Below are 46,734 nucleotides of genomic sequence, written 5' to 3' on the forward strand. Positions count from 1 at the left end.
GGTGTTCGCGGGTGGCCGGGGGGCGGCCGGGGGGTTGGGGGGCGCCCCCGGTTTCGTGGGTGCGGGGCCGTGCTCCGGCGGCGCTGTGCTCCGTCGGCGTCGCCCGGTCGGCGGGGCGGCCCGGTTGACGACGTCGCCCGGTCGGCGGTGCGGTGCGGCCCGGTCGGCGGTGCCGCCCGGCTAGCGGGGCCGCTCGGCGACCAGGTAGCGGAAGACGTTCTCCATCCGGACCGAGTCGTCCGGGCGCAGGTACGGCTGCAGAGCCTCCTCCAGCTCCTTGGCCACCAGCGGGGCGCCGGAGAACTCCTCGGCCGCCTCGAACAGCCCGGTGGAGAGCAGGCCGCGCACCGCGCTGTCCAGGTCCGGATAGGCGAACGGGCAGCTCACCCGTCCGCTGCCGGCCGGGCGCAGGCCGACCGGCGCGAGCAGGTCCTCCAGTGCCCCCGGCGCGCTCAGTTCGAAGGGATCGCGCGCGGTGGTCCGGCCCGCCCTCCGGCGTGCCACGTCCAGCACCGGCGCGCTCGCGCAGCGCTCCGGCGGCCCCCAGGCCGCCAGCACCACGTGCCCGCCGGGGAGGGTCGACCGGGCGGCCTCGGCGACCACCCGACCGGGGTCGGCGGCGCCGGGCAGCTGGTCGAAAACCGTCACCAGCGAATGGGCCGAGCGGGGGACGGCGGCGGCCGGCCGGGCGCCCGCGCACACCCGCAGCCGACGGTCCCGGGCCAGCTCGCGCAACTCGTCCCGCGGCTCCTGGCCGGAGACCTGGGCGCCCCGCCCGGCGGCCAGCAGCAGGGCGAGCCCGGAGCGGCAGCCCAGCCCCAGCACGCTGCTCGCCGGGCCGACCTCCAGGCGGTCGTAGACCGCTTCGTAGAGCGGCACCAGCATGCGTTCCTGGATCTCCGCCCAGTCGCGCGCCCGCGCGGGCCCGGCGGCCCCCGGTTGCGGGTGGTGCGGTCGTGCGCCCGCTGGTCGTGCGCCCGCTGGTCGTGCGGTCGTGCCGGTCGTCCGAGCTGAAGCCATCGCGGCCTCCCATCCGGTCCTTCGGTGTGCTGCTACGGCTCCCCCAAAGTCCCGCCCCACTCCAGCGAACAGCGGGTCGGGCCCGGAGTCCAGAGGGGTGCAGGGTGGTGCGCGCGGGTCGCGGTCGTGCGCCCCCTGCGGACGGCGTGCCACGGCTGCGGGTGTGCCGTTTCCGCCGCTGCGGGTGTTTCCTCCCCTCCCGCGAGTGTGATACCGATTCGAAGTGGAGGGGTGGATCCCCGTACCATTCCGCCCATGGCTAAGGCACCCGTACTCACCCCTCAGGCGGAAGACTTCCCGCGCTGGTACCAGGACCTCATCAACAAGGCCGAGCTGGCCGACAACGGTCCGGTGCGCGGCACCATGGTCATCCGACCGTATGGCTACGGCCTGTGGGAGCGGATGCAGCAGGAGATGGACGCGCGCATCAAGAAGGCGGGTGCGCAGAACGCCTACTTCCCGATGTTCATCCCGCAGTCCTACCTGACCAAGGAAGCCGAGCACGTCGAGGGCTTCGCGCCCGAGCTCGCGGTGGTCACCCACGGCGGCGGCAAGCAGCTGGAGGAGCCGGTCGTCGTCCGGCCCACCTCCGAGACGATCATCAACGAGTACTTCTCCAAGTGGGTGCAGAGCCACCGCGACCTGCCCCTGCTGATCAACCAGTGGGCCAACGTGGTCCGTTGGGAGCTCCGCCCGCGCGTCTTCCTGCGCACCACCGAGTTCCTCTGGCAGGAGGGCCACACCGCCCACGCCACCTACGAGGACGCCCGTGACTACGCGTCGATGATCCACACCCAGGTCTACGGCGACTTCATGACCAACGTGCTCGGCATCGACGTCGTGCTCGGCCGCAAGACCGCCAAGGAGCGCTTCGCCGGCGCCATCAACACCCTCACGCTCGAAGGCATGATGGGCGACGGCAAGGCGCTGCAGATGGGCACCAGCCACGAGCTGGGCCAGAACTTCGCCAAGGCGTTCAACACCACCTACCAGCTGCAGGGCGCCGAGCGCGAGCACGTCTGGCAGACCTCCTGGGGCGTCTCCACCCGCATGGTCGGCGGCCTGATCATGTCCCACGGCGACGACAACGGCCTGCGGGTCCCCCCGCGCCTGGCCGCGGTCCAGGCCGTGGTGCTGGCCATCAAGGGCGACGACGCGGTCATCGCCAAGGTCCGTGAGATCGGCGCCCAGCTGGAGGCCGCCGGCATCCGGGTCGTGGTCGACGACCGCACCGACACCCCGTTCGGCCGCCGCGCCGTCGACTGGGAGCTCAAGGGCGTTCCGCTGCGCATCGAGGTCGGCCCGCGCGACCTGGAGAACGGCACGGCGATGCTGGCCCGCCGCATTCCGGGCGGCAAGGAGCCGGTCTCCATCGACGCCCTGGCGGCCCTGCTGCCGGGCATCCTGGAGGAGGACCAGGCGCTGCTGCTGCGCCAGTCCCGCGAGCGCCGCGAGGCCCGTACCGTCGACGTGAAGACCCTGGACGAGGCCATCGAGGCCGCCGCGACCGGCTGGGGCCGGATCTCCTGGGCCGACCTCGGCGCGGAGGGCGAGGCCAAGCTGGCCGAGCAGGGCGTCACGGTGCGCTGCATCATCGCGGCCGACGGCTCGGTGCCGGCGACGGACGACCAGGACGGCAATATCGCGATCGTCGCGCGCGCGTACTGATGTCAGCCGTCGGCGGGTAATGACCGTTGCCGGCGACATTTGCCCGGAATGCGGGTGGGTAAGAATCCGGTAACTCTGCCGGGGGCGTCCAGGTCGTGGACATCCCTACCGGCCGGTCAACTGCCGGTATTAACGGAATAGCGGTACGGTGTACGGCCCGTGGCCCTGTCAACTTCGAGGGGTCCACGGGCCGTACGTCCAGGGGGCGACAGCCCGCCCCCGGACGGAATTCACGAGGTCCGCCGGTGTTGCGACGGACCGAAACCGGCAGGGGGTTGGTCTTGCGTCAGATCCGGAACGCGCAATTCGCGCGCAGTCGTGCATTCCTGGGAGTTCCCTGGGAATTCCCGGAGAACGGGAACATGCGGAACATCGGCTCGCCCTGCATCGTTGGTCTAGCGTGAGCACGACACAGCCCCTCGTCCTCGCGGCCGAACTGGCCGCCGCCTGGAGTGACATCCAGGCCTACCATCAGGACCTCCCCGACCTGGCCTCGCCCGAGGCACTGATCGGCGAGTCCTCCTCGGCCTGTGGCACGCGGCTCGGTTTCGAGCGGCTCCTCCACGAGGCTGCCCACGGTCTGGCCGCGGCCCGGGACATCCGGGACACCTCGCGGGCCGGCCGCTACCACAACCGGCGCTTCCTGATGCTCGCCTCCGAGCTGGGCCTGGCGCACCCGGTCGAGCCGCACGCCAGCAGCGGCTTCTCCCAGGTGACCATGCTCAAGGAGACGCAGGAGCGCTACGCCGAGACCATCGAGCGACTGGACCGCGCCCTCGGCGCGCACCAGGAAGCGGTGGCCGGCGACGGCACGAACCGCGCCTTCCGCGGTCCGGCCGCCCGGCACGGCTCCTCCGGGGGCGGCGTCCGGGTCAAGGCGGTCTGCGGCTGCGGGCGCAACGTCCGGGTCGTACCGTCGGTGCTCGCCCAGGCGTCCATCGTCTGCGGCGCGTGCCAGCAGCCGTTCAAGATCGCGTAGACCGTCGTACGAGCCGGGACCGGGACCGGTCGGCGACTGTGCGGGCAGTCGGCGCGGCCGGGGTGATCGGTGCCGGTGGCACAGGTGACATCGGTGAGTCCGTGGGCTGACCGGGAGCGGGGGCTCCCGGTCGAGCCTGAGTCCTTCGTCCATGAGCGGGTCCGCTGGAGAGCGGGCCCGTTTTTCTGTCCTCGGGGGCCCGGGCCTGCGGGTCTGCGGCGCTCCGGAGCGCCCGTCCACGGGGCTCCGGTGGGGCTCCGGTGGGGCTCCGGTGGGGCGTCGACGGGATGTCGGTCGTGGCTGCGGCGGGGCGTCGGCCGTGGCGGCCGGGTGAAGACCGTCCGCGCCGGTATGGCAGAATGGACAGCTGAGTACTCGGCAGCCGAGCAGGACCCCTCTCTCCTACGGCTGGCGTGTCCCTTGAACGGCCCGCCCCGCAACCCCACGCGGACCGCGAAGCTGCTCACCCACGTCAACACCAGGAGAACCCACTCCCGTGGCAGTCAAGATCAAGCTCAAGCGTCTCGGCAAGATTCGCTCCCCGCACTACCGCATCGTCGTCGCCGACGCCCGCACCAAGCGTGACGGTCGCGCGATCGAGGAGATCGGCATCTACCAGCCGACCTACAACCCCTCGAAGATCGAGGTCGACGGCGACCGCGCCCAGTACTGGCTGTCCGTCGGCGCCCAGCCGACCGAGCCCGTGCTCGCCATCCTCAAGCTGACCGGCGACTGGCAGAAGTTCAAGGGCCTGCCGGCTCCGGAGCCGCTGAAGGTCGCCGAGCCCAAGGTCGAGGACTTCTCGCACCTGTTCGCGAAGGCCGTCGCCGGCTTCGAGGACGCCACCACCGGTGTCGCCATCACCCCGAAGGCCAAGAAGTCGGACAAGGCCGAGGCCGAGGCCGACGCCGCCGTCGAGGCCTGATCGTGATCGAGGACGCCCTCGACCATTTGGTGAAGGGCATCGTCGAGCACCCCGACGAGGTGCAGGTGCGCTCGCGCAACCTGCGTCGGGGTAACACCATCGAGGTGCGGGTGCACCCCGATGACCTCGGCAAGGTGATCGGCCGGGGCGGCCGCACGGCGCGCGCACTGCGCACCGTGGTCGGCGCCCTCGGCGGTCGCAACGTCCGGGTCGACCTGGTCGACGTGGACAACATTCGCTGACGCAGCTGCTCGTTCAGCCGTCGGGCTTGAGGCCGACCGGGACGCATGTCGTCCCGGTCGGCCTTCTTCGTTTCCGCACCACCCTTCTCTGCCCTCTCGCTCGCCCAGCAACTCCAGGAGAACGATCACCGTGCAGCTCGTCGTCGGCAGGATCGGCCGCGCCCACGGCATCAGGGGGGACGTCAGTGTCGAGGTCCGCACCGACGAGCCGGAGCTCCGGCTCGGCCCCGGTGCCGTCCTGCTCACCGACCCGGCCTCGGCCGGGCCCCTGACCGTCGAATCGGGCCGGGTGCACAGCGGTCGGCTGCTGTTGCGTTTCGCCGGCGTCAAGGACCGCAACGCGGCCGAGGCGCTGCGGGGCACCGTGCTCATCTCCGAGGTCGACCCGGAGGAGCGCCCGGACGACCCGGAGGAGTACTACGACCACCAGCTGGTCGGCCTCGACGTGGTGCTGCTCGACGGCACCCCGGTCGGCGAGCTGACCGCGGTCGTCCACCTGCCGTACCAGGACCTGCTCACGGTGGAGAAGGCCGACGGGACGGAGGTGCTGGTGCCCTTCGTCAGCCAGATCGTGCCGACCATCGATCTGGAGAACCAGCGGGCCGTGATCACCCCGCCGCCCGGGCTGATCGACCCCGAGGTGGCCGAGGTCGCCGGGGGCGCGACGGAGGAGCCGGAGGAGTCGGAGTGAGCGTCGAACAGGCTCCCCGGGACCTCGCTGTTCAGGCCCCTGCCGCCCAGGAGCTCGCGGGGGAGCGCGCGCCGGAGCTCGCGGGGGACGCCGCACCCGAGCTCGCGGGGGACCACGCACCCGAGCTCGCGGAGGCCGCCGCCGGGGGCGTCCGGACCGGGATGCGGATCGACGTCGTGTCGATCTTCCCCGAGTACCTGGAACCGCTGAACATCTCGCTGGTCGGCAAGGCCCGGGCCCGCGGCCAGCTGGACGTGCACCTCCACGACCTGCGGGAATGGACCCACGACGTGCACCGCACGGTGGACGACAGCCCGTACGGCGGCGGCCCCGGCATGGTGATGAAGCCCGAGCCCTGGGGCGAGGCGCTGGACGCGGTGCTGGCCGGCGGCCCCGAGGGCGAAGTCCCCACCCTGGTCGTGCCCACCCCGAGCGGACGCCCGTTCACCCAGGAGCTCGCCCAGGAACTGGCCGGCCGTCCCTGGCTGGCGTTCACGCCCGCGCGCTACGAGGGCATCGACCGCCGGGTGATCGAGGAGGCGGCCACCCGGATGCCGGTGGTCGAGGCCTCGATCGGCGACTACGTGCTGGCCGGCGGCGAGGTCGCGGTGCTGGTGATGGTCGAGGCGATCGCCCGGCTGCTGCCCGGCGTGCTCGGCAACGCCGAGTCCCACCGGGACGACTCCTTCGCGCCCGGTGCGATGGCCGACCTGCTGGAGGGCCCGGTCTACACCAAGCCCGCCGAGTGGCGCGGTCGGACCGTGCCGGACGTGCTGCTCAGCGGCAACCACGGCAAGATCGCCCGTTGGCGGCGGGAGCAGGCCTTCGCCCGCACCCTGGGCAACCGGCCCGACCTGGTCGAGCGCTGGCAGTACGGCTCCTTCGACAAGAAGGACCGGGCGGCGCTCAGCGTCTTGGGCCTGGCCTGGGACGAGGAGCTGGGCCGATTTCGGTCCGCCGCCGGTGATGTGGAAGAATAGGCAGCTGCTGTCTGTCGCTGGTCCCCTTCCATAGGGGGCACGTGGACCGGCGCCCTCGCCACGGGGGGATCGCCGCCAGCCGATGCGGCCCGCAGTACACCCCATTGTGACGAACTTCCGTGGGCGGCCCGTGGCGCCTGCGATGGAGAGCAACATGAGCAACAAGCTCGCTGCTGTCGACGCGGCTTCGCTGCGCACCGACATTCCGGCCTTCCGTGCCGGTGACACCCTGAAGGTTCACGTCCGGGTCATCGAGGGCAACCGCTCCCGTGTCCAGGTCTTCCAGGGCGTCGTCATCCGTCGCCACGGCGCCGGCGTCGGTGAGACCTTCACCGTCCGCAAGGTCAGCTTCAACGTCGGCGTGGAGCGCACCTTCCCGGTGCACACCCCGGTCGTCGAGAAGATCGAGGTCGTGACCCGCGGTGCGGTTCGCCGCGCCAAGCTGTACTACCTGCGTGACCTCCGCGGCAAGGCCGCGAAGATCAAGGAGAAGCGCGACCGCTGATCCACCGCCCCCCCGGCCACGCCGGGGGATCGGAGCGCTCCGAGGGGCCGGGCCACCGCAAGGTAAGCTCAGCGCCCGATGAGCACGCACGAACCACCCGCGGACCGCGACGGCAGTCCCGCACCCACCGGTGCGGACTCGCTGTCGCGGTCCGCGGTCGTTTCCGGGCCGGTCCGGGAGGCGGAACCGGCGCCGGGTACGGAATCGGGCCGGGACCGGGATCCGGATCGGGCCGAGGAGCAGGACGGCGGCCGGGGTCAGGAGCGAGACCAGGCCCGTGATCAAGCCCGTGATCAGGACCGTGATCAGGACCGGGACGGTGACCACGACCGGTCCGAGGCGGCGGAGGAGGACGAGGAGCCCGGGCGGTCGCGGTCGCGGGACCTGCTGCTGTTGGCCGGGATCTGCCTGGCTGCCCTGCTGCTGGTGAACGCCTTCGTCGCCCGTCCGTTCACGGTGCCCTCCGGCTCGATGGAGGACACCCTGCGGCCCGGCGACCGGTTGATCGCCAACCAGCTCGCCTACGCCTTCGGCGGCCACCCCCAGCGGGGCGACGTCGTGGTCTTCGACGGCACCGGCTCCTTCCTCCCCGACTCGGCCGATCCGCCGGGCTTCTGGGACGGCCTGCGCTCGGCCGGGCGGGACCTCGGACTGGTCCCGGCCGGGAACACCGTCTACGTCAAGCGCGTGATCGGTGTCGCCGGGGACCGGGTCCGCAGCACCGGACCGGGCGCGCCGCTCACCGTCAACGGCGTGCCGGTGGACGAGAGCGCCTACCTGGCCCCGGGCGACCAGCCCTCCGACGTGGCCTTCGACGTCCTGGTGCCGCGCGGCAAACTCTTCGTCCTGGGCGACCACCGGAGCGCCTCCCGGGACTCGCGCGACCACCTCGGGGAGCCCGGCGGCGGCTTCGTGCCGGAGGACGAGGTGATCGGTCGGGCGGACTGGGTGGTCTACCCGTTCTCGCGCCTGACCAGCCTGGACCGGCCCGCGGCCTTCGCCGCGATTGCGGGGACGGGCGGTCATGGGGAGCAGGGGTAGGGGGCGGGTCGCCGACCGCCCGGCCCCGGAGCCGGGTGAGGGCGAGGCCGGCTCCGTCGACGCCGCGGATCCGGTCGTGCCGGTCCGTGGCCGCGCCGACCGCCGCCGCAGTGCCCGACGCGCGGCCCGACGGCGCAAGCGCTCGCTGCTGCGTGAGTTCCCGCTGATCATCATGGTGGCGCTGTTGGTGGCGTTGGTGATGAAGACCTTCCTGATCCAGGTGTTCGTGATCCCCTCGGGCTCGATGGAGCAGACCATCAAGGTCGGGGACCGGGTGCTGGTGGACAAGTTGACCCCCTGGTTCGGCAGTGAGCCGCAGCGCGGCGACGTGGTGGTGTTCAAGGACCCGGGCGGCTGGCTGGAGGGCGATCACAAGCCGTCCGACGACGGTCCGGTCCTGGGCCCGGCCAAGCAGGTGTTGACCTTCGTCGGGCTGGTGCCGTCCGACAACGAGCAGGATCTGATCAAGCGCGTGATCGGCGTCGGCGGGGACACCGTCGAGTGCTGCGACGCGCAGGGGCGGCTCAGCGTCAACGGCCGTGCGGTGGAGGAGCCGTACCTCGCGGCGGGCAACCCGCCGTCCCGGCAGCCCTTCAAGGTGCAGGTGCCGAAGGACCGTCTGTGGGTGATGGGGGATCACCGTGACGTCTCCGCCGACTCCCGCTTCCACATGGGCAATCCGGGCCAGGGCACCGTCCCGTTGAGCGATGTGGTCGGTCGCGCTTTCGTGATCGCCTGGCCGCTGGACCGCTTCCATCAACTCGATGAACCGGCTTCACTCTCCTCCCTCGCCGCGACTCCGCAGCTCGACGGAACTGCGCCGCAATCGATGGCTGTTGGGCCGCTTCCTGTGGAACCTCCGCTCGTTATGGGTGTGTTGGGCATTCTTCCGTTCGTCGTTCGCCGTTCCGGGCGGCCTCCGAAGTGAGCCGCTCCGGCCGTCGGACGGCCGGACCGCGCGTGTGGAACCGCGAGCCGGATGCCTTGGAGTGATAGAGAAGTGCAGGTGCGGCCAGGAGTGGTCCCGGTCGCGCGCTGTGGCCGGGTTGGTGTCAGGGGAGTCCGCCGTGGGCAATCCTGATGCGTTCATGGTCGTGGCGAGCGTGGTGCCCGCTGTGCGGCACTCTGAGCGCGGGCGCGCGGGCGTCCGCACAGCAGGGAGGAGACGTTGTGGGGGATTTGGTGATCGGCGCCCGCTCAGGCGCCGGGGAGCCCGAGGGCCCGGGTGGCCGGGTGACCCGGTCCGCCGAGTCCTCGGCGCCTTCCGCCGCGGCCGAGGACACGGCCGCGGCCGCCCAGACCGCCGATGAGCGCGGTCCGGACGAGCACGACCCCGGGGCGAGCGGCCCCGGAGAGCCGCCGCAGTCGGAGAACGGGCCGGTGGACGGCGCGGGCGATCCGGCCAAGCCGCGCAAGCAGCGCTCCTTCCTGAAGGAGTTGCCGATCCTGGTCGGCATCGCGCTGGTCCTCGCGCTCGTGATCAAGACCTTCTTCGTCCAGGCGTTCTCCATTCCGTCGGAGTCGATGCAGAACACGCTGCAGGTCGGCGACCGCGTGCTGGTGGACAAGCTGACCCCCTGGTTCGGGGCCGAACCCGAGCGCGGAGAGGTCGTGGTGTTCCACGACCCGGGCGGCTGGCTGAACGACGAGCCGACCCAGCAGAGCAGCAACTCCTTCGTCCGCGGGGTGCAGGACGTGCTCAGCTTCGTGGGGCTGATGCCCTCCGCCAACGAGAAGGACCTGATCAAGCGGGTCATCGCGGTCGGCGGCGACACCGTCGAGTGCAAGGACGACGGGCCGGTCAAGGTCAACGGCGTGGCGCTCAACGAGCCGTACATCTACCCGGGCAACACTCCCTGCGGTACGCAGCCCTTCGGCCCGGTGAAGGTGCCGAACGGCAGGATCTGGGTGATGGGCGACCACCGCGCCGACTCGCTGGACTCCCGCTTCCACATGGACCAGCCGGGCGGCGGGACCGTGCCGGTGGGCAATGTGATCGGGCGCGCCTTCGTGGTGGCCTGGCCGATCGGCAACTGGTCGACGCTCCCGGTGCCGGACACCTTCGACCAGAAGGGTCTGGCGGCGGGGGCCTTGCCGGCCGCGCCTCCGGTGGCCGGGGCGGTGGGGGCGGTTGCCCTGCTTCCGCTGGTGCGTCGGGCGCGGGCCCGGACGGAGAGCCGGAAGGACGGCTGAGCTCCACCGGCTCCTCCCAGACCCTTGCGCGGGCCGTGGTACCGACGAGTAATCTGCTCGGACGTGCCACGGCCCGCCGGCGTTCCCGCCCGAGCCACCGGCGTGCCAGTGGTTTTCTCCGGTCGGCCAGAGGTGGACGGTGTCGATGAGCAGTGCCGTGGAACAGTCGGCCGACCTTTCGGACGCGCCCGCCCGGCCCGGCCGTCGGCCCGCCGCGGTGCTGCAGGGCGTCGCGCTCGCGCTCGGTCTGCTGCTGATGATCGGCGGCTTCGCCCTCATCGCGGTCGACTACCGGCCGTACAAGATCCCCACCGCCTCGATGCACCCGACGCTCCAGATCGGCGACACCGTGCTCGCCCGCAAGGCCGGTGGCGCCGTCGGCCGGGGCGACGTGGTGGTCTTCCGCGACCAGGCCTGGGGCGGGGAGCTGATGGTCAAGCGGGTCGTCGCGGTCGGCGGCGACACCGTCGCCACCACCGCCGCCGACCACCGGCTGACGGTCGACGGGCAGCCGGTGGACGAGCCGTACCTCGCGACCCAGGGCCGCCAGGGCGAGGACTTCAGCGTGACGGTGCCGCAGGGGCGGCTGTTCCTGCTGGGCGACAACCGGGTGGGCTCGCTCGACTCCCGCACCCACCTGGAGGTCGACGGCGGGACCGTCCCGACCACGGCCGTCGAGGCCAGGGTCGAGGCCACCCTGCTGCCCTTCGGCCGGACCGGCCTGCTGGACCGGACCACCGCCTTCGACGGCTTCGCCGGACCGCGGGCCGCCGACCCGGGGCCGCTGGAGCCGGCCGCTTACGCCAGCGTCGCGGGCGCGGCGCTGATCGTCGTGACCTCGGCGGTGGGCGGGGTGGCCGGCCTGGTGCGCCGCGCCCGCCGGGGGCGCAGCTCCTGAACGCGGCCGTCGCAGGTCGGGCCGCTCTGCCGAACATCGCCCCGGACGGACGCGCCGGGTGGCAGGATCGGTAGCGCCACCGATGCGGACGGAAGGAGCGTGGAGCGCCGCCATGACTGCACAGCGTCGCAGGGCCGCGCGGATCCTGCTGCTGGACGGGCTGGATCGCATCCTCCTCTTCCTGGGCGCGGATCCCGCGGTGCCCGACGAGACGTGGTGGTTCACGCCCGGGGGCGGCTTGGAGCCGGGGGAGGACGTGCGCGGGGCCGCCGAGCGGGAGCTCGCGGAGGAGACCGGCTTGCGGGGTGTGGACCTGGGGCCCTTGGTGGCGTACGGCACGGTGTCGTTCTCCTTTCAGGGACAGCGTTACGAGCAGGATCAGTGGTTCCACCTGGCCCGGACCACGGAGACGGGACTGGACCACTCGGGCATGGGTGAGGACGAGCACGCCCAACTGCTCGCGGCGCGCTGGTGGACGGTCGAGGAACTGAGGGGGACCGCCGAGACGGTCTATCCGGCCGGACTGGCGGACTTCCTGGAGCGGCTGCTGGCAGAGGGCCCGCCGGTCGATCCGGTGCGGCTCTGAGCGTGGGTGCGGTGGTCCACAATGGGTGGACGTGACAAGTTGAGGGGACGCCTGGATGAGTGCCGAAGATCTCGAGAAGTACGAGACCGAGATGGAGCTCAAGCTCTACCGGGAGTACCGGGACGTCGTCGGCCTGTTCAAGTACGTGATCGAGACCGAGCGACGTTTCTACCTCACCAACGACTACGAGCTGCAGGTGCACTCGGTCCAGGGCGAGGTGTTCTTCGAGGTGTCGATGGCGGATGCGTGGGTCTGGGACATGTACCGGCCGGCCCGGTTCGTCCGCAAGGTCCGGGTGCTGACCTTCAAGGACGTGAACATCGAGGAACTCGCGAAGAGCGATCTGGAGCTGCCCTCGGACGAGTCCGGCTTCGGGAACTGACGTTGGACGACTCCGTCCCGCGTTGTCCAGCCGAATTTCGCGTGACGGGGGCTTCTCACTCCTGCGGGTGACAAGAGTTGTCCACAGGCCCGAGTTATCCACAGGGAAACGGAATTTCCCGGCCCAGTCGAGCACGGTGCTGCAGCCTCCTCGCAGGAGGTGGTCACCGTGCAGAACACCATCGTGCAGGACCAGGCCGTACCGAACGCGGCCGCAACCGGGTCGCCCGACGCGACCGAACCGGACCGCAGCACCAGGAACGGGCTCGGCCGCTACGGCGAGCGGGTCGCCGCCCGGCACCTGACGGAGGCCGGGCTCCGCATCCTGGACCGCAACTGGCGGTGCGTCGAGGGCGAGCTGGACATCGTCGCCCTCGACGGTGACACCGTCGCCGTCTGCGAGGTGAAGACCCGCTCCGAGCGGGGCTTCCAACAGCCCAGCGAGGCCATCGACCGGGCCAAGGCCGCCCGGCTGCACCGGCTCGCCGAGCGCTGGCTGGCCGAGCGCTGGCCCGGGCACTTCGCCCGGCTCGCCGGGCCCGGGTACGACCCCGGGCCGTCCGATCCGCAGTGGCCGCCCGCCCCGCCGGGAGGGGTGCGGATCGACCTGGTGGCCGTGGTCAACCGGGCGCGGGGTGCGGCCCTGGTCGACCACCTGCGGGGGGTGGTCTGAGATGGCCTTCGCCCGTACCTGTTCCGTCGCGCTGGTCGGGGTCGACGGAGTGATCGTCGAGGTCCAGGCCGATCTGGAGCCCGGGGTGGCCGCGTTCACCCTGGTCGGCCTGCCCGACAAGGCACTCACCGAAGCCCGCGACCGGGTCCGCGCCGCAGTCTGCAACAGCGGGGAGGCCTGGCCGCAGCGCAAGCTCACCGTCGGGCTCAGCCCCGCCTCGGTGCCCAAGAGCGGCAGCGGTTTCGACCTCGCGGTGGCCTGCGCCGTGCTGGCCGCCGCCGAACGGCTCGACCCGTCCGCCATCGCCGACCTGCTGCTCATCGGCGAGCTGGGGCTGGACGGCCGGGTGCGGCCGGTCCGCGGGGTGCTGCCGGCGGTGCTGGCCGCCGCCGACGCCGGGTACGAACGGGTCGTGGTCGCCGAGCAGACGGCGTCCGAGGCCTCGCTCGTCCCCGGGGTGACGGTGATCGGGGTCCGCAGCCTGCGCCAGCTCGTCGCCGTCCTGACCGGGGCGACGGCGCCGGAGGAGCCGCCCGACCCGATCGGCGGGCGACCGGATCCGCTGATGGCCGGTCTCATGCTGCCCAGCGCCGGCGTCCGGGGCCTGCCCGACGACCGGGCGCTGCGCCTCGACATGGCCGACGTGGCCGGCCAGTACGAGGCCCGGCGAGCCCTGGAGATCGCCGCCGCCGGAGGACACCACCTCTACCTCAAGGGGCCACCGGGCGCGGGCAAGACGATGCTCGCGGAGCGGCTGCCCGCACTGCTCCCACCACTGACCCAGAAGGAGTCGCTGGAGGTCACCGCCGTCCACTCGGTGGCGGGCCTGCTCCCGGCCGGGCGCCCGCTGATCGACACCGCGCCCTACTGCGCCCCGCACCACTCCACCACGATGCCCGCGATCGTCGGCGGCGGCAGCGGGCTGCCGAGACCGGGGGCGGTCTCCCTGGCCCACCGGGGCGTGCTGTTCCTGGACGAGGCCCCGGAGTTCCCGGTGCGGGTGCTCGACGCGCTGCGCCAACCGCTGGAGTCGGGCGAGGTGGTGATCGCCCGCTCGGCCGGATCGCTCCGGCTCCCGGCCCGCTTCCTCCTCTGCCTGGCCGCCAACCCCTGTCCGTGCGGCCGGTACTCACGCCGGGGCGAGGGCTGCGAGTGCACCCCGAGCATGGTCAGCCGCTACCAGGGGCGGCTCTCCGGGCCGCTGTTGGACCGGGTCGACCTCCAGGTGCAGGTCTCCCCGGTGACCAGGATCGAGCTCATGGAGCGGGACACCACCGCGGAGACCACCGAGACCGTCGCGGCCCGGGTGCTGGCCGCCCGGGAACGGGCGGCGGCCCGGCTGGAGCACACCCCGTGGCGGACCAACGCCGAGGTGCCGGGGCACGAGCTGCGCACCCGCTGGCAGCTCGCGGCCGGCGCGCTCAACGACGTCGCGCGCCAACTGGAGCGCGGACTGCTGACCGCCCGCGGCCTGGACCGGGTGCTCCGGGTCGCCTGGACGGTCGCGGACCTGGCCGGACGGGACCGGCCGGACCAGCGGGACGTGCGCACCGCCCTGGTCCTGCGCACCGGCGTCGAACAGGGGCCCCCGCTGCCCGAGCGCGGCCGCAGCCGCTACCCGGGCATCCCCGCCCAGCGCAGGAGCGGCCCGGACGACGAATGGCCGGACGCACCGCCGGAGACTCCGGCCGATGGCAAGGAGGCGGCATGAACCAGCTGTTGCGGCACCCCGGGGCACCGCACGCGACCGTGGCCGGTCCACCGGTCGCGCCCGAACCGGAGCGCCTCGCCCGCGTCCTGCTCACCCGGCTCAGCGAACCGGGCGATGCGGTGGTCGGCCGCTGGCTCGGCCAACTCCCCGCCGTGGAGGTGGTCCGGGCGATCCGGGAGGGCGTCGTCCCCGACCACCCCGGGCTGGACGCCGCCCGGTTGGCCGCCTACCAGGCGCGACTCCCGGGCCTCGACCCGGCGGACGACCTGAAACGGGTACGGGACGTCGGTGGACGCTTCATCATTCCGGGGGACACGGAATGGCCCAGTCAACTGGACGACCTGGGCGACGGACGCCCGATCGGGCTGTGGACCACCGGCACCGGTTCACTGCGGCTGCTCGCCCTGCGCTCGGTGGCAGTGGTGGGTTCGCGGGCCTGTACGGCCTACGGCGCCCACGTCGCGGGGGAGCTCTCGGCCCAACTGGCCGAGCGCGGCTGGGTCGTGGTGTCCGGTGCCGCGTACGGGATCGACGCGGCGGCCCACCGGGGCGCGTTGGCCGTCGGCGGGATGACCATCGCGGTGCTCGCCTGCGGGGTCGACGTGGCCTACCCGAAGGGGAACGCCGAACTGATCCGGCGGATCGGCGTCCAAGGCCTGCTGGTCAGCGAACTCCCGCCCGGTGAACACCCGAACCGCTTCCGCTTCGTGCTCCGCAACCGGGTCATCGCGGCGCTGACCCGGGGCACCGTGGTGGTCGAGGCGGCATTGCGAAGCGGAGCCCTGAGCACGGCCAGACGGGCACGGGAGCTCAACCGCCACACCATGGGCGTCGCCGGGCCCGTCACCTCGGAGCTCTCCGCGGGGGTGCACGCCCTGATCCGCAGCGGCGGCGCCACGCTGGTCACCGAGGCGGCCGAGATCACCGAGCTGGTCGGCGCGATCGGGGACGACCTGGCCCCGCAGCGCACCGGCCCGGTCTTGCCGCGGGACTTGCTGGAGCCCGCGCTGGCCCGGGTGCTGGAGGCGGTGCCGGCCACGGCGGACGGTGCCCCGGTCGAGCGGTTGGCCCGTCAGTCGGGTCTCCCGCCGGACGAAGTCCTGCAGCGGCTCTACGAGTTGGTCTCGCTCGGCTTCGTGGAGCGACACGGCGCGCACTGGCGCCTGGTGCGGAGGAGGTGTGGATGAGGAGGTGACGCGCGGGAGGGCGAACGGGGGTGCGCACGGGAGAGGCGAGCCGGGACGGTCCGGCTGACCTGCTGATCCGTTCCTTCCGCTCGTATGCCCGGATCCGGTGGGTGAACGCCACCGGATCGAGGGACGACCGAGTGGCGGTAGCGCTTTGCAGTGAGTCGGTCACGCTACGCTCCACATGCCTTCCCTATCAGCACACGACTCGGCAGAACGGCGCAGAGCAACGTATGCCCACACACATTCCCGGACACAGAGTGACCGGTGGCGCTCGGTCCTCGGGAGGGCCGCGGACCGAGCGGCGCCCCGTGACCGAGTTCCCGCCCAAGTCGGCGGGGACGATGGGAGGCCTGTCGCGTCAGGGCGGCCGGCCGACGGTGGTGCCGGGCCAGCCCGCGGACACGGCCAGGGACGCGGAAGCGGTCAGGGACACCGACCCGATGACGCACGCCGACCCGACCAAGGGCGCCGACGCGGCCGGGGACACCGACGCGGCCAGGGACGCCGATGTCGTCCGCGGCCCCGAACCGGCCCGCACCACCGGGGCGCTCGGAGACCCGGACGCGCCCGGCGGTGCGGCTGTCGACCGCGACCCCCGGCGGCCGTCGAGCACCCCCACTCCGGACGCCAGCTCGCCACCCGTGTCCCGGCCCCGCCGGGAACAGACGGGTGCGAGCGTGAGCGCCGGCGGGGGCGCGGACGCCCGGGAAGCCGGCGCCCAGGGGCGCACGGCGCTCGAAGAGCTCTGGCGCTCGTACAAGGAGACCGGCGAGAAGCGGCTGCGCGAGCAGCTGATCCTGCACTACTCACCACTCGTCAAGTACGTGGCGGGCCGGGTCGGGGTCGGCCTGCCCTCCAACGTCGAACAGGCCGACTTCGTCTCCTCCGGGGTCTTCGGGCTGATCGACGCGATCGAGAAGTTCGACATCGACCGCGCGATCAAGTTCGAGACCTATGCGATCAGCCGCATCCGCGGCGCGATCATCGACGAACTGCGCGCCCTGGACTGGATCCCCCGTTCGGTGCGGCAGAAGGCGAAGGCCGTCGAACGGACGTACGCGACGCTGGAGGCCCGGCTGCGCCGGACGCCGCACGAGCCCGAGGTCGCGGCCGAGATGGGGATCGCGATCGAGGATCTCCACGCGATCTTCAGTCAGCTGTCGCTCGCCAACGTGGTGGCCCTGGACGAGCTGCTGCACCCGGTGGGCGAGGGCGGCGACCGGCTGAGCCTGATGGACACCCTGGAGGACCACGGTGCGGACGACCCGGTCGAGGTGGCCGAGGACCGCGAGCTGCGCAGACTGCTCGCCCAGGCGGTCAACACCCTCCCCGAGCGGGAGAAGACCGTGGTGACGCTGTACTACTACGAGGGCCTCACCCTCGCCGAGATCGGACAGGTGCTGGGGGTGACGGAGAGTCGGGTGAGCCAGATCCACACCAAGTCCGTCCTCCAGCTGCGCGCCAAGCTCTCGGACATCCGGTAGCGGGATCCGGGGCCGCCCGCGGACCCGCTCCCCGGCCGAATGCGCGGCGCCGTATCGGTCACAGGTAGGGCTCCGTACAGTGGGAGCGTGCCGAAGATCCGAGCGGCCACGGTGGCCGAGCATCGTCAGCTGCAGCGGGCAGCCCTCCTGGATGCTGCCCGCACCCTGCTCACCGAGGGCGGAATGGAGGCCCTGACCTTCCCTTCGCTCGCGGCCCGCACCGGGCTGGCGCGCTCCTCGGTCTACGAGTACTTCCGCTCCCGCGCCGCCGTGGTCGAGGCGCTCTGCGAGGTGGACTTCCCGCTCTGGGCGGCCGAGATCGAAGCCGGGATGGCGAGCCGCGACACCGCCGCCGAGCGGATCGAGGCGTACGTCCGCGGTCAGCTGGCGCTGGCCGACGACCCGAGGCACCGCGCGGTCATGGCCATTTCGGCGCTGGAGCTCGACGAGGCCGCCCGTGAGCGCATCCGGGCGACGCACGGCCGACTGATCGGCCTGGTGGTCCGGGCCCTGGAGGACCTCGGCCATGAACAGCCCCGGCTCGCCGCGGCACTGCTGCAGGGGATCGTGGAGGCGGCCGTCCGTCAGGCCGAACAGCGCGCGGGCGGGGCACGGACGGGCTGCCCGGTGGAGTCCCCCGAGGCGATCGCCGACGCCGCCGTCGCCATGGCGCTGCACGGCCTCGACCGCTCCTGACCCGTTGCCCCCGCACCGCTGGCCGGGCCGGTACCCCCGGCCGAAGCCGCCGCTCGGTCCGTCCGGCCTGTTCGGTCCGTTCCATCCGTTCCAGCCGCTCGGTCCGTGCCATCCGTTCGGCCCGTGCCGTTCGCGTCGGCCGGGTGCCCTGCCCTGCCCAGGGGCAGCAGGCGGGCCCGGCCCGCGCCGAAGAGGGCCAGCGGATCGAGGTAGCGGTCGCCACGCAGTAGTCCCCAGTGCAGGCAGCCGTGCGCGCCGCAGTGCCGTCCGTCCGGGGCGAGCCGGCCGATCACCTGGCCGGCGGCCACCGCGGTGCCGACCGGGAGGGCGCCGGTGACGGGCAGATAGGTGGTCCGCAGCGGGGGAGCCCCGGAGTCCGGGTGGGTGACGGTCACCACCGGGCGGCCCGCCACCAGCCCGGAGAAGGCGATCACCCCGGCCGCCGCCGCCCGCACCTCGGACCCCGGCGCGGCGGCGAGGTCCACTCCCCGGTGTCCGGCCGCCCACGGCTCAGCGGGCGGTTCGAACCGCCCCAGCACCCCGCCGGGGCCGCCCACCGGCCAGGCCCGTGCCGGACCCGGAGCAGCGGCACCGCCCACTGTGGTTCCACCCGGCCCGCGCTCGGCCGCGGCCCCCGTCACGCCCACGAACCCCACCAGGGCGAGCACCAGCACCGGCACCACCCCGTCGAGCACCCGGCCGACCATCGGGCCGAACGCCCCGCGAACCCCACTGCGCCCAGTCATGCCCCGAGGCTGGCCGTCTCCCCGCCCCGGCACCACCGCCTTCCGGATACCTGTGGACAAACCGCCCCCGCGTCCGATCGCCATCCCCCGGACGGGTGTACGGACGCCGCCATCCGGTGTACAAACGGCATAAGAGGATCGGGAGCCGGGCAGAGGGCCGACCAGCCGACCGCCGTCCTCCGGCCGCCGCGGCCTCGTCCGCCGCAGCAGTTTCCCGGGCTTCTCCCCGGCCGATCGCAGGTCACCGGAGTCCGGACTCCGCCCGCGCGCAGCCCGTGCGCTGCCTGTCCGCAGGCCCTTCCGTGCCCGCGAAGTCGCCCGCCGCTCGGCGCTTCCCGTACACTTCACACGCGACCCGGTCTGCCGGGTCGACTTCGCACGCCCCGCCACCGGTGGTCGGATGTGGTTCTTCCGCAGCCCCCGCCAGGTGCGAGTGCCGCTCGGTCCGCCGAGCCCGACCGGTCCCCGGACCGACCGGGCTGAAGCGGCTCGGCACGATCGGGGCGTCAGGCGTGGCTGTCACCTGGCCGCCACGGACAACCGAGACTGACCCGGCCGTAGGCACTTCGCCCGAGGGGAATCCCCGAGGGCCGCCACAGTCGGGCCGTAACACCTGAGGAGCACGGCAATGGCCGTCGTCACGATGCGGGAGCTGCTGGAGAGCGGCGTCCACTTCGGTCACCAGACCCGCCGCTGGAACCCGAAGATGAAGCGCTTCATCATCACCGAGCGCAACGGCATCTACATCATCGACCTGCTGCAGTCGCTGAACTACATCGACCGCGCCTTCGAGTTCATCAAGGAGACCGTTGCCCACGGCGGCAGCGTCCTCTTCGTCGGCACGAAGAAGCAGGCCCAGGAGGCCATCGCCGAGCAGGCCACCCGCGTGGGCATGCCCTACGTGAACCAGCGCTGGCTCGGCGGCATGCTGACCAACTTCTCGACCGTCTACAAGCGCCTGCAGCGCCTGAAGGAGCTCGGCGAGCTGGACTTCTCGGACGTGGCCGGTTCCGGCCTCACCAAGAAGGAGCTCCTGGTCCTCCAGCGCGAGCACGACAAGCTGGAGAAGACCCTCGGCGGTATCCGCGACATGCAGCGCGTTCCCAGCGCTGTCTGGATCGTGGACACCAAGAAGGAGCACATCGCGGTCGGCGAGGCCCGGAAGCTCAACATCCCGGTCGTCGCCATCCTCGACACCAACTGTGACCCGGACGAGGTCGACTACAAGATCCCGGGCAACGACGACGCGATCCGCTCCGTCACCCTGCTGACCCGCGTGATCGCCGACGCCGTCGCCGAGGGCCTGAAGTCCCGCGCCGGTGTCGCCAAGGGCGACACCAAGGCCGAGCCGGGCGCCGACCAGCCGCTGGCCGACTGGGAGAAGGACCTCATCGAGGGCGAGAAGAAGGCCGAGGAGGCCCCCGCCGCCGCCGAGGCTCCGGCCGCCGAGGCCCCCGCCGCCGCTGAGGCCCCCGCTGCCGAGGCTCCGGCCGAGCAGGCCTGACGTACCAAGGGTGAGGGGCACCCGCCGGTACGACACCGGCAGGTGCCCCTCTCTCCCGCGCCGGGACCGAACCATCGGTCCCGGCGCTACTCCACGCAGACACGCGAGACGCGAGAAGAGATTCACACCATGGCGAACTTCACCGCCGCGGACGTCAAGAAGCTCCGTGAGCTCACCGGCGCCGGCATGATGGACTGCAAGAAGGCCCTGGACGAGGCCGAGGGCAACGTCGAGAAGGCCGTCGAGCTCCTGCGCATCAAGGGCCAGAAGGGCGTTGCCAAGCGCGAGGGCCGTGACGCCTCCAACGGCGCCGTCGCCGCGCTGATCGCCGAGGACAAGAAGTCCGGCGTTCTGGTCGAGCTGAACTGCGAGACCGACTTCGTCGCCAAGGGTGACAAGTTCGTCGAGGTCGCCGACGCGATCGCCGCCCACGTCGCGAAGACCGCCCCGGCCGACCTGGAGGCCGCCCTGGCTTCCGAGATCGAGGCCGGCAAGACCGTCCAGCAGTTCGTGGACGAGGCCAACGCGACCCTGGGCGAGAAGATCGTCTTCCGTCGCTTCGCCCGCTTCGACGGTGACGGCTTCGTCGCGGTCTACCTCCACAAGACCAGCCCCGACCTGCCGCCGGCCGTCGGCGTCCTGGTCGAGCTGGACAAGGAGAACGCCGAGGTCGCCAAGGACGTCGCGCAGCACATCGCCGCCTTCGCGCCGAAGTACCTGTCCCGCGAGGAGATCCCGGCCGAGGCGCTCGAGAACGAGCGTCGCGTCGCCGAGGCCACCGCTCGCGAGGAGGGCAAGCCGGAGGCCGCCCTGCCGAAGATCGTCGAGGGTCGCGTCACCGGCTTCGTGAAGGAGAACTCCGTCCTGGAGCAGGCCTTCGCGAAGGACAACAAGAAGACGGTCCAGAAGGTCCTCGACGAGGCCGGCGTCACCCTCAAGGGCTTCGCTCGCTTCCGCGTCGGCGCCTGAGCCACGTTCCACCTGGTCCCCGGCCCCCTCTAGGCTGGGAACCGCCCCCGCCCGCTGATGTGGGCGGGCGGAACGCCGAACGGGCTCACCCAGCGCCAACCGTCCATGGGCGGGCCGTGTCGGCACCATGAACGACGAGGAGGCCATTGCCGTGCAGGACACCGAACCGGTTCCCGCGGCAGTGGCCTCCTCGCGTGTACGCGCAGGCCGGGCATCCGCACGCCCAGGCCTGTGAGCCAGCAGGTGCAATAAAGGAGAAGTCCATGCAGGAGACGCAGGAGACCGCGCAGGACCCCAAGGCGGGCTCGCGCCGCCGGGTGCTGCTCAAGCTGTCCGGTGAAGCCTTCGCCGGTGGTGGCGGGCTCGGCGTCGACCCGGACGTCGTGCACGCGATCGCCCGCGAGATCGCCACGGTCGTCCGCGCCGGTACCGAGGTCGCGGTGGTCATCGGCGGCGGCAACTTCTTCCGGGGCGCCGAGCTGCAGGTCCGCGGCATGGACCGGGCCCGGTCGGACTACATGGGCATGCTCGGCACCGTCATGAACTGCCTGGCGCTGCAGGACTTCCTGGTCAAGGAGGGCATCGAGACCCGGGTCCAGACCGCCATCACCATGGGTCAGGTCGCCGAGCCGTACCTGCCGCTGCGGGCCGTCCGGCACCTGGAGAAGGGCCGTGTGGTGATCTTCGGCGCCGGTATGGGCATGCCGTACTTCTCCACCGACACCACGGCCGTCCAGCGCGCCCTGGAGATCCACGCCGACGTCCTGCTGATGGGCAAGAACGGCGTGGACGGCGTCTACGACTCCGACCCCCGGACCAACCCGGACGCGGTGAAGTTCGACGCGCTGGAGTACTCGGAGGTCATCGCCCGCGACCTCAAGGTCGCCGACCTCACCGCGATCACGCTGTGCAAGGACAACAACCTCCCGATGCTGGTCTTCGAACTGCTGGCGGAGGGCAATATCGCGCGTGCGGTGAAGAGTGAGAAGATCGGCACACTCATCAGCCAGGATTCTGTCCGGGCCTGAGCAGCAACCCGCCGTACGGGACGGCGTCCGCCGTGACCGGCCCCGATACCGACGCCGGTCGGCACACCAGCAGATGAACCGGACAGGGAGACCACAGTGAGCGAAGCGATCGAAGAGATCCTCCTCGAGGCCGAGGAGAAGATGGAGAAGGCCGTCGTCGTCGCCAAGGACGACCTCGCGGCCATCCGCACCGGCCGGGCGCACCCGGCGATGTTCGCCAAGATCGTCGCCGAGTACTACGGCGCCATCACGCCGATCAACCAGCTGGCCTCGTTCTCGGTGCCGGAGCCCCGGATGGCGGTCGTCTCGCCGTTCGACAAGAGCGCCCTGAAGGCGATCGAGCAGGCCATCCGCGACTCCGACCTGGGCGTCAACCCCTCGAACGACGGTTCCATCATCCGGGTGGTGCTGCCGGAGCTGACCGAGGAGCGCCGCCGCGAGTTCATCAAGATCGCCCGGACCAAGGGCGAGGACGCCAAGGTCTCGATCCGCGCGGTCCGCCGCAAGGCCAAGGACGGCATCGACAAGCTGGTGAAGGACGGCGAGGTCGGCGAGGACGACGGCCGCCGCGCGGAGAAGGAGCTCGACGACACCACGGCCAAGTACGTGGCCCAGGTCGACGAGCTGCTGAAGCACAAGGAATCCGAGCTGCTCGAGGTCTGATGAACGACGCCCCTGACGCCCCTGGCTACTGGGGCCCGTCCGACCAGCAGTTCCAGCCCTACCGCCCGGCGCCGCAGCCGCAGGCCCCCCGGCCTCCGGAGCACCCGGTGCCGGGGTACGACGAGCACCTGACGTCGGCCCCTGCACAGCCCTTCCCGGGCCACCCCGGTCGACCGGACCACTCCGGCCGGCCGGGTGGTCGCGCGGACCACCCGGGTGCGCCGGGTGCCGTGCCGGGCGACCAGGGCCTCCGTTCGGATCACTCGCAGCAGCCTCCGGTGTACTGGGGCGGCGACGCGGAGGAGACTCAGGTCATGCCTCCCGTACCGGCCGATCCCGGCCCGCACCCCGGCGCGCCCGACCGCGGCCCGGCCCAGGGCCCGTCGGCGGCGTCGGCGCCGCACCGGGCTCCCGGGGCCCACCGGGCGCCCGGTCCGCAGCCGGCCCCCGGCCGCCCCGGCGGTCCGCTGTTCCGGGACGAGCAGCCCGAGCCCGCGCCCCCGGGCGTGACGGAGACGGTCGTGCTGCGCGCGATAACCGACGACGTCACCCCCGCCCCCGGCCACGGCACCCCGCCGTACCCGGGGGCTCCGGTGCATCCCGCGCCGCCGCCGAGCCACTGGGCGGCCGGGCAGCCCCCCTTCGTGCCGTCGTCCCATCCAGGGCAGGAGACACCCGTGGCCGCCCAGCCCGCCCCGCAGCCGGAGCCTCCCAAGAAGCAGCGCGGTGGCCGTAACCTCCAGGCCGCCATAGGCGTGGGGGTGGGCCTCGGCGCGGTGATCATCGCCTCGCTGTTCGTCGTCAAGGCGCTGTTCCTGTTCGTCGTGATGGCCGCGGTGGCGGTCGGCAGCTGGGAGCTGACCACCCGGCTCGCCGAGCGCAAGCAGATCAAGGCCCCGCTGATCCCGCTGGTGGTGGGCGGCGTCGCGATGGTCGCCACCGGCTACTGGGCCGGCGTCGAGTGGGCCGCGGCCTCGCTCGCGCTGACCGGGCTGGCGGTGATGGTCTGGCGGATGGCCCAGCCGCCGGAGAACTACCTGCGGGACATAACGGCGGGTGTGTTCACCGCCTTCTACGTGCCGTTCCTGGCGACTTTCGTGGCAATGATGCTGGCCGCCGACGACGGCCCACAGCGGATCGTGCTCTTCCTGATCGTCACGATCTGCAGCGACACCGGCGCCTACGCGGTGGGCTACAAGTTCGGTCGGACCAAGCTGGCCCCGACGATCAGCCCCGGCAAGACCCGCGAGGGCCTGGCCGGCGGCATCGGCCTGTCGATGCTGGCGGGCGCCCTGCTGATGCAGTTGATCATCGACGGCGGCAGCTGGTGGCAGGGTCTGATCCTGGGCGGCTGCGCGGCGGTCACCGCGACCCTGGGCGACCTGGGTGAGTCGATGATCAAGCGCGACCTCGGGATCAAGGACATGGGCACCCTGCTGCCCGGCCACGGCGGCATCATGGACCGGCTGGACTCCCTGCTGCCGACCGCCCCGGTGGTCTGGCTGCTGCTGGCGGCCTTCGTCGGGAGCTAGTTCGAGCACCGCACCTCGGGAGGGCCCCGGACGCCAGGCGTCCGGGGCCCTCGCGCGTCTGCGACACTGGAACAACCATGCCTAAGCCCGGAGAACTCACCTTTGTCGCGCCGCGCGGCGCCAAGCCCCCGCGACACCTCGCCGACCTGAGCCCCGCCGAGCGCAAGGAGGCCGTCGCCGAGCTGGGCGAGCAGGGCTTCCGCGCCAAGCAGCTCTCCAACCACTACTTCGGCCGGATGTCGAACGACCCGGAGAGCTGGACGGACATCCCCGCCGCCAGCCGGGAGAAGCTCACCGAGGGCCTGCTGCCCGAACTGATGTCCGTGGTGCGGCACGTGTCCTGCGACGACGACACCACCCGCAAGACGCTCTGGAAGCTGTTCGACGGCACGCTCGTCGAGTCGGTGCTGATGCGGTACCCCGACCGGGTCACCATGTGCATCAGCTCGCAGGCCGGCTGCGGCATGAACTGCCCGTTCTGCGCCACCGGCCAGGCCGGGCTGACCCGCAACCTGTCCACCGCCGAGATCGTCGAGCAGATCGCCGCCGGGATGCGCGCGCTCAAGGCCGGCGAGATCCCGGGCGGCGAGGCGCGGCTGTCCAACGTGGTCTTCATGGGCATGGGCGAGCCGCTGGCCAACTACAACCGGGTGCTGGCCTCGATCCGCCGGCTGACCGACCCGGCGCCGGACGGCTTCGGCCTGTCCCAGCGCGGCATCACCGTCTCCACCGTCGGTCTCGTCCCGGCGATGAACCGGCTGGCCGACGAGGGCCTCAGCTGCCGCCTCGCGCTGTCGCTGCACGCGCCGGACGACGAGCTGCGCGACGAGCTGGTCCCGGTGAACACCCGGTGGAAGGTCGACGAGGTGCTGGACGCGGCCTGGAACTACGCGGAGAAGTCGGGCCGCCGGATCTCCATCGAGTACGCGCTGATCAAGGACATCAACGACCAGGCCTGGCGTGCCGACCTGCTCGGCCGGCTGATCAAGAACCACCGGGTGCACGTCAACCTGATCCCGCTGAACCCGACCCCGGGTTCCAAGTGGACCGCCTCCCGGCCCGAGGACGAGCGCGAGTTCGTCCGCCGGCTGCAGGCGCACGGCGTGCCGACGACCGTCCGCGACACCCGCGGCCAGGAGATCGACGGCGCCTGCGGCCAGCTCGCCGCGGCGGGCTGAGCACGACCCGGGCCCGCTCCTCCGGATCCTTCCGGGAGAGCGGGCCCGGGGTCGCAGCCCGATGACGGGGCCTAACGCAGGCCGGCGGCTGCCAGTGCGGCGGTCGCTCCGCCGGTCAGCAGCAGCGTGGTGCCCACCGCGAGGGTGCGCAGCGCGACCGCGCCGAACAGCAGCCGGGGCGAGGCACCGAGGCGCAGCAGTGCGTCGGTGACCTCCTGGCGGTCGGTGCGGACCTCGGCGAGCCGGGCGATCACCGCGGCGGCGGTGCAGCCGAGCACCAGGCAGGCCTCGACGGCGGGCAGCGCGTCGGCGCTGTCGGGGGTGCCGATCCAGTAGCGGACGGTGGTCAGCACCATGGCCACGGCCAGGGTGAGGACGGCCAGCGGCGGGCCGAGCCGACGGGCCTGGGTGGTGAGGCCGCGTCCGGCCAGCAGTCGCAGCGGGGTGGGCCGTCCGACGGCGAGCAGCCGTCCGGTCCAGCCGAGCAGCGGGCCGGTGAGCAGGGCCAGGCCGAGTGCGCCGGCGGCCCAGCCGCCGAGGGCGGCGGTGCTGGTGCTGCCGAGTCCGGCGGGCAGGTGGATCGGACGGCCGTCGGCGGGGGCTCCGGGGCGCAGGGCGATGAGTTCGAGCGCGGCGCCGATCACCACCAGTCCGACCGGTACAGCGATCCGCAGCGGGCCGAAGCCGGTCCGGCCGCGGGTGCGGCCGCCGGGCAGGGTGTCGGCGACGGGCACCGAGCAGCCGGCGGCGATGCCGGCGGTGACCGGGACCAGGGCGAGCAGGGTGATCGGCGCGGCGGGCGGCAGCGGCACGCCCATGCCGAGGTCGGGGGCGAGCGAGGGCCCGGCGATGTCGTTGCGCAGCACCAGGAAGAGCAGCAGGGCGAGCAGGCTGCCGAGGGTGCAGGCGAGGGCGACCTCGCCGGCGATCAGGGTGCGGATCCGGCGGGAGCCGGCCCCGGCGGCGGTGAGGCCGGCCATCCGCTCGGGCCGCCGGGCGGGCACCGAGCGGGCGGCGACGGCCGCGAACCAGGCGACGGCGGCGAGCGGGGGCAGGCACCAGAGCAGTCGCGCCAGCGCGTCGGTGCCGCCGAGCGGGTCGCTCAGTGCCCGGCCGAGCGAGCGCAGCAGGAAGGCGGCGACGAGGGCGGCCGCCAGCGCGGTGAGCAGCCAGCGGCCGAGGTCGGGCACCCGGTAGCCCCGGGCCAGGCGGAGGTAGAACACGTCGACTCTTTCAGCGGCTCGGCTTCGGCGGCTTCGGCGGTCCGGTCAGCGGCGGGTGGCCGTGACGGTGGGGGCGCCGGCCGCGCCGGGGAGGGCGGTGCCGCGCGGGACAGGGGCGGCGGGGGCGGTGAGCCGTCCGTCGACGAGGGCGACGGCGCGGTCCGCGAACCGGACGAGCTCGGGGTCGTGGGTGGCGAGGACGAGGGTGAGCTGGTGGGAGCGGGCCGCGCTGGTCAGTATCCGCAGGACCTGGTCGGCGGCCTCGCGGTGCAGCGGGGCGGTGGGGTCGTCAGCGAAGACCACGGGCGGCAGCGGGGCGAGGGCGCGGGCGACCGCGATCCGCTGGCACTGGCTCTGGACCAGCCGGTCGGGGCGCTGCCGGGCGACCTCGCCGACGTCGAGGCGCTCCAGCCACTCGTCGGCGGCGGTGTAGGCGGCCTTGTTTCCGGCGCCGGCCAGCAGCAGCGGCAGGGCGACGTTCTCGCGGGCGGTCAGTTCCGGCACCAGGTGCGGTTCGGAGCCGACGAAGCCGAAGCGGTCGCGGCGCAGCCGTTCCCGGCCGGCCCGGCCGAGGGTGTGCACGGGGGAGCTGTTGAACCAGACCTCGCCCTGGTCTACCGGGAGTTGGGCGGAGAGGCAGCCGAGCAGGGTGCTCTTGCCGGAGCCGCGCGGGCCGGTGACGGCGAGCACCTCGCCGTCGCGGATGCCGATGGAGATGCCGCGCAGGGCGGGGGTGCCGTAGTGGGACTTGACGATCCCCCGGGCCCACAGCACGTCGTTGTCAGGCGGTGCCGCTGACATGAGGTTCCATCCTGGGGGCCGCAGGGATATGACAGTCGTCAGATTAGAACGACCGGGACGGGTCGCGGTTGCGGCGCACTGGTCCATCACGGGCAAATCACCCGCATTCAGGCATGTTTGGTCGTACGACTGTGATGTTGGCGGGTGATCGGAGCGCGAACGCCGAAGGGCGGTCCCGCGGGGAGCGGGACCGCCCTTCGGCGGAGGGTGGGGAAGGAGGATCAGGTGGTCAGATCTTCGCCCACGCGTCGGTGAGGCTGGTCCGCAGGATCTGCTCGATCTCGTCGAAGGTCGACTGGTCGGAGATCAGCGGCGGGGCCAGCTGGATGACCGGGTCGCCACGGTCGTCGGCGCGGCAGTACAGGCCGTTGTCGAAGAGCGCCTTCGACAGGAAGCCGTAGAGCACGCGCTCGACCTCGTCGTCGTTGAACGACTCCTTGGTGACCTTGTCCTTCACGAGCTCGATGCCGTAGAAGTACCCGTTGCCGCGGACGTCGCCGACGATCGGCAGGTCGCGCAGCTTGTTCAGGGTCCCCAGGAAGGCGGCCTCGTTGTCGAGGACCTTCTGGTTCAGGCCCTCGCGCTCGAAGATGTCGAGGTTGGCCAGCGCCACCGCGGAGGAGACCGGGTGGCCGCCGAAGGTGTAGCCGTGCAGGAAGGTGTTGTCACCCTTGTAGAACGGCTCGGCCAGGCGGTCCGAGATGATCGTGGCGCCGATCGGGGAGTAGCCCGAGGTCATGCCCTTGGCGCAGGTGATCATGTCGGGCTGGTAGCCGAACTTGTCGGCGCCGAACATGGTGCCGAGGCGGCCGAAGGCGCAGATGACCTCGTCCGAGACCAGCAGCACGTCGTGGCGGTCGCAGATCTCGCGCAGGCGCTGGAAGTAGCCGGGCGGCGGCGGGAAGCAGCCACCGGCGTTCTGCACCGGCTCGACGAAGACGGCGGCGACGGTCTCGGCGCCCTCGTTGAGGATGGCGACCTCGATCTCGTCGGCGCACCAGCGGCCGTACGCCTCGGGGTCGACCGTGCCGTCCGGGCCTTCGAGGAAGGCCGGGGCGCGGTAGATGTTGGTGTTCGGGGCCTTGTGGGTGCCCGGCACCAGCGGCTCGAACGGGGCCTTCAGGCCCGGCAGGCCGGTGATGGACAGCGCGCCCTGCGGGGTGCCGTGGTAGGCGACGGCGCGCGAGATGACCTTGTACTTGGTCGGCTTGCCGGTCAGCTTGAAGTACTGCTTGGCGAGCTTCCAGGCGGTCTCGACGGCCTCGCCGCCACCGGTGGAGAAGAAGACCTTGTTGAGGTCGCCCGGGGCGTAGTTGGCCAGGCGCTCGGCCAGCTCGACGGCCTTCGGGTGGGCGTAGCTCCACACCGGGAAGAAGGCGAGCTCCTTGGCCTGCTTGGCGGCGGCCTCGGCGAGCTCGGTGCGGCCGTGACCGGCCTGCACGACGAACAGGCCGGCCAGGCCGTCGATGTACTTCCGGCCCTTGTCGTCCCAGATGTACGTGCCCTCGCCCTTGACGATGGTCGGCACGGGGGAGTTCTCGTACGACGACATGCGGGTGAAGTGCATCCACAGGTGGTCGTAGGCGGTCTTGGAAAGGTCCTTCTGCGCCGGGTCGGCTGTCATCGGGTGCCCCAGGTGTAGGTCTGTTTCCGGAGCTTCAGGTAAACGAAGCTCTCGGTGCTCCGCACGCCGGGAAGCGCGCGGATGCGCTTGTTGATCATTTCGAGCAGGTGCTCGTCGTCCTCGCAGACCAGTTCGGCCAGGAGGTCGAACGAGCCTGCGGTGCAGACCACGTAGTCGACCTCGTCGAGGGCGGCCAGTGCGTCGGCGACGGGTTCGATGTCGCCCTCGACCCGGATGCCGACCATCGCCTGGCGGGTGAAGCCGACGGTGAGCGGGTCCGTGACGGCGACGATCTGCATCACGCCTTGGTCGAGCAACTTCTGCACGCGCTGTCGTACGGCAGCCTCGGACAGGCCGACGGCCTTGCCGATGGCGGCGTACGGGCGGCGCCCGTCCTCCTGGAGCTGCTCGATGATCGCCTTGGAGGCGGCGTCGAGGGGAACGCTCGCGTTCCGGTCGCGGTTGGCCACGCCGCCACTGTGCCTGATCGGACCCTTGTTCGCAAGCGTGGAAGCTGCTGATTTCGTCGCGATCAAGGAAATCCCATGCGGATTTCATTGCCTTCTGGCGCTGCACCTGTCGATCCCAGCAGTCTTCCGGCTACCCTGGCACGGTACGCGCGCGCCCCCGCAGGGCGGTGCGCATTCCGCCACCAGTGGACCGTGCCGCTTGGTGTCCGGCCACTCGGCACCCTTCGTAGGCCGGATCCGCCGACGTACCATGGCGCCGGAATCTGCAATGCCGCAGGCCCAGACCGAGGAGAGACCCGTGAGCGACCTTCGCACGCTGCGCAACTACATCAACGGTGAGTTCGTCGACGCGGCCGACGGCCGCACGCTCGACATCGTCGACCCGACCACCGGTGAGGCGTACGCGACCTCGCCGCTGTCCGGTGCCGCTGACGTGGACGCCGCCATGGCCTCGGCCGCCGCCGCGTTCCCGATCTGGCGCGACGCCACCCCGAGCACCCGGCAGAAGCTGCTGCTGAAGATCGCGGACGCGGTGGAGGCCCGGGCCGACGAGCTCGTCGACGCCGAGGTGCGCAACACCGGCAAGCCGCGCGCGGTGACCCTCTCCGATGAGATCGGCCCGATGGTGGACCAGATCCGCTTCTTCGCCGGTGCCGCCCGTCTGCTGGAGGGCAAGGCCGCCGGCGAGTACATGGACGGGATGACCTCGATCATCCGCCGCGAGCCGGTCGGCGTCTGTGCCCAGGTCGCGCCGTGGAACTACCCGATGATGATGGCGGTCTGGAAGTTCGCCCCGGCGATCGCGGCCGGCAACGCCGTCGTGCTGAAGCCCTCGGACACCACCCCGGCCTCCACCGTGCTGCTGGCCGAGATCATCGGCGGCGTGCTCAAGGACCTGGAGCTGCCGGCCGGCGTCTTCAACGTCATCTGCGGTGACCGCGAGACCGGCAAGCTGATGGTCGAGCACCGGACCCCGGCGATGGCCTCCATCACCGGTTCGGTCCGGGCCGGCATCCAGGTCGCCGAGTCCGCCTCCAAGGACGTCAAGCGCGTCCACCTGGAGCTGGGCGGCAAGGCCCCGGTCGTGGTCTTCGAGGACGCCGACATCGCCGAGGCCGTCGAGGGCATCTCGGTGGCGGGCTACTTCAACGCCGGCCAGGACTGCACCGCCGCCACCCGCGTGCTGGTGCACGAGTCGATCCACGACGCCTTCGTCGAGGCGCTGGCCAAGGCCGCGGCCGAGACCAAGACCGGCGGCGTGGACGACGAGGACGTGCTGTACGGCCCGCTCAACAACGCCAACCAGCTGAAGCAGGTGTCCGGCTTCATCGAGCGACTGCCCGCCCACGCCAAGGTCGAGGCCGGTGGCCACCGGGTCGGCGACAAGGGCTACTTCTACGCCCCGACCGTCGTCTCCGGCCTGCGCCAGGACGACGAGATCATCCAGAACGAGGTCTTCGGCCCGGTCATCACCGTGCAGAAGTTCACCGACGAGGACCAGGCCGTCGAGTACGCCAACGGCGTCGAGTTCGCGCTGGCCTCCTCGGTCTGGACCAAGGACCACGCCCGCGCCATGCGGATGTCCCGCCGCCTGGACTTCGGCTGCGTCTGGATCAACACCCACATCCCGCTGGTCGCCGAGATGCCGCACGGCGGCTTCAAGAAGTCCGGCTACGGCAAGGACCTCTCCTCGTACGGCTTCGAGGACTACACCCGGGTGAAGCACGTCATGACCGCGATCTAGCGGGTCAGGACCATCGAGCGCAGTATGACCGCGATCTGATGATTGTCGTCTGAACTGACAAGGGGCCCGGGGCGTTTCGCTCCGGGCCCTGTCGCTTTGCACCCTGTCGACGGGTCGGGCGTCCGGCTGACAGGATGAAACTGCACTTCGCCACCGTTCGGCCCTAGCCTTACCGGCATGAGCATCCCCACCGCTGACTCAGCCGCCGGCCAGGCCGTCAAGGCCGCCGACCGCGCGCACGTCTTCCACTCGTGGTCCGCCCAGGCGCTGATCGACCCCCTCGCGGTGGCCGGCGCCGAGGGCTCGTACTTCTGGGACTACGACGGCAACCGCTACCTGGACTTCTCCTCGCAGCTGGTCAACACCAACATCGGTCACCAGCACCCGAAGGTGGTCGCCGCGATCCAGGAGCAGGCGGCGAAGCTCTGTACGATCGCCCCCGGCTTCGCGGTCGAGGCGCGCAGCGAGGCGGCCCGGCTGATCGCCGAGCGGACCCCGGGCGACCTGGACAAGATCTTCTTCACCAACGGCGGCGCCGAGGCGGTCGAGAACGCCGTCCGGATGGCCCGGCTGCACACCGGTCGGCAGAAGGTGCTCTCCACCTACCGCTCGTACCACGGCGCCACCGCCAACGCGATCGCCCTCACCGGCGACCCGCGGCGCTGGCCCAACGAGACCGGTGTCTCCGGCGTCGTGCACTTCTGGGGCCCGTACGCCTACCGCTCCAACTTCCACGCCGAGAACGAGGCGCAGGAGTGCGAGCGGGCGCTGGCGCACCTGGAGCAGGTGATCGCCTTCGAGGGGCCGGGCACCGTCGCGGGGGTGATCCTGGAGAGCGTGGTCGGCACGGCCGGCATCCTGATCCCGCCGGCGGGCTACCTGGCCGGGGTGCGGGAGATCTGCGACCGGTACGGGATCGTGTTCATCCTGGACGAGGTGATGGCCGGCTTCGGCCGCACCGGCGAGTGGTTCGCCGCCGACCACTGGGGCGTGGTGCCGGACCTGATGACCTTCGCCAAGGGCGTCAACTCGGGCTACGTCCCGCTGGGCGGCGTGGCGATCAACGCCGAGATCGCCGCCACCTTCGCCGAGCGGCCGTTCCCCGGCGGGCTCACCTACTCCGGGCACCCGCTGGCCTGTGCCTCGGCGGTGGCCACCATCAACGCCATGGCGGAGGAGGGCATCGTCGAGAACGCCAAGCACATCGGCGAGACGGTGCTCGGCCCCGGCCTGCGCGAGCTGGCCGAGCGGCACCCCTCGATCGGCGAGGTGCGCGGCCTCGGCGTGTTCTGGGCGCTCGACCTGGTGCGGAACCGGGAGACCCGCGAGCCGCTCGTCCCCTACAACGCCGCGGGCGCCGACAACGCCCCGATGGCCGAGCTGGCCGCCGCCTGCAAGCAGCGCGGGCTCTGGCCGTTCGTCAACATGAACCGCTTCCACGTCGTCCCGCCGTGCACCGTCACCGAGGAGGAGGCCAAGACCGGCCTCGCGGTGCTGGACGAGGTGCTGTCGCTCGCCGACGCGCACACTGTCTGACGTACCTACCAGGACGGCCCCGGGCGCACCCGCGTGTCCCGGGGCCGTTCCACGCTCCGGAAGGCCCCCACATGTCCCGCAGCTCCACCCTGACCCGCCGATCCGTCAACCCGTCGACGCTGCGCCGACGTTCCGTCCTCGGCGGGGCCGCGTTGCTCGGCGCCGGCACGCTGACCGGCTGCGGCATCCCGTCCGCGTACGTCGCCGAGGACCGCCGCTCGGCGCCGGACCGCTCGGAGCGGGACAAGCGGCTGAACTTCTCCAACTGGACGCAGTACATCGACACCGACGACCAGGGGCGTCGCCCGACCCTGGACGCCTTCAGCAAGAAGACCGGGATCGCGGTCACCTACACCGAGGACATCAACGACAACGACGAGTTCTTCGGCAAGATCAGCCCGGTGCTCACCCAGGGCGCCGATCCGGGCCGGGACCTGATGGTGATCAGCGACTGGATGGCCGGGCGGTACGTCTCGCTCGGCTGGGTGCAGGCGATGGACCGGGCCAACCTGCCCAACGTCACGGCCAACCTCGACCCCCAGCTGTCCAGTCCGGCCTTCGACCCGGGGCGCCGGCGCAGCGTGCCCTGGCAGTCCGGGATCACCGGCATCGCGTACAACCGCAAGGCGCTGGGCCGGGAGCTCAAGTCCACCGCGGACCTGTGGGCGCCCGACCTCAAGGGCCGGATCACGCTGTTCGCCGGGCTGGACGAGGCGCTCGGGCTGCTGATGCTCTCCCAGGGCGCGGACGTCTCGAAGTTCACCGACGACGACGCGCACAAGGCGATGGACCTGGTGCAGAAGATGGTCGACACCGGTCACGTCCGCCGCTTCACCGGCAACGACTACACCAGCGACCTCGCCTCCGGTGCCGCCCTCGCCTGCCAGGCCTACTCCGGCGACGCCGTCCAACTCACCGCCGAGAACCCGGACATCGCCTTCCTGGTGCCGGAGGAGGGCGGCGAGCTGTGGGCGGAGAGCCTGATGATCCCCAACCGGGCCGTCCACAAGCGCAACGCCGAGCTGCTGATCGACTACTACTACCAGCCCGAGGTGGCGGCCGAACTCGCCGTGGCCGTCCAGTACATCTGCCCGGTGCCGGCCGCCCGCGAGGTGCTGGCGGGCAGCGGGGACAAGGACAAGGCCGAACTCGCCGAGAACCCGCTGGTGTTCCCGACCGACGAAATGCGGGCCCGGCTGCACACCATGCGCGACGTGACCTCGGCCGAGCGGCCGGAACTGCACAAGGTGTGGGGGCGCATCACCGGGGTGTGAGCCCGCCGGCCTACCGGCGGACGGCGTCCAGGGCGAGCAGCGCCACGTGCAGGGAGAGGCAGGACTCCACCTGGTCGAGGTCGACGCCGAGGATCCGCTCGACCTTGTGCAGCCGGTCGTAGAAGGACGGCCGGGACAGGTGGGCGGCGTCGGCCGCCGCCGACTTGTTCCGGCCCTGCTCCAGGTAGATCCGCAGCATCTGCACCAACTGGCCGTTGTGCTCGGCGTCGTGGGCCAGCAGCGGGCCCAACTCCCGTTCCACGTAGGTCTGCAGCCGGGCGTCGTCGCGCAGCAGGTGGAGCAGGCCGCGCAGCCGGACGTCCGGCAGCCGGTAGTAGGAGGCGGTCCGGCCCCCGCCGGGCGCGTCGTGCAGGGCCGCGTCGGCGACCTGGGCGGCCTCCAGCAGGGTGCGCCGGGCGTCGCGGACCGAGCCGACCGAGGAGCCGACCGCGACCACCGGGTCCGGGGCGTCGGCGCCCTCCCGGCCGGCCTCGGCGGACATCCGGCGCAGGGTGGCGGAGAAGGAGTCCAGCGCGGCGTGTTCGTCCTGCTGGGTGCCGAGCGCGATCAGCAGTCCGACGCCCTCGTCGTCCAGCGCGCCGACCAGGGCGGACAGCCGGCTGGCCCGGACCGCGCCGGCGGCCAGCTCGGTGAAGTCGCGCAGCCGGGCCTGGGCCTCCAGCGCGGCCGGGATCGGCCCGCGGCGCTGGCGCAGCACCACGCCGACCAGGCGGCGGCCGTCCAGCGGGACACCGAGCGCCTGGGCGCGCAGGGCCACCTCGGAGACGGTCAGCGCGTGGGTGAGGATGCCGGAGAGCAGGGTGCGGTGGGTCTGCCGCTCCAGGCTCTCCCGGTCCCGGACCACCAGCCGGTTGAGCGCCAGCGCGGAGGCCCCGCGCTCCAGCAGCATGGCGTGCGGGTGCGGTTCGCCCTCCGGCAGCGGTCCGGGCTCCTGGACCAGCACCAGCCGGCCCCAGTCCTGGCCGCGGGCGCCGACGGTGGTCACCAGCCAGCCGCTGCGCGGGTCGTGGCCGGTGCGGCCGGGCGGGCGGACCCCGCGCGAGCGGCGCTCCCAGTCCTCCAGCAGCTCGGCCTCCGGGCGTCCGGCGCTGTCGTGGGCGAGCACCTGGTGGGCCAGGTTCTCCAGCACCACCGGCGCGCCCGCCATCCGGGCCACCTGGCGGATCACCTCGGGCGGTTCGGCGCCCTCCACCACCAGCTCGTTGAAGACCTGGTGGACGGACTCGGAGACCCGCAGCTGCTCCAGCTGGGCGTTCACCACCAGGGCGTGCACGGCCTCGGTGACGGCGACGAAGCGCACCTCCCGGCGCAGTGCGATCAGCGGCAGTCCGCGCTGCTCGGCGGCGTGCACCAGGGCGCGCGGGAGGGTGTCGAAGTAGCGCCGGCCGAACTCGACCACCAGGCCGGCCACCCCGACCTCGTCCAGGTCGCGGACGTACCGGGCCAGGCCCTCGCGGTCCTCGGGCAGCGCGATGCCGGTGGTCAGCACCAGCTCGCCGCCCTGCAGCACCCCGGCGACGTCGGGCAGCTCGCTGACGTGGACCCAGCGGACCGGCCGCTCCAGACGGTCGGCACCGGCCACCACCTGGGGCAGGCCGCGCCGCATCACCTCCAGGTCGAGTACGCGGGCGACGGTGGGGAGCATCGCGAGCCTCCAGGGACGGGGGAGGGGGGAGGTGGCGGCGGGCACGCCGGGGAAGGAGGGGGACAGGGTGTCAGGTGAATCATCCATCGTCCCGACGACTTGTCACCCTGCGGGGAGCCTTGCAGTCTGTAAGGCGCTTCGTGTCGAGACTGTCGAAGTGACCCTTGTCACGTCAACCCCGCACTTGGCAAGGTCAGCGGGACCGCAGACCCCCACCGCGGAAGCGCTTCGCCGCAGCGCGGTCGAACCGCAGGCACTTGGAGGAACCCAGATGGACCTGACCGACTTCGGCGCGGGCGCGCAGTACATCGCGGGCCGGTGGACCCGGGGGAGCGGCGAACCCTTCCAGGTCGTCAACCCCGCCGACGGCAGCGTGGTCGAGCAGGTCGCCCTGGCCACCGCCGCGGACGTGGACACCGCCGTCGCCGCCGCGAAGGCCGCCCTGCCCGGCTGGTCCTCCGCCACCCCCGGCGCCCGGTCCGAGGCGCTCACCCGGCTGGCCGCCGTCCTGGGCGGGGCCGCGGACGAACTCGCCCGGGTGGAGACCGCGCAGACCGGCAAGCCGGTCAAGCTGGCCACCGAGTTCGACGTCCCCGGCACCGTCGACAACGCCGCGTTCTTCGCCGGCGCCGCCCGCAACCTGGAGGGCAAGGCGGCCGGCGAGTACTCCGGCGACCACACCTCCTACGTCCGGCGTGAGGCGATCGGCGTGGTCGGCTCGATCTCGCCGTGGAACTACCCGCTGCAGATGGCCGCCTGGAAGATCCTCCCGGCCATCGCGGCGGGCAACACCATCGTGCTCAAGCCGGCCGAGCTGACCCCGCTGACCTCGCTGATGTTCGCCCGGGCCTGCACCGAGGCGGGCATCCCGGACGGCGTGGTCAACGTGGTCACCGGCGCCGGGCGCACGGCCGGCGAGCACCTGGTCGCCCACCCGGACGTCGCGATGGTCTCCTTCACCGGCTCCACCGCCGTCGGCCGGCGGGTCGCCGAACTCGCCACCGCGACCGTCAAGCGCACCCACCTGGAGCTCGGCGGCAAGGCCCCGTTCGTGGTCTTCGACGACGCCGACCTGGACGCCGCGGTGCACGGCGCCGTCGCCGCCGCGCTGATCAACGGCGGCCAGGACTGCACCGCCGCCACCCGCGCGTACGTCCAGCGCCCGCTCTACGAGGCCTTCGTCGCCGGGGTCGCCGAGCTGTTCGCGGCGATCCGGATCGGCGACCCGCGCGACCCGCGCACCGACCTCGGCCCGCTGGTCTCCTTCGCCCACCGGGACCGGGTGGCCGGCTTCGTGGAGCGCGCCCGCTCCTACGCCACCGTGGTCACCGGCGGCCCGGCACCGGAGCAGGGCCACGACGGCTACGACCTGACCCGGGGCGCCTACCACGCGCCGACCCTGATCACCGGCGCCGCCCAGGACAGCGAGGTGGTCCAGGGCGAGATCTTCGGCCCGGTGCTGGTGGTGCTGCCCTTCGACGGCGACGACGAGGGCCTGCGGCTGGCCAACGACACCCCGTACGGCCTGGCCGCCTCGGCCTGGACGAGCAACGTGCACCGCTCGCTGCGCGCCACCCGGGAGATCGCCGCCGGCTGCGTCTGGGTCAACGACCACATCCCGATCATCAGCGAGATGCCGCACGGCGGCTACAAGGCGTCCGGCTACGGCAAGGACATGTCCCAGTACTCGCTGGACGAGTACACCCAGGTCAAGCACGTCATGTTCGACACCACCGCGGTGGCCCGCAAGGACTGGCACCGCACCGTCTTCGGAGACAGATAACCCCCGAGACCGGGGTGCTCCCCCCACGCACCCCTCTTCCCCCAGGAGGCCCGTTCCATGGCGTTCAAGGCGTTCAACGAGCTCACCGACGGGCTGCCCGAACCCGTCCGCAAGGCCTGGGAACGCAGTCTGACCGGCGGTCGGGCCGCGGTCGCCCGCCGCACCCTGCTGCGCGCCGCCGCCCTGACCGCCGGGGCGGGCACCCTGGCCGCCTGCGGCATCCCGGCCGCGCCCAGGGCCACCGGGGACTCGACCGCCAACGCCGCCAAGGACTTCTCGGAGAGCGAGAAGGAGGTGGACTTCTCCAACTGGCCGCTGTACATCGACACCGACGAGAAGGACAAGCAGAAGCACGGCACCCTGGACGCCTTCACCGCCGCCACCGGGATCAGGGTCAAGTACAACGAGGACGTCAACGACAACGTCGAGTTCTTCGGCAAGGTCAAGCCGCAGCTGGCGGCCGGCCAGGACACCGGCCGCGACCTGGTGGTGCTCACCGACTGGATGGCCGCCCGGCTGATCCGGCTCGGCTGGGCGCAGAAGCTCGACCCGGCGAACGTCACCACCGCGATCACCAACGTCGAGCCCCGCTTCCGTGCCCCCGACTGGGACCCGGGCCGGCTCTACACCTACCCCTGGGCCGGGATCCAGACCGTCGTCGCGTACAACCGGAAGGCCACCAAGGGGAAGCCGGTCACCAGCGTCTCCCAGCTGCTGGACGACCCCGAGCTCAAGGGCCGGGTCACCTTCCTCTCCGAGATGCGCGACAGCGTCGGGATGGTCCTGCTGGACCAGGGCAAGGACCCGGCCAAGTTCACCGCGGACGACTACGACGCCGCGATCGCCCGGCTGCAGAAGGCCGTCGACAACAAGCAGATCCGCCGGTTCACCGGCAACGACTACGGCCAGGAGCTGTCCTCCGGGGACATCGCCGCCTGCGTCGCCTGGGGCGGCGACCTGATCCAACTGCGCGCCGACAACCCGGACATCGAGTTCGCCATCCCGGAGAAGGGCTACCTGGCCTCGACCGACAACATGCTGGTCCCGGCCAAGGCGCGGCACAAGACGAACGCGGAAAAGCTGATCGACTTCTACTATCAGCCGAAGATCGCGGCGCAGCTGGTCGCGGGCATCGGCTTCGTCTCCGCCGTCACCGGGATGAAGGACGAGCTCGCCACCCTCGCCCCGGACACCGCGGCCAACCCGCTGGTCGTACCCACCCCCGAGATGGCGGCGAAGGCGCACGTGTTCCGCACCCTCACCGAGGGCGAGGAGAGCGACTTCGAGCAGAAGTTCTCCAAGCTCATCGGCGCCTGAGCCCGCCCACTCGGTAGACAGACCCTGCCGGCAGACAGACCAGGAAGACACCCATGACAGACCAGCTGCGCGACGCGGCCGGCGGCGACGTCCGCCTCACCGGCATCGGCAAGACCTACGGCTCCTTCACCGCCGTCCACCCGCTCGACCTGACCGTCCCCCAGGGCTCCTTCTTCGCCCTGCTCGGCGCCTCCGGCTGCGGCAAGACCACCACCCTGCGCATGATCGCCGGCCTGGAGGAGCCCACCAGCGGCACCGTCCTGATCGGCGGCCAGGACGTCACCGCGCTGCCCCCGTACAAGCGGCCGGTGAACACCGTCTTCCAGAGCTACGCGCTCTTCCCGCACCTGGACATCTTCGAGAACGTCGCCTTCGGCCTGCGCCGCCGCGGCAAGAAGGACGTCAAGAAGCAGGTCGAGGAGATGCTGGAGCTGGTGGAGCTCGGCCAGTACGCCCGCCGCAAGCCGCACCAGCTCTCCGGCGGCCAGCAGCAGCGCGTCGCGGTCGCCCGCGCGCTGATCAACCACCCCCAGGTGCTGCTGCTGGACGAGCCGCTCGGCGCCCTCGACCTCAAGCTGCGCCGCCAGATGCAGCTGGAGCTCAAGCGGATCCAGACCGAGGTCGGCATCACCTTCGTGCACGTCACCCACGACCAGGAGGAGGCCATGACCATGGCCGACACCATCGCGGTGATGAACGGCGGACGGGTCGAGCAACTGGGCGCGCCCGCCGACCTGTACGAGAACCCCGGCACCACCTTCGTGGCCAACTTCCTCGGCCAGTCCAACCTGCTGCCCGCCGAGGTCACCGGCGGCGCGGGCGGGGACCTGCTGCTCACCGTGGCAGGCACCCGCCTCACGGTGCCCAAGGCGCGCTGCGCCACCGAGGCCACCCGGGTCCACCTGGGCGTGCGGCCGGAGAAGATCACCATCAGCCACGCCTCCGAGCAGGTCGCCGACAGCCGCAACAGGCTGGCCGGCACGGTGCTCGACTCCAGCTTCATCGGCGTCTCCACCCAGTACGTGGTGCGCACCGACGGCGGCCAGGAGGTCACCGTGTTCGAGCAGAACATGGAGCGCGACGCCCGGGTCGTCCCCGGTGCCGCCGTGCAGCTGCACTGGAACCCGGCGCACTCCTTCGCCCTGGACGCCGCGCAGGCGATCGACGCGGGCACCGGGGAGGAGGCCGCGTGACCACCACCACCCCGGCGGCCGCGCCCCAGGTCATCCCGCTCCAGGAACCCGCGGCGAAGCCGAAGCGCAAGCTCACCCCGTACTGGCTGCTGCTGCCCGGCATCGCCTGGCTGGTGATCTTCTTCGCCGTCCCGATGCTGTACCAGGGGTCCACCTCGCTGCAGACCGGCTCGCTCGAAGCGGGCTTCAAGGTCACCTGGCACTTCTCGACCTACTGGGACGCCCTGGTCGAGTACAAGTGGCACTTCGTCCGCTCGTTCTCCTACGCGGCCATCGCCACCGTGCTCTGCCTGGTCGTCGGCTACCCGCTGGCCTACACCATCGCCTTCAAGGCGAACCGGCGCTGGCGCAACGTCATCCTGATCCTGGTCATCGCGCCGTTCTTCACCAGCTTCCTGATCCGCACGCTGGCCTGGAAGACCATCCTGTCCGACGGCGGCCCGGTGGTCGGCGCGCTGAACACGCTGCACGTCCTGGACGTGACCAACGCGCTCGGCCTCACCTCCGGCGACCGGGTGCTCGCCACCCCGCTCGCCGTGGTCTGCGGCCTGACCTACAACTTCCTGCCGTTCATGATCCTGCCGCTGTACACCTCGCTGGAGCGGATCGACCCCCGGCTGCACGAGGCGGCCGGCGACCTCTACGCCCGGCCGTTCACCACCTTCCGCAAGGTCACCTTCCCGATCTCGCTGCCGGGGGTGGTCGCGGGCACCCTGCTGACCTTCATCCCGGCCTCCGGCGACTACATCAACGCCCAGCTGCTGGGCTCGCCGAGCGAGCAGATGGTCGGCAACGGCATCCAGAAGCAGTTCCTGAACGTGCTCGACTACCCCACGGCGGCCGCGCTGAGCTTCATCCTGATGGCCCTGATCCTGGGCATGGTGACGGTCTACATGCGCAAGGCCGGGACGGAGGAACTGGTCTGATGTCCCGCATCCTGAAGTGGGTCCGCGCCCACCTGGTGGTGCTGGCGGGCCTGCTGGCCCTCGCCTACCTGGTACTGCCCAACCTGGTCGTGCTGGCCTTCTCGTTCAACAAGCCGGCCGGCAAGTTCAACTACGAGTGGAACGAGTTCTCCACCGACGCCTGGACCAACCCCTGCGGCGTGGCCGACATGTGCCAGTCGCTCTCGCTCAGCCTGCAGATCGCGGTGCTCGCCACCATCGGCGCCACCGTGCTCGGCACCATGGTCGCCTTCGCGCTGGCCCGCTACCGCTTCCGCGGCCGCTCCGCCACCACCGCGATGATCTTCCTGCCGATGGCCATGCCCGAGGTGGTCATGGCCGCCTCGCTGGGGACGCTGTTCCTCAACATGCGCATCCCGTTCGGCTTCACCACCATCCTCATCGCCCACATCATGTTCTGCCTCAGCTTCGTGGTGACCGCCGTCAAGGCACGCGTGATGAGCATGGACCCGAGGCTCGAACAGGCCGCCCAGGACCTCTACGCGACCCCCGTCCAGACCTTCCTGAGGGTCACCCTGCCGCTGGCCGCCCCCGGCATCGCCGCCGGCGCGCTGCTCAGCTTCGCGCTCTCCTTCGACGACTTCATCATCACCCAGTTCAACTCGGGCCCGACCACGGTCACCTTCCCGATGTTCGTCTGGGGCGCCTCGCAGCGCGGCATCCCGGTGCAGGTGAACGTCATCGGCACCGCGATGTTCGCGGCCGCGGTCGCGCTGACCGTGGTCGGCCAGTGGCTCGGCAACCGCCGGAAGGCCACCGCCTGACGTACGGTCGGTCAGCGGTGGCCCGAAACATCACCTATCCGTAGAAAGTGGCTGATAATGCATGGACTCCGCCCGCGCACTCAGTGACGCCAGGCCCACCCCCTTCTGGCTGGAGGACCCGGGTCGGCCGGCGGCGCTGCCCGCCCTGGTCGGCGACACCACCTGCGACCTGCTGGTCGTCGGCGGCGGCTACTCCGGCCTGTGGACCGCCCTCATCGCCAAGGAGCGCGACCCCTCGCTGGACGTCGTCCTGGTCGAGGGCAACGAGGTCGGGTGGGCCGCGTCCGGGCGCAACGGCGGATTCTGCGCGGCCAGCCTCACCCACGGCTTCGGCAACGGCCTGGACCGCTGGCCGTCCGAACTCGCCCAGCTGGAACGCCTCGGTGCCGCCAACCTCGACGGCATCGAGGCCACCCTCAAGCGCTACGGCATCGACGCCGAGTGGGAGCGCACCGGCGAGATCGACATCGCCACCCAGCCCCACCAGGTCGAGGAACTGCACGAGATGGCCGAGGCGGTCGCCCGCTACGGCCTCGACCTCACCGTGCTGGACGCCGACCAGCTGCGCGCCGAGGTGAACTCGCCGACCTTCCTCGGCGGCGTCTGGGACAAGGACGGGGTGGCCATGGTCCACCCCGCCAAGCTCGCCTGGGGCCTCAAGGAGGCCTGCCTGGGCCAGGGCGTGCGGATCTTCGAGCACACCCGGGCCACCGAGCTGCGCGAGCACGGCAGCGGGATGGCCGCCCGCACCCCGTACGGCCGGGTCTTCGCCCGTCGGGTCGCGCTCGGCACCAACGTGTTCCCGTCCCTGCTCCGGCGCGTCCGTCCGTACGTCGTGCCGGTGTACGACTACGCGCTGATGACCGAGCCGCTCAGCGACGAGCAGCTCGCCTCGATCGGCTGGCGCGGCCGGCAGGGGCTCGGCGACAGCGCCAACAAGTTCCACTACTTCCGGCTCTCCGCCGACAACCGGATCCTCTGGGGCGGCTACGACGCGGTCTACCACTACGGCGGCCACGTCCGGCACGAGTACGACCAGCGGCCGGAGACCTTCCGCACCCTGGCGAACAACTTCTTCCGCTGCTTCCCGCAGCTGGAGGGGCTGCGCTTCACCAACGCCTGGGGCGGCGCCATCGACACCTGCAGCCGGTTCTCGGCGTTCTTCGACACCGCCCACCGGGGCAAGGTCGCCTACGCCGTCGGATTCACCGGGCTCGGGGTCGGCTCGACCCGCTTCGGCGCCGAGGTGATGCTCGACCTGCTCGCCGGCGAGCGCACCGAACGCACCGAACTGGAGATGGTGCGCTCCAAGCCGCTGCCGTTCCCGCCCGAGCCGGTGCGCTGGGCCGGGATCGAGATCACCACCCGCTCGCTGGACCGCTCCGACCGCAACGGCGGCCACCGCAACCTCTGGCTGCGCACCCTCGACCGGCTGGGGCTCGGCTTCGACAGCTGACCGCCGAGTACCACCGAGTACCGCCGGATATGTTCCCGCGACCCGTGTAAGAGGGACCCGCCGTCCGCCTCTCCTTGGTGACGGCGGGTCCCGTACGCCCCGCCGCGCCCGACCGGTACGAACGGCGAGAAGCGGGGACACGACATGGAGCACACCGGACTGCACTGGCTCGCGCAGGTGGCACCGGACCCGGAGGACTTCCGGGAGACGTGGGAGCGCACCGGGCTCGGCCTGATGCTGCTGCCGGCCGGGCGCCGCTGGGACGCGCTGGTCGTTCCGGGCCGGCTCGGCCGCCCGGCGGCGGACCTCCTGGGCCTCCTGGACACCGGGCCCTGCGGCCCGGTCCTCGCCGACTCCGGGGAGGAGAACGTCAGTTTCCTGGTGCCGGTCGGCACCGCCGCCCGCTGGGTCGGCACCGGCGTGCGGTCCGCGGGGGAGGGCACCTGGATCGTCGTCCCCCACCCGGGGCGCAGCAGCCGGGGGGTCCGCTGGCTGGTGCCCCCCGACGGGTCGGGGCGGCTCAACGACCCGGTGCTGCTGGAGCTGGTCCTGCACGAGGCGGCGGCCGGGCTCGGGGGCTGGTAGCGGCTGACCACGGTCGGCGGGGCCGTGCGGGGGCAGGGCGGGGCCGTGTGTGGGCCGTGCGCGGGCAGGGGCGCCGGGTCAGACTGGAGGCGTGACCACCGCCCCGCACGCCGTCGACGCGTCCCTCCGGCCGGGCCCCGCCCAGCTGCGCCTGGCCGCCCTGGCCGGGCCGGTCTGCGACCGGTACGGGCTGGCGCTGGCCGGCGGGCACGCGCTGCGCGCCCACGGTGTCGCCGCCTGCCCGCAGGACGGACTCACCCTGGCCACCGGCGGCGCCGAGCTGCCGGAGGTGGCCGCCGCACTGGCCGGGGCGTACCGCGCGGCCGGCGGCACGGCCGCCGAGCGGCCCGGCACACCGCGGCTGGAGCAGCTCACCGTCCGGCTGGCACTGGGCGGGCGGTCGCACTCGGTGGAGCTGCGGAAGGAGCCGCTCGGCCACCGGCCGGTCCGGTTGGACTTCGGCGTTCCCGCGGCGGACCCGGGCGCTCCGGAGCCCGGGGAACCGCCGGTGGTGCTGCCGGTGGTCGCCCTGGAGGATGCGGCGGCGCTCACCACCGCCCTGCTGGTCGACCGGGGCATGCCGCGCGACCTGATCGACGTGCACGCCCTGACCTGCGACTACCGGGAGGGCGAACTGCTGGCGCTGGCGGGCGAGTTGGACCCGGACTTCCAGCCGGGCGCGCTCGCCGACCGGCTGGAGACGCTGGCCGAGGCGGCCGACGGCCGGTTCCGCGCCCGGGGTGTCGAGGCCGGGGCGGTGGCGGGCCTCAAGCGGTGGGCGCTGGCCTGGGCGCAGGACCTGCGGCTGGACCTGCTGGAGACCCGGGAGGCGGCGGACGGGCTGCACGACCCGTACCTGGAGGACGAGGAGTCCTGAGGGGGCGCGCGTCTCAGTGCGCCTCGGTACGCGTCGGTGCGGGCCGGTGCAGGCAGGGTCACCTGTTCGGGGGAGCGACCGGACGACCTGTAAGGCTGAATCGGTGATCCCCGTCAGCCTGTTCGTTGAGCCGTGCCCCCGGCGCCACCAGACTGGGAGATGAGCGCGGTAGCCCCGTGATTTCCGTCGCCCGGCCCTCTCGCGGGCGGCGCCAGACCGGACCGGTGGCAGGACGCCGCCCGGGACTTCGGAGGCAGACGGACTTGAGCAAGCACATCATTCACTGGATCGGCGGACAGTCGGTCGCCACCGCCGGTGCGGCGCCCCGCCGTGGCGACATCTTCGACCCCGCCACCGGTCAGGTGGCCGGCCAGGTGGACTTCGCCGGGATCGCCGAGGTCGACCAGGCCGTGGCCGCCGCCGCCTCGGCCTTCGCCGAGTGGCGCACCGCCTCGGTGGCCAAGCGGTCCACGGTGCTCTTCGCCTTCCGCGAGCTGCTGAACGCCCGCCGGGACGAGCTGGCCTCGATCATCGTGGCCGAGCACGGCAAGGTGCACTCGGACGCGCTGGGCGAGATCGCCCGCGGCCTGGAGGTCGTCGAGTACGCCTGCGGCATCCCGCAGCTGATCAAGGGCGGCTTCACCGAGCAGGCCTCCACCGGCATCGACGTCTACTCGATCCGCCAGCCGCTCGGCCCGGTCGCGATCATCTCGCCGTTCAACTTCCCGGCCATGGTGCCGATGTGGTTCTTCCCGATCGCCATCGCGGCCGGCAACAGCGTCGTGCTGAAGCCCTCGGAGAAGGACCCGGCCGCGGCCAACTTCCTGGCGGAGCTGTGGAAGGAGGCCGGGCTGCCGGACGGCGTCTTCAACGTCGTGCACGGTGACAAGGTCGCTGTGGACCGGCTGCTGGAGCACCCGGACATCAAGTCCGTCAGCTTCGTCGGCTCCACCCCGATCGCCCGCTACGTCTACGAGACCGGCACCCGCTACGGCAAGCGCGTGCAGGCCCTCGGCGGCGCCAAGAACCACATGCTGGTGCTGCCCGACGCCGACCTCGACCTCGCCGCCGACGCCGCCGTCAACGCCGGCTTCGGTGCGGCCGGCGAGCGCTGCATGGCGGTCTCGGTCCTGGTCGCGGTCGACCCGATCGGCGACGAGCTGGTCGACAAGATCAAGCAGCGGATCGCCACCCTGAAGGTCGGCCCCGGCTGCAACGGCGACTCCGAGATGGGCCCGCTGGTCACCGGCCAGCACCGGGACAAGGTCACCTCCTACGTCGAGTCCGGTGTCGCCGACGGCGCCGAGCTCGCGGTGGACGGCCGCAAGCACCCGGTCACCGCCGAGGACAAGAACGGTTCCCCGACCGCCGACGGCTTCTGGCTCGGCCCCACGCTGTTCGACCACGTGAAGCCCGGCATGTCCGTCTACAACGACGAGATCTTCGGCCCGGTGCTCTCCGTCGTCCGCGTCGCCTCCTACGACGAGGGCCTGGCGCTCATCAACGCCAACCCGTACGGCAACGGGACCGCCCTCTTCACCAACGACGGCGGCGCGGCCCGGCGCTTCCAGTTCGAGGTGGAGGTCGGCATGGTCGGCATCAACGTGCCGATCCCGGTGCCGGTCGCCTACTACTCCTTCGGCGGTTGGAAGGCCTCGCTGTTCGGCGACGCCCACGCGTACGGCCCGGACGGCGTCCAGTTCTTCACCCGCGGCAAGGCCGTGACCCAGCGCTGGCTGGACCCGTCCCACGGCGGCATCAACCTCGGCTTCCCCACCAACAGCTGAGCCAGCTCGTCCAGCGGGCCGGACCCCTCTCCCCGGGGGCCGGCCCGCCCCCTTTGCAGGCCGTTTGCATCCGGACGCAGATGCGCGTACAGTTCTTCGAGCTGCCTGGCAGGGAGCACCGGACACGCATCACAGCGCGGACGGTCCCGGGGTAGCCAATCCTTTGAAACACCACTTCTCGGTTCG

43 protein-coding genes are annotated in these 46,734 nt (G+C 72.0%); 36 read left to right on the forward strand and 7 right to left on the reverse strand.

Annotated elements, in window-relative coordinates:
• Positions 1-180: 180 nt before the first annotated feature.
• Positions 181-885: a class I SAM-dependent methyltransferase gene (locus tag ABTZ03_RS24990; RefSeq protein ID WP_350515297.1), complete on the reverse strand. Its 705-nt coding sequence runs from the start codon at positions 883-885 to the stop codon at positions 181-183.
• Between the two features lie 390 nt (positions 886-1,275).
• Between ABTZ03_RS24990 and proS the strand changes: the two genes are divergently transcribed.
• The 18 genes from proS to ABTZ03_RS25080 all read left to right on the forward strand — a co-directional run bounded on the left by proS (position 1,276) and on the right by ABTZ03_RS25080 (position 17,863).
• Positions 1,276-2,688, forward strand: coding sequence for a proline--tRNA ligase (gene proS / locus ABTZ03_RS24995; RefSeq protein WP_350515298.1), 1,413 nt, complete (start codon positions 1,276-1,278; stop codon positions 2,686-2,688).
• A gap of 400 nt (positions 2,689-3,088) precedes the next feature.
• Positions 3,089-3,667, forward strand: coding sequence for a hypothetical protein (locus tag ABTZ03_RS25000; RefSeq protein WP_188307074.1), 579 nt, complete (start codon positions 3,089-3,091; stop codon positions 3,665-3,667).
• A gap of 496 nt (positions 3,668-4,163) precedes the next feature.
• Entirely contained in the window at positions 4,164-4,592 is a 429-nt protein-coding gene (gene rpsP / locus ABTZ03_RS25005) for a 30S ribosomal protein S16 (protein WP_350515299.1), read from the forward strand.
• Positions 4,593-4,594: 2 nt separating this feature from the next.
• Positions 4,595-4,834 carry an RNA-binding protein gene (locus ABTZ03_RS25010; protein WP_030056773.1) on the forward strand — a complete coding sequence of 80 codons (240 nt, stop codon included), beginning with the start codon at positions 4,595-4,597 and terminating at the stop codon, positions 4,832-4,834.
• 130 nt (positions 4,835-4,964) lie between these two features.
• Positions 4,965-5,525 carry a ribosome maturation factor RimM gene (gene rimM / locus ABTZ03_RS25015; protein ID WP_350515300.1) on the forward strand — a complete coding sequence of 187 codons (561 nt, stop codon included), beginning with the start codon at positions 4,965-4,967 and terminating at the stop codon, positions 5,523-5,525.
• 161 nt (positions 5,526-5,686) lie between these two features.
• Positions 5,687-6,505 carry a tRNA (guanosine(37)-N1)-methyltransferase TrmD gene (gene trmD / locus ABTZ03_RS25020; RefSeq protein WP_350515331.1) on the forward strand — a complete coding sequence of 273 codons (819 nt, stop codon included), beginning with the start codon at positions 5,687-5,689 and terminating at the stop codon, positions 6,503-6,505.
• 154 nt (positions 6,506-6,659) lie between these two features.
• On the forward strand, positions 6,660-7,010 hold the full coding sequence (gene rplS / locus ABTZ03_RS25025; protein WP_030243502.1) for a 50S ribosomal protein L19: 351 nt from the start codon (positions 6,660-6,662) through the stop codon (positions 7,008-7,010).
• Positions 7,011-7,088: 78 nt separating this feature from the next.
• The gene (gene lepB, locus ABTZ03_RS25030) at positions 7,089-8,051 is read left to right on the forward strand and encodes a signal peptidase I (RefSeq protein WP_350515301.1); all 963 of its coding nucleotides are present in this window, start codon (positions 7,089-7,091) and stop codon (positions 8,049-8,051) included.
• A 76-nt stretch (positions 8,052-8,127) separates the two neighbouring features.
• Complete coding sequence (lepB, locus tag ABTZ03_RS25035) at positions 8,128-8,979, forward strand: signal peptidase I (RefSeq protein WP_350515302.1); 852 nt, start codon at positions 8,128-8,130, stop codon at positions 8,977-8,979.
• A 242-nt stretch (positions 8,980-9,221) separates the two neighbouring features.
• Positions 9,222-10,244, forward strand: a complete 1,023-nt coding sequence (gene lepB, locus ABTZ03_RS25040; RefSeq protein ID WP_350515303.1) for a signal peptidase I — start codon at positions 9,222-9,224, stop codon at positions 10,242-10,244.
• Positions 10,245-10,389: 145 nt separating this feature from the next.
• Positions 10,390-11,142, forward strand: coding sequence for a signal peptidase I (gene lepB, locus ABTZ03_RS25045; RefSeq protein ID WP_350515304.1), 753 nt, complete (start codon positions 10,390-10,392; stop codon positions 11,140-11,142).
• A 112-nt stretch (positions 11,143-11,254) separates the two neighbouring features.
• Positions 11,255-11,728 (forward strand): NUDIX hydrolase, encoded by a 474-nt coding sequence (locus ABTZ03_RS25050; RefSeq protein ID WP_350515305.1) that lies wholly within the window; start codon positions 11,255-11,257, stop codon positions 11,726-11,728.
• A 55-nt stretch (positions 11,729-11,783) separates the two neighbouring features.
• On the forward strand, positions 11,784-12,110 hold the full coding sequence (locus tag ABTZ03_RS25055; RefSeq protein WP_030056781.1) for a DUF2469 domain-containing protein: 327 nt from the start codon (positions 11,784-11,786) through the stop codon (positions 12,108-12,110).
• 168 nt (positions 12,111-12,278) lie between these two features.
• Positions 12,279-12,782 (forward strand): YraN family protein, encoded by a 504-nt coding sequence (locus ABTZ03_RS25060; RefSeq protein ID WP_350515306.1) that lies wholly within the window; start codon positions 12,279-12,281, stop codon positions 12,780-12,782.
• A 1-nt stretch (position 12,783) separates the two neighbouring features.
• Positions 12,784-14,493 carry a YifB family Mg chelatase-like AAA ATPase gene (locus ABTZ03_RS25065; RefSeq protein ID WP_350515307.1) on the forward strand — a complete coding sequence of 570 codons (1,710 nt, stop codon included), beginning with the start codon at positions 12,784-12,786 and terminating at the stop codon, positions 14,491-14,493.
• On the forward strand, positions 14,490-15,680 hold the full coding sequence (gene dprA / locus ABTZ03_RS25070; protein WP_350515308.1) for a DNA-processing protein DprA: 1,191 nt from the start codon (positions 14,490-14,492) through the stop codon (positions 15,678-15,680). The genes ABTZ03_RS25065 and dprA overlap by 4 nt, the downstream gene beginning before the upstream one ends.
• A 443-nt stretch (positions 15,681-16,123) precedes the next feature.
• On the forward strand, positions 16,124-17,167 hold the full coding sequence (gene whiG, locus ABTZ03_RS25075; RefSeq protein WP_502894572.1) for an RNA polymerase sigma factor WhiG: 1,044 nt from the start codon (positions 16,124-16,126) through the stop codon (positions 17,165-17,167).
• A 111-nt stretch (positions 17,168-17,278) separates the two neighbouring features.
• Positions 17,279-17,863, forward strand: a complete 585-nt coding sequence (locus tag ABTZ03_RS25080; RefSeq protein WP_350515332.1) for a TetR/AcrR family transcriptional regulator — start codon at positions 17,279-17,281, stop codon at positions 17,861-17,863.
• On the opposite strand, the gene ABTZ03_RS25085 is transcribed toward ABTZ03_RS25080, so the two are convergent.
• Positions 17,752-18,609, reverse strand: a complete 858-nt coding sequence (locus ABTZ03_RS25085; RefSeq protein WP_350515309.1) for a M23 family metallopeptidase — start codon at positions 18,607-18,609, stop codon at positions 17,752-17,754. The genes ABTZ03_RS25080 and ABTZ03_RS25085 overlap by 112 nt on opposite strands.
• A gap of 628 nt (positions 18,610-19,237) precedes the next feature.
• Here ABTZ03_RS25085 and rpsB point away from each other — a divergent pair.
• The 6 genes from rpsB to rlmN all read left to right on the forward strand — a co-directional run bounded on the left by rpsB (position 19,238) and on the right by rlmN (position 25,483).
• Complete coding sequence (rpsB, locus tag ABTZ03_RS25090; protein ID WP_350515310.1) at positions 19,238-20,113, forward strand: 30S ribosomal protein S2; 876 nt, start codon at positions 19,238-19,240, stop codon at positions 20,111-20,113.
• A gap of 129 nt (positions 20,114-20,242) precedes the next feature.
• Positions 20,243-21,082: a translation elongation factor Ts gene (gene tsf, locus ABTZ03_RS25095; protein WP_350515311.1), complete on the forward strand. Its 840-nt coding sequence runs from the start codon at positions 20,243-20,245 to the stop codon at positions 21,080-21,082.
• Positions 21,083-21,345: 263 nt separating this feature from the next.
• Positions 21,346-22,110 (forward strand): UMP kinase, encoded by a 765-nt coding sequence (gene pyrH / locus ABTZ03_RS25100; protein WP_030056790.1) that lies wholly within the window; start codon positions 21,346-21,348, stop codon positions 22,108-22,110.
• A 141-nt stretch (positions 22,111-22,251) separates the two neighbouring features.
• Complete coding sequence (frr, locus tag ABTZ03_RS25105; RefSeq protein WP_350515333.1) at positions 22,252-22,773, forward strand: ribosome recycling factor; 522 nt, start codon at positions 22,252-22,254, stop codon at positions 22,771-22,773.
• Between the two features lie 314 nt (positions 22,774-23,087).
• Positions 23,088-24,305, forward strand: coding sequence for a phosphatidate cytidylyltransferase (locus ABTZ03_RS25110; RefSeq protein ID WP_350515312.1), 1,218 nt, complete (start codon positions 23,088-23,090; stop codon positions 24,303-24,305).
• Between the two features lie 77 nt (positions 24,306-24,382).
• Positions 24,383-25,483 carry a dual-specificity RNA methyltransferase RlmN gene (gene rlmN / locus ABTZ03_RS25115; RefSeq protein WP_350515313.1) on the forward strand — a complete coding sequence of 367 codons (1,101 nt, stop codon included), beginning with the start codon at positions 24,383-24,385 and terminating at the stop codon, positions 25,481-25,483.
• A 71-nt stretch (positions 25,484-25,554) separates the two neighbouring features.
• Here rlmN and ABTZ03_RS25120 read toward each other — a convergent pair whose 3' ends face one another.
• From ABTZ03_RS25120 to ABTZ03_RS25135, 4 genes are all read right to left on the reverse strand, one after another.
• The gene (locus ABTZ03_RS25120; protein WP_350515314.1) at positions 25,555-26,706 is read right to left on the reverse strand and encodes a hypothetical protein; all 1,152 of its coding nucleotides are present in this window, start codon (positions 26,704-26,706) and stop codon (positions 25,555-25,557) included.
• A 45-nt stretch (positions 26,707-26,751) separates the two neighbouring features.
• Positions 26,752-27,507, reverse strand: coding sequence for an ABC transporter ATP-binding protein (locus ABTZ03_RS25125; protein ID WP_350515315.1), 756 nt, complete (start codon positions 27,505-27,507; stop codon positions 26,752-26,754).
• A gap of 229 nt (positions 27,508-27,736) precedes the next feature.
• On the reverse strand, positions 27,737-29,131 hold the full coding sequence (locus ABTZ03_RS25130; protein WP_350515316.1) for an aspartate aminotransferase family protein: 1,395 nt from the start codon (positions 29,129-29,131) through the stop codon (positions 27,737-27,739).
• Positions 29,128-29,601 carry an Lrp/AsnC family transcriptional regulator gene (locus ABTZ03_RS25135; protein WP_030306695.1) on the reverse strand — a complete coding sequence of 158 codons (474 nt, stop codon included), beginning with the start codon at positions 29,599-29,601 and terminating at the stop codon, positions 29,128-29,130. Before ABTZ03_RS25135 ends, ABTZ03_RS25130 begins: the two co-directional genes overlap by 4 nt.
• A gap of 268 nt (positions 29,602-29,869) precedes the next feature.
• Here ABTZ03_RS25135 and ABTZ03_RS25140 point away from each other — a divergent pair, with 268 nt between their 5' ends.
• From ABTZ03_RS25140 to ABTZ03_RS25150, 3 genes are all read left to right on the forward strand, one after another.
• The gene (locus tag ABTZ03_RS25140; protein WP_350515317.1) at positions 29,870-31,345 is read left to right on the forward strand and encodes a gamma-aminobutyraldehyde dehydrogenase; all 1,476 of its coding nucleotides are present in this window, start codon (positions 29,870-29,872) and stop codon (positions 31,343-31,345) included.
• A 177-nt stretch (positions 31,346-31,522) separates the two neighbouring features.
• Positions 31,523-32,881: an aspartate aminotransferase family protein gene (locus ABTZ03_RS25145; RefSeq protein ID WP_350515318.1), complete on the forward strand. Its 1,359-nt coding sequence runs from the start codon at positions 31,523-31,525 to the stop codon at positions 32,879-32,881.
• A 71-nt stretch (positions 32,882-32,952) separates the two neighbouring features.
• Complete coding sequence (locus tag ABTZ03_RS25150; protein ID WP_350515319.1) at positions 32,953-34,155, forward strand: polyamine ABC transporter substrate-binding protein; 1,203 nt, start codon at positions 32,953-32,955, stop codon at positions 34,153-34,155.
• A 10-nt stretch (positions 34,156-34,165) separates the two neighbouring features.
• Here ABTZ03_RS25150 and ABTZ03_RS25155 read toward each other — a convergent pair whose 3' ends face one another.
• On the reverse strand, positions 34,166-35,821 hold the full coding sequence (locus ABTZ03_RS25155) for a PucR family transcriptional regulator (protein ID WP_350515320.1): 1,656 nt from the start codon (positions 35,819-35,821) through the stop codon (positions 34,166-34,168).
• A gap of 271 nt (positions 35,822-36,092) precedes the next feature.
• Here ABTZ03_RS25155 and ABTZ03_RS25160 point away from each other — a divergent pair, with 271 nt between their 5' ends.
• The 9 genes from ABTZ03_RS25160 (at position 36,093) to ABTZ03_RS25200 (ending at position 46,548) form a co-directional block, all read left to right on the forward strand.
• The gene (locus ABTZ03_RS25160) at positions 36,093-37,604 is read left to right on the forward strand and encodes a gamma-aminobutyraldehyde dehydrogenase (protein WP_350515321.1); all 1,512 of its coding nucleotides are present in this window, start codon (positions 36,093-36,095) and stop codon (positions 37,602-37,604) included.
• A gap of 57 nt (positions 37,605-37,661) precedes the next feature.
• A complete protein-coding gene (locus ABTZ03_RS25165) occupies positions 37,662-38,921 on the forward strand; it encodes a polyamine ABC transporter substrate-binding protein (protein ID WP_350515322.1) in 1,260 nt (419 codons plus the stop codon).
• A gap of 53 nt (positions 38,922-38,974) precedes the next feature.
• Positions 38,975-40,114 (forward strand): ABC transporter ATP-binding protein, encoded by a 1,140-nt coding sequence (locus tag ABTZ03_RS25170; RefSeq protein ID WP_350515323.1) that lies wholly within the window; start codon positions 38,975-38,977, stop codon positions 40,112-40,114.
• Positions 40,115-40,146: 32 nt separating this feature from the next.
• Entirely contained in the window at positions 40,147-41,040 is an 894-nt protein-coding gene (locus ABTZ03_RS25175) for an ABC transporter permease (protein ID WP_350515334.1), read from the forward strand.
• Positions 41,040-41,843 (forward strand): ABC transporter permease, encoded by an 804-nt coding sequence (locus ABTZ03_RS25180; protein WP_350515324.1) that lies wholly within the window; start codon positions 41,040-41,042, stop codon positions 41,841-41,843. The genes ABTZ03_RS25175 and ABTZ03_RS25180 overlap by 1 nt, the downstream gene beginning before the upstream one ends.
• 61 nt (positions 41,844-41,904) lie before the next feature.
• The gene (locus ABTZ03_RS25185; RefSeq protein ID WP_350515325.1) at positions 41,905-43,299 is read left to right on the forward strand and encodes an NAD(P)/FAD-dependent oxidoreductase; all 1,395 of its coding nucleotides are present in this window, start codon (positions 41,905-41,907) and stop codon (positions 43,297-43,299) included.
• Positions 43,300-43,443: 144 nt separating this feature from the next.
• Positions 43,444-43,884: a hypothetical protein gene (locus ABTZ03_RS25190; RefSeq protein ID WP_350515326.1), complete on the forward strand. Its 441-nt coding sequence runs from the start codon at positions 43,444-43,446 to the stop codon at positions 43,882-43,884.
• 91 nt (positions 43,885-43,975) lie between these two features.
• Positions 43,976-44,761, forward strand: coding sequence for a hypothetical protein (locus ABTZ03_RS25195; protein WP_350515327.1), 786 nt, complete (start codon positions 43,976-43,978; stop codon positions 44,759-44,761).
• A 263-nt stretch (positions 44,762-45,024) separates the two neighbouring features.
• Positions 45,025-46,548, forward strand: a complete 1,524-nt coding sequence (locus tag ABTZ03_RS25200) for a CoA-acylating methylmalonate-semialdehyde dehydrogenase (protein ID WP_350515328.1) — start codon at positions 45,025-45,027, stop codon at positions 46,546-46,548.
• The last annotated feature ends 186 nt before the right edge of the window (positions 46,549-46,734 follow it).

Origin of the sequence: Kitasatospora sp. NPDC096077 (genome assembly GCF_040303245.1) — a bacterium.
Classification (GTDB): domain Bacteria; phylum Actinomycetota; class Actinomycetes; order Streptomycetales; family Streptomycetaceae; genus Kitasatospora.

Excerpts from the sequence above, each read along its gene's own strand:
- pyrH (WP_030056790.1), top strand. The coding sequence starts at position 21,346 with ATGCAGGAGACGCAGGAGACCGCGCAGGACCCCAAGGCGGGCTCGCGC.
- ABTZ03_RS25155 (WP_350515320.1), bottom strand. The coding sequence starts at position 35,821 with ATGCTCCCCACCGTCGCCCGCGTACTCGACCTGGAGGTGATGCGGCGC.
- tsf (WP_350515311.1), top strand. The coding sequence starts at position 20,243 with ATGGCGAACTTCACCGCCGCGGACGTCAAGAAGCTCCGTGAGCTCACC.
- ABTZ03_RS25185 (WP_350515325.1), top strand. The coding sequence starts at position 41,905 with ATGGACTCCGCCCGCGCACTCAGTGACGCCAGGCCCACCCCCTTCTGG.
- ABTZ03_RS25085 (WP_350515309.1), bottom strand. The coding sequence starts at position 18,609 with ATGACTGGGCGCAGTGGGGTTCGCGGGGCGTTCGGCCCGATGGTCGGC.
- ABTZ03_RS25050 (WP_350515305.1), top strand. The coding sequence starts at position 11,255 with ATGACTGCACAGCGTCGCAGGGCCGCGCGGATCCTGCTGCTGGACGGG.
- ABTZ03_RS25125 (WP_350515315.1), bottom strand. The coding sequence starts at position 27,507 with ATGTCAGCGGCACCGCCTGACAACGACGTGCTGTGGGCCCGGGGGATC.
- ABTZ03_RS25145 (WP_350515318.1), top strand. The coding sequence starts at position 31,523 with ATGAGCATCCCCACCGCTGACTCAGCCGCCGGCCAGGCCGTCAAGGCC.
- ABTZ03_RS25165 (WP_350515322.1), top strand. The coding sequence starts at position 37,662 with ATGGCGTTCAAGGCGTTCAACGAGCTCACCGACGGGCTGCCCGAACCC.
- whiG (WP_502894572.1), top strand. The coding sequence starts at position 16,124 with ATGACGCACGCCGACCCGACCAAGGGCGCCGACGCGGCCGGGGACACC.
- rlmN (WP_350515313.1), top strand. The coding sequence starts at position 24,383 with ATGCCTAAGCCCGGAGAACTCACCTTTGTCGCGCCGCGCGGCGCCAAG.
- ABTZ03_RS25190 (WP_350515326.1), top strand. The coding sequence starts at position 43,444 with ATGGAGCACACCGGACTGCACTGGCTCGCGCAGGTGGCACCGGACCCG.
- ABTZ03_RS25065 (WP_350515307.1), top strand. The coding sequence starts at position 12,784 with ATGGCCTTCGCCCGTACCTGTTCCGTCGCGCTGGTCGGGGTCGACGGA.
- ABTZ03_RS25170 (WP_350515323.1), top strand. The coding sequence starts at position 38,975 with ATGACAGACCAGCTGCGCGACGCGGCCGGCGGCGACGTCCGCCTCACC.
- rplS (WP_030243502.1), top strand. The coding sequence starts at position 6,660 with ATGAGCAACAAGCTCGCTGCTGTCGACGCGGCTTCGCTGCGCACCGAC.
- dprA (WP_350515308.1), top strand. The coding sequence starts at position 14,490 with ATGAACCAGCTGTTGCGGCACCCCGGGGCACCGCACGCGACCGTGGCC.
- lepB (WP_350515304.1), top strand. The coding sequence starts at position 10,390 with ATGAGCAGTGCCGTGGAACAGTCGGCCGACCTTTCGGACGCGCCCGCC.
- lepB (WP_350515301.1), top strand. The coding sequence starts at position 7,089 with ATGAGCACGCACGAACCACCCGCGGACCGCGACGGCAGTCCCGCACCC.
- ABTZ03_RS24990 (WP_350515297.1), bottom strand. The coding sequence starts at position 885 with ATGCTGGTGCCGCTCTACGAAGCGGTCTACGACCGCCTGGAGGTCGGC.
- ABTZ03_RS25180 (WP_350515324.1), top strand. The coding sequence starts at position 41,040 with ATGTCCCGCATCCTGAAGTGGGTCCGCGCCCACCTGGTGGTGCTGGCG.
- ABTZ03_RS25055 (WP_030056781.1), top strand. The coding sequence starts at position 11,784 with ATGAGTGCCGAAGATCTCGAGAAGTACGAGACCGAGATGGAGCTCAAG.
- ABTZ03_RS25160 (WP_350515321.1), top strand. The coding sequence starts at position 36,093 with ATGGACCTGACCGACTTCGGCGCGGGCGCGCAGTACATCGCGGGCCGG.
- proS (WP_350515298.1), top strand. The coding sequence starts at position 1,276 with ATGGCTAAGGCACCCGTACTCACCCCTCAGGCGGAAGACTTCCCGCGC.
- frr (WP_350515333.1), top strand. The coding sequence starts at position 22,252 with ATGGAGAAGGCCGTCGTCGTCGCCAAGGACGACCTCGCGGCCATCCGC.
- ABTZ03_RS25140 (WP_350515317.1), top strand. The coding sequence starts at position 29,870 with ATGCCGCAGGCCCAGACCGAGGAGAGACCCGTGAGCGACCTTCGCACG.
- trmD (WP_350515331.1), top strand. The coding sequence starts at position 5,687 with ATGCGGATCGACGTCGTGTCGATCTTCCCCGAGTACCTGGAACCGCTG.
- ABTZ03_RS25130 (WP_350515316.1), bottom strand. The coding sequence starts at position 29,131 with ATGACAGCCGACCCGGCGCAGAAGGACCTTTCCAAGACCGCCTACGAC.
- ABTZ03_RS25110 (WP_350515312.1), top strand. The coding sequence starts at position 23,088 with ATGCCTCCCGTACCGGCCGATCCCGGCCCGCACCCCGGCGCGCCCGAC.
- ABTZ03_RS25150 (WP_350515319.1), top strand. The coding sequence starts at position 32,953 with ATGTCCCGCAGCTCCACCCTGACCCGCCGATCCGTCAACCCGTCGACG.
- rpsB (WP_350515310.1), top strand. The coding sequence starts at position 19,238 with ATGGCCGTCGTCACGATGCGGGAGCTGCTGGAGAGCGGCGTCCACTTC.